The sequence below is a fragment of the Enterocloster sp. HCN-30185 genome, assembly GCF_037890305.1.
In the GTDB taxonomy this organism is placed as follows: domain Bacteria; phylum Bacillota; class Clostridia; order Lachnospirales; family Lachnospiraceae; genus Enterocloster.
In genome coordinates this window covers 115,344-166,202 of record NZ_JBBKBT010000006.1, presented here as the reverse complement: position 1 = coordinate 166,202, position 50,859 = coordinate 115,344, and the positions used below count along the sequence as shown (strand labels likewise).

Genomic DNA, 50,859 nt, shown 5'->3' with positions numbered 1-50,859 from the left:
CGCGTCTACCTCATTTCCGTTTGCATCCAGGTATCTCTTCACTACGTCGTATACATATCCACTCTTTCCGAAGCTAACTTCATATGTGGTATTTTCTGTAATCTGTGTCTCTATGGTTGGTTTTTCTGCCGGTTCTCCATTTGCCTCCCACTGCTCTGTAGATGGATCATATCCCTCAATTGGAGCTGCGTCAGCAATCTGGTCTTTACTTAGAGTTCCATATGCACCTTCAGTTCCAGGTTCAGCGTATTCCAACTCTTTTTCATTTGAAGACGTATGCTTATAAATTGTTACATAAACAGGTTCTGTAATGCTTACAGTTCCATTTACTGCTTCATAGCGAACGATTACCTGATACTTATCCGGAATTTCATCTGGGCCAATTACATCAACATCATAATATACTGTGATCGTTTCACCATTCTGAATTGTTTTTCCACCGTTAAGCAGTGTATTTTCAGAACGCTCCAGATCCATACTATTTCCGTCATAGGTATAACCATCTTTTGACCTTAATGTAATATCCTTAACGTCTAGTGTAGTATCTGCGCTATTTATCCATACCTCTTCTGTAACCGTTTCAATTTCACCAATCAATTCATTTGTGTCTCTGCAAATATGCTCTACTGTATAGCTGAGCTTTTTTGTTACAGATTGATCTTCTGTATAGGTATAAGTAAATGTACGCTCCTCTACACTGGTTGTTTTTGTAATAACAGCATCCATCGGAGTCCTATCCCAATCTCCAGCTTTATAACCTTCATTGGCCTTGTCTCCTACACCAGGAACAATATCCCCGGTAACTGTATAGCTGCCATTATCATCCCACGTTCCACCTGTCATTAAAGTAACAGTCTGAATCTTCTGGGTGTTAGTTTCATCATTCCAGCTTCCGTTTACTACCTTAAAGTATACCTCTGTCTGATACTTATCCGGTACATGATCCCCATTTTCATCTTTGGAATATACTACCTGAATCTTTCCGCCGTTTTCAATGGTTCCGCTGCCTGTCAATCCAGTAACAATACTCGGATCAGCCGGGTCAGTTATCACTGCAAGATCATAACTGTTGCTGTCATAGGTATATTCAGCATCCTCGGCCTGAACCGTAATGTCTTTCACCTGAAGAACCTGAGGATCATTTACCCATACATCCTGTGTAACAGTTTCTGCCCTAAATACTTCAGCAGTATCATCATAAATGTGCTCTACCGTATAGCTTAACTGATTAACTGCCGCATCATCTTTTACAAAGTTAACTGTTACAGTAATGTTTGTAACATTACTCAGTTCCTCTCCAATGTTCTTTGCCATGATGCTTGTGACTGCAGATCCATCTTTTGGCTCATACTCCACAAATCTTCCGCCTTCTTCCGGATTCCAGCTTACGGTCATACCGCCAAACTTATAACCGTTTTCAGCAGTTATAATGGCTGCACCATCAAACATTACAGACTTTTCATCTTCAGATACAGTTGGAAGTGATGTTACCGGAAGATCCGGCATCTGCTTTTCTGCTACAACTGTCTCTGTACCGGTTCCATGCTCACCTGCCGCATATGTAATGCTGTATAGTGTTTCATTTTTATCCGGAATTGTATTTCCATTATCATCCAGAGTATAAACAGCTGTAATTGAAATATCACCTTCTACAGTTCCTTCGACCTCACCATCTGTTTTTAACCAGGTATAATTGTGACCATCGTACTCTATGCTCGCATCAATAGCATCTTTCACATCATAGGAATCGCCAATAATCACGGTATCCTTATATGCATCTTTTAAGGTCTTTGGCTCTGCACTGTCATCTACATACTCAATCGTCAATGCAGCCTCATTACGTTCCCAGTTTGCCTTAAATGTAAGGTTTCCATAGCTGCCTGGCAAAATAACGGTGTTTAACGGGTCATGCTCACCTTCGATCGCTTCTCCTACCACAAGTTCCCATCCGGTAAACTTATATCCATCCTTTACTGGATTGTTAAGCTTTAATCCATTTTCTGGAATCTCAATAGGCTTATAAGTTGAAGGATTCGTTGTTTCTGTTCCGCCATTGAGCTCATATGTAATCTTATACTCTGCTGGAACCAGATTAAATACTACGATATTCTCTCCAGCAGTGAGCTCTACATTCTGGAATGTCTGATCGTTCTCAATCTTATATCCCAGCGGAAGAACCTTGTCAAGATCTGCATTTACTTTAATCGTATGTGCTTCACTTGTAAAAGGTCCGTCTTCTGCAATGACTGTATCTTTATACTTATAGTGAACTTTATAGCTAAGTTCTCCTTCTTTTGTATAAGTAAATACAATTACATTTTCAGAAGAATCTGCTTTCAGTGTATGTGTTTTACTGATAGCATCCGGCACATATCCGGCATATGTTCCTGTAGGCGTAATCGCTTCCGCAATTACAGTTGCTCCTACCTTTCCGCTTCTTGGTGCCTCCTCCTCAATCAACGTTCCATCTGCAGTCTGATGTTTGACTGTGTAGGTAGTTGTTGTGGACTGCTGCCATTTTGCGTAAATAGTACGATTCTCTGTAATCTGAGCTGCATAGTCAAATACATTCTGGCATTCCTGATCGGTATACCATCCCTTGAAGATATAACCAGGTTTTTCAGGAATAAATGCATCAACCTTGCCATTGCGTACAACAGTCTGAGTAGCATATACCGTATTTACATCTTCAGAGTCAACAAACTGTACTTTATAGGAAACCGGATTCCATTTTGCATAGAGAACCAGTCCCTTCGGCATTGTGTAATCGCCGTCATAGGCTTCTGTGAACTCCGGATCAAGATACCAGCCCTCAAAGGTTCCGTCGCCATATGGATTATATTCCGGTTCTTCTAAATACTGGGTGATGTCGTTCTTGTATGGAACGGTATGCGTATCTGTTTGATCTCCGTTAACCAGTTCCAGCTGATAATCAGCCTTAGTATAGTAGAATTTATTGTCTCCTTTTGCCCAATGTCCTCTGTCAGATCCATTTTTATCACCATCTTCCCACGGAGAAACATTACTGCCGAATCTCTCATAACCGTCAATTACGAAAAATTCTTCCTCATAGGTAGGATTAGCTCCACTTGATAGCTTTAAAACAACCGTGGTCATTTCTGAAAATGTCTTGCCTTTATATTGGACAATTCCGTCAGGATCTTCCAGGTAATACTTTAATACCCTTCTTGTATTTCCATTATTACCTGTAGAAATTGACATATCCTGTCCCGGCATTGTCGACTGATAACCAGTATAATGACCATTCAGCCATTCCCAGTTAGAACCTTCCCACTCTGTTCCTGGACCAACTAAGGCATTCCACTGATCTCCAATAAACTGCTCATACTTGGCTGTAATTGTGAGATCGCCATGTCCGCCATTCCACTCATAGCAGTTGTCTGTGTGAGTATGTTCTTCCTTACCACAAACAGGTTCTGCGCTGAAGCATTGTCTGGTATGAGAGTGCCACCTATTTGTACAGGTTAATTCATAGCATCCTTCATCCCATTTTCCCAAAAATCCCTTTGATGGTTCCTTATGTGTATGTTCACGCAATTCACATACCAGTTCTTTTCTTCCAGTAGCCGTTCCTAAAAACGTAATCGTATACTTATTTCTGGTATACTTTACAACAAGCACCGTGCTTCCGTCTGCAGAAACAACCTCGCTGGTAGACTCCTTAAAGATAAAATGTTCTGTATCAAATCCCTGTGGTTTTTGTGTTCCGCCATCTGCCTGTACTGTTGTACCTGAAATGTCCCGTAAATCAACCGTTCCTGCATATGAATAATTATCATCATCTGCATTTTCTGTCAGATATACAGCCTTATAACCGACTAATGTACCTTTCCATTTGGCATATACGGTCTGGTCTTCTGTCAGGTGAAGAGTCGAATCTGCCTTTTCCTTCAGGTCTGCATCCAGATACCAGCCATCAAAGGTATATCCCTCTCTCTTTGGCACATCATTTCCATTAGCCAGAGTTATCTCTGCCTCATACTTTGCCGTTACAGATGGAACATAAGAGCCTCCTGTAGTATCGTATAACAGAGTATATTCGTTTCTGTCATACTTAACCTCAACTACAACACCTTCTGAAATCTTCTGCTGGATGATCTCCTGGGGAGTAAATCCATCGATAGGAAGAGGCTGTGCATCGGTTAAGCCATTCACCTTACCGGTTAACGTCTGAGTCTCTCTAAGATCATATTTCTCTGGATCATTCAGATCCTGAATCATATGATTTACTGTATACTCAACATCTCCTGCCTCATACAATACATCTACAATGATCTTTCCTGCTTCTGTAATTTCATTTACATTTTTAAGGACATTATCCTCAATCACAAAATCAGAATCAGGAGCAACCCATGGTGTATAGCCGTCAATTACAGGCAGTTCATATTCAACCGGGAATTTATTTTCCTCATCTGCCGTTACCTCAAAGGCATGCGGCTGCATCAGAGGTGTACCGCTGGCTTTATCCAGGAAGTTCACCTTAACGATCAGTTTCTTTTCATCGGGTACGATATCAATATCATCCAGATCACCTACATAGATTGCAGAAAATGTATCAATATTCTGTGATTCAGAATCTTCCTCCACACGCTCTACTATATGATATCCTTCAGATACCTGATAGTATACTTCAACTGCGCATTCGTAGTACTCTTCTGTCTCCTGGAAATCATCCGCAGTGAGAACCGGCATAGCTGCTTCCTGAAGTTCCATGCCTTCTTTTTCATACTCATACGCTTCAAGATCTAACAGACCATCAACAAAGTCCTCTTCTCTGAATGTGAGAATCTTCTCTTTTGCGTAAATGCGATCTCCGTCCTCCAGAATATGGGCAACTGATACTCTGTATGTACCCTTGGTAAACATATCTGGAGTAAGCTTCAGCGCCTTTAGAGTTGTCGTATACGCCTTCGCCGTACTGCACCATCCCATACCAACCAGGTCGGTATCTGTGGCAGCGGGCTTGCTTCCCTCTTCCGGTTCAGCTGGAGTTGCCGACTGAACGGGTGCCTGAGTCTCTGTCTCAGCAGGCGCTGTCGTCTCCGTCTCGGCAGGAACTTCGGTCTCAGCTTCTGTAGTTTCCTCTGTCTCCTGAGTTTCAGGAGCAGTTGTAGCTTCCTCAGACTCTGTAGCCTCTTCACTACTTTCAGCCTCTGTGGAGGTTTCCTCTGTTGCTTCTGTGCTTTCCTCCGGCGCTGCGGTTGTTTCTTTGGAAGTGGTTTCCTCAGCGGCCGTTGTCTCTTTTTCAGGAGCAGCTGTAGTTTCCTTCTCGGTTTCTTCAGCCTCAGTTTCCTCGGTCTCTGCCTCGGTCTCCTTTTCTGTTTCTTCCTCAGCTTCAGTCTCGGAAACTTCCTCTGTTTCGATCAGCTCTGCATCTTCCTTCACAGCTACCACAGGTACCTGATGACGGGAAATGGAGGAAAGGGTTACTGCGGAATCATCCTGAGATTTTTCCTCATCAGTCTCTGTCTCCGGCTCTTCAGTCTCCTCAACAGCCTCCGTTTCCTCTTTCTCTGCCTCTGTGGCTTCTGTTTCAGCCTCTGTAACCTCTTCCTTTGTTTCTTCAGAGGTTTCTGTTTCCTGAGCCTCTGTGCTCTCCGGCGCTTCGGTTGTTTCTTCTGTCTCGGAAGATTCTTCTGTCGCATCGGGAGCTTCCGTTTCCTCAGGGATGGTGGTCTCCTCAGGAGCTGTTGTCTCAGCCGGGTTCAGTGTTTCGGCCGGGGTTTCCTCCGGCTGACTTTCCGGAGCACTTGTTTCAGGCACAGCCGGCAATGTTTCTTCCGGCTTTGAAATGATATTGCTCTCTTCTTCACCAAATTTGTCTTCATAGCTCTTGACTGTGATCCGCTTGGTGCTCTTGACCTTTTCTTCCCCATCTACCGTGCGGATGATCTTTGTGGAACAGCTAATGGTGTCTTCTCCGTTATTTATGTATAAGAAGATGACTTCCTCATCGCCTGTGACCATATACATATCATCGGCATCCTCAGGAAGACGAACGAACACTCTTACTTCTGCGTCCATATCTCCGCCTTCCACCGGGGGAAATACTTCGTAGACCTTGCCCTCGCCAAAGAACAGGGCATCGAACTTTTCAATGGCTCCATTGGTAAAGTTCAGATCATCCGCTGTCACCGGGCTTTGGGTTTCTACTGCATCATTGATGGCTTCCACCAGATCTGCTCCGTAGATCTCGAAGTCGACTCTGTTTCCTTCTGCTGCATAGGCCACGTTCAGATCTGTACCCACACTGGTAAAGATCATCGCGAACGCCAGCATCAGCGCCAGGAAACGCTTTTGGGTGTTATAGCGCTTCTGCAGAAACACCCTTGGTCTTTTCTGTCCTTCCATACTTTTTCTCCTCTCTCTTAAGATTTTTACGGCCTCCCCGGTCCGTATAAGCAAATCATACCATACAGGAGTTACAATCTGGTTACAAATTAAGGTTTCATTAAAAAAAGATTAATTTATTTCCATTTTCCTTCTAAAATTTGCTTAACCCTATCATAACAGATACCGCGTTATACCAGGCGTTATATTTCTATTTTTTACCATTGAATTTTTTCTCATTATATTTTCTCTATCTTATCTTATATTCAACGCTGCAGATAGGAATAACCCATTCGTTTCATTCCCTCCCTGGCGGAATTTTTGTGAGATTTTTTCTCATTTATTGCATTTGTTTTTCTGCTGTGTTAACATAAAATCAGCTGTATTTTATGAGTTTTTTTCTCATGTTTTTGGAGGGTTACTGCTATGCTGAATCAGTTTATTTTTCAAAATTACCGTATTTTTCAAAATGAAACGCTTCTTGATTTTTTCCCTGCTCCCATCAATGAACACAAACGCTCTCTTCTGACCGCTCCGGGGGATCAGGAAACCTTCCTCCCCGTGATCGCTCTGTATGGGCCAAATGGCTGTGGGAAGTCCTCTGTCCTGGAAGCACTTTGGGGACTGTGCCGATTTATGGACAAGGACTGCTCTCTCATTCTCTCCAGCTCCCGCAGCAGCTGCCGTCTGGATCCGGAAGCAGCAAAAAAGCCAATTTCCTTTGACCTGCTTTTCAGAAATGGAAGCTTCCTTTTCCGATACCAGCTTCAGATTTTAAAGGGAGACATTAAAGAGGAGCATATGTTTTACGGAAAACCCGGTACGGAGGATGCAGGCGTGCTCTTTAGCCGCACAGGAAACGATATCCATCTGGGAACTGCCGCCGGCGGACTGGTTCTTACAGGAGTTCCCTCTGCCGCTCCCCTTCTTCCGATTTTGTCAGGACGTTCTGGCGCTCCCTGTATCCAGGCTGCCGCAGGATGGTTCTCCCAGGCTGACTTTTTCCGTTCAAACAGAACGAACGACGTCCCTCTGCTGCCGGAAAAAGAAGAAAAAAAAGGACGGCTGTGCCGTCTTTTACAAAATATGGATATTGATATACTGGACTATTCCTACCGAAAAGAATCGGGCTTTTCTCAGTCCTCCCTCTTTCTCACCCACGGCCGTCCGGGCCATCCCACCTTTGCGGTGTCCTATGAAGAAGAATCTGAGGGGATCAGAAAGCTCCTCTGCCTTCTTCCACCGGTTCTTAAAAGCCTAGACTGCGGAGGGCTTTTGCTGGCTGATGATCTGGATCAGGCCCTTCACCCCCACCTGCTGCGTTATCTCATATCTCTGTATAAAAACCGTGAAAAAAATCCTCACAATGCGCAGCTTGTTTTCACTGCCCACAATACGGCGATCCTCACTCCCGGAGTAATGCGCAGGGACGAGATTTATCTGTGCTGCCGTCCTGAGGGAAAAGATGCCGTCCTCTACCCGCTCTCCTCCTATAAAAAGGAAAACGGCCTCATCCCAAGAAATGACGAGGCCTATGGAAAACAGTATCTGGAAGGCCGCTATGGAGCAGCCCCAAAACTTACAGAGGCAGATGCCTGAATTCAGACCTGACTCAAAACTTCATATTTCAAGCGGATTCTGCGCCAGTCTTCCCAACAGCGCAGATTCTGCTCGATCCGTTGAAAAATGTTCTGACACTCCTCCTGATCTGCTCCGCTTAACAGGATCAGATACTGACTTGGACTGTAGCAGGTAAACAGATCTCCCTTGCGCAAGGAGATTCCCACAGCCTTTCTCAGCTGACTGGAGGCTTCCTTTAGAAGATCATTTCCATCATCTAACGCTTTTCCCCTTATATCTACAAAAAATATACAGATAAGCACCTTTTCAAAAGAAATCCGCTCGGAAAGCCGGTTTAAAAGACGGTAGCTGTCAATAAAAGAGGGATAGGAGCAGTAATAGGGACCGTTGACTGCATCCCGTTCCTTTAAGCTTTCCCGCACATCCTTCAGCATATCTGTCGTATAACGGATCTGGCTGCTCATAGTGCGGAAACGTTCCAGCATCTTTTCTGAAGGTGGAAGTCCCTGTTCTTCAAAATACTGACGCACCACCCATTTATACACCTGCATTGCCTCCCTGAAACGCTTCATGGCGATCAGACAATCCATTTTCATGATCTGACATTCTTCATAGGGATAAAGCTGGCAGGCATTATTGACAATATTCAAAAGGGACTGGTACTCTCTGTTTTCCTGCATCTGACGGCTGAGGCTGCGCAGGCAGCGGAAATAAAGTTCCTGGCAGCGGACACTTACAATTGTAACCCACTTTTCTCCGGCCAGCTGTGCCAGAAATTCCCCCTGATAAAGTCCGCAGGCACGGAGGAGTTCTTCCTCATTTTCTTTCTCCAGTCCTTTCTCGGCTGTTGCCTGAAAGTCTCTGGCGTCTACATATACGCTAACGCTTTTGCTGACCCAGCGGTAAACGCCTCCCTCCGTCTGGATATGCTCTCCGGCAGGAAGACATTCCTCCATAATACGGCGGAGACGGAATACAACCGCTCTGAGACTCCCCGCCGGATTGGCATATTCCCCACTCCCGTACATCATATCAAGGAGTTCCTCCCGGCTGATGCCGCTGTCGTGATAATACAGCAGGATCAAAAACAACTGCAGGACACGCCCTGAAAGGGCTGTGCCTACGGGAAGGGATTTCCCATTGTACTCTGCAGAAATTTTTCCCATCATATGTATCTTTAACTGTGCCTCTTCGCTCATATCTCATTTCCCCTCTGTAAATCCGGCCGTCTGCAGATTAAAAACTTCGGAGGGTGTCCTCCTCGGCCTCTGCCGTCTTATCTATGGCCCGTATCTCAGCCTCATATCCAAAGTCCGAATTTACCTTTATATAAACCCGCTCCCCCACTCTATGGCCGCGGATGGCCTTTCCCAGCGGAGAATCAATGCTGATCAGTCCCTTTAGGGAATTTCCCCGAACCGTTGTAACCAGCTTGTAGGTTTCTGTTTCATCATCCTCCGGGATGTACAGCTCCACCCGGTCTCCCAGTCCTACCTCGTCCTCCTTTGATTCATCGGAAATGATCCTGGCCGTCTTTATCATCTTTTCCAGATAACGGATACGGCTTTCATTGCGGTTCTTATCCTGCTTTGCTGCTTTGTATTCAAAATTTTCACTCAGATCCCCGTGTGCTCTCGCTTCCTTTACCGCCTCTAAGGCCTCCTTGCGGACAACCAGCTTACGGTACTCGATTTCCTCCTGCATCTTTTCTATATCGCTTTTTGTAAGATTATCAAACATGGTATTTACTCCTTTTATATGTCCTTTGGCTGACATATCTATTCTACCACAAAATTGCTTAAGATTCTCTTCATTTTCCCTTTAATAATTTTATGATTTATTTAGCCTCTGATCAAACTTTGTCCACATTTATCCTGTATATTATGATTGTAAGGTTGATGAGACCTTTTACCATACAGGAAGACACTTTTTCATACCTAAGCCGGCAGATTCCCCCCTTTTTCTGCCGGCTCCCTCCATTTTATAGGAAAGCCTAAAGTGCTGCTTTCCTTTCTCTGAACATCTGACCGGTTATGATCTTATACTCTCCCAGACGCTGTGCCTTGCGGATTTTCTTTATATAAGGCTCCCATTCCGGATCAAAATGGATCAAATGAGCCCACAGTTCCTTCATTTTAAAGAGTACATTCTTATCCCCTGACATCGTTTGGCAGTATCCTTCCAAAATCTGCTGATGGAATGCACTCAGACGTTCTATCTGCGTTCTCCTTCTCTCTGTGCCTGCCTGCCCCGACAGTGTTTCGATGAGAAATGGATCTGCTAAAAGGCCTCTGCCGATCATTACTGCATCCAGCGCAGGATACGCGGCTGTAAGTCGTTCATAGGACTCCCGGTCAACAATATCGCCATTATAACACACTGGAGCCGCACTGTTTGCAAAGGCATTTCTAAACGCCTCCATTCTGGGCGTATATTTATAAAAATCCTTCAAAACCCTTGGATGGATGATCAGCTCTTTTAAGGGGAACCGATTATAAATAGAAAGAAGTCTGTCAAATTCCTCCGGTTCTTCGATTCCCAGTCTTGTTTTCACCGAAAGCTCCAGCCCCAGACGCTCCATCCCCTCGCAGACCTGCTCTAAAAACAGCTCCAGTCCCTCAGGGTCTCTTAAAAATCCTGCTCCCTTTCCCTTGGCAGCTACCGTACCGGAGGGACAGCCCAGATTTAAATTCACTTCCTTATAGCCGTATTCCTTCAATTCCCGCGCTGCCCGCAGAAAATCCTCACTGTTTCCAGTCAGAAGCTGAGGCACCGTATCCATTCCCTCATTATGCTCCGGCAAAATATCATTTATCTCTCTATGGCTGAACCCGCCATTGTGTTTGGGTGCCAGAAAGGGGGTAAAGTATTTATCCATGGGACGGAAATGGGCATGGTAAGCATTTCTGTATATATATCCCGTCACGCCTTCCATAGGAGCAAGGTAAAATTTCATACTGTGTTCTCCTTCTCTTTTTATGCTCTCAGTATCTTAAATCACGCCAGATAAAAAGTCAAGAATATCCAGGCCTGTCCGCTGCGCAGGATAGACAGACACAGAAAATGCCGCCAGCCAAAACAGCAGAAGCCAGTTTCAGCAGGCGGCATAACGTTATGGTTTATTTCCGGAAATTTTTCCGGAATGCACTGGGCATCCAGGGATATTTTTCCTCGTTAGCATGATTATAAGTTTCCAGGGAACGCATCTGCTCTGCAATGTGAGGCAGATCCATACGGTTTACCAGGGTCTCGATCAACTCCTGGCCTTCGTCGGCAAGACGTTTGCGGGTTTCCTTATCCGGAATGGCAGTGGTGCTCATGTGGTCTTCCGGAGTTCCAAAGCAGTAGCCGATGGCAGCGCTCTGATAAGCCAGTCCGAAAATATCATCAAAAGGCTTGCAGGTCTGAGGATTCTGATGGTAATATCCGGTGGTCAGCGGCACATCTTCCAGACGGTTCATAATCTGGTAGGCGCCTACAGTAATGGCGTGGAAGCTGTCCATGCTTTTAAATAAATCTTTCGCGTTCTTTAACATCTGCATGGTCAGATCCATGTAAAGAATGGGGACTCCGGTTTCATCAAAGAAATCTCTTACCATAGGACTGCAGGTCATATGGGCAGGGCCATGAAAGCTGATGTAAATCTGGCGTTTAAAGCCCTGACGCAGCAGGCTGTGGGCAATTGCGCTTAAATAATCGATACCCTGACGGATAGACACCTGTACCGTGCCGCGGCCAGAAGCAGTTGCGCCGGCATAGAAATAAGGCAGTCCAGTCAGAACTAATCCGTTGCAGGCTTCCGCCATTTTTAAGGCATAAGCCTCGCTGATTACAGTTTCACTGTCTAAAGGCATTCCACCGTGCATTTCAACAGTGCCTACAGGGACGATAATAATGTCGTTTTCTTTTAAATACGCTTCTACTTCACTGTTTAACATACGTGGAAGAATCCGTGTGCGAAGTTCCATATGTTTCTCCTTTCATTTAACAACAGGTTTTCTTACAGTCCAAAGACTGCCTGGGCATTTTTAAAGCAGATTTTTTCATAGGCCCGGCGGCTTAAGGCGCCGTTTGCTGCCTGTTCGTCCAGCCATTGTCCCAGGGGAAAGACCATTTCGGTATTTACCATATCTGTGGCAAAGAACAGCCGGTCTGCATAAGTTTCTAAGAATTCCAGGCCAAAGGCAGGATCCCGCATAATGGCGCATCCGGCGCTGTTGGCGCTTAGGTCTCCGTATAGGTTGGGATATTTTTTAAATAGTTCCGGAACCCGTCCGCCTGGGATAACGGGGCCTTTTCCCCACTGATTCCGGCTTTCTTTGTCCGTAGGTGCATCTGCGCTCATTTCAATCCAGAAAGTCTGGCTGTGACCAAGAAATTGCGTGTGAGGGTGGCGTTTCAGGCAGGCTTCCAAAAGAGGAAGACCAGGGTCGTCTACAACACCGTAGCTGTAGCCAGTTTCCGGACTCATATGAAAAGTAACCGGAAGATTTAATTTTCCAGCCGCTTCAAATACGGCGTTTAAAAAGGGATCATCCAGCCTTCGGTTTATCATCAGTTCCCCGATGCCGACAGCGCCTTTTTCTTTGCAGACAGACAGCCGGTCATAAACAGTTTTGGGATCTCCGTCATAATCCAGATTGCACATCCAGGCATAATGCTCCGGATCCGCTGCAGCAATCCGGCAGTTTTCTTCATTGGACCCCATAGGCATGGAGAAATTCCGTTCTCCGCTGGACATGAGCACGCCTTTTCCGATCCCCAGTTCTTCTAAATGAGGCAGCATTTCTTTGTAGGTACTTACTAGAAGAGTATCGCTTTTGGGAACAGGATCAAAGCTTAAATGCAGATGCAGATCAATTTTTTTCATAGATTTTATTCCTCCGGTTTCGGGTACGCACAAATGGTTCTTGATCAGTTCTGGGAATTCCGGCGTTCCGCCAGGGCTGCATACATTTCAGCGGTCTTTTTCTGATTCAGGTTGAAGATCAGACCGATTCCGATGAGTTCTAAGATACAGGTAATAACCGGAACTGCATTTACCAGGTAGTAAATGTTATTGATCGTTGCCGCGCTCTGTACAGCGCCTACGCCGGAAACGTAGCCGATCGCAGCCAGTGCGGATGCAGCGCCGGTAGAAGCGATGGTAGAACCAATCTTACGGCTGAACGTATAGAGGCTGTACATGCTTCCGTCTGCGCGGAAATTCATTTTCCATTCGCTGTAGTCCAGACAGTCGGTAACCAGAGCCCAGATCAAAATGGTAAAAGCGGTCTGTCCGATCGTAGCTAACAGGTTTAAAATTGTGTAAAGCAGCGCGCTCTGAATCGGGAACAGTAAAATATAAGTGGAAAGCAGCAGGTTATAGGTACTCATAACCAGGATTACATTTCTCTTCCCAAATTTCTGCACAATCTTAGGGACCAGGATAAAGCAGATAATCATAACCGGAAGGGTTCCGATACTTGCCAGGGTCATCAAGCTGGTATCCTGATAGAATTCTTTGTAAATATAACTTTTTAACTGTCCGCTTCCAGTAATGTAAAGCATGCTTCCGATGGTTGCAACCATAACGCCGATTAACGGACGGTTCTTGACAGCTGCTTTTAATACATTTCCATAGTTGAATTTTTCCCCCTTCTGTTTTGGCTGGCGGACACGCTCTATGGTCAGGTTACATAACAGAAGGTAAGAAATAACACACAGAATGCCGAATATTACTGCGATCAGGCCAAAACGCTCCGGAATAATATTGGAATCCTTGTCAAAACATAAAATCGGAACAACGGAAAGCGCGCCGATCCCGACTACCGTACCGCCGATACTTCTGGCTCTGGAAAGCTTGGAACGGTCAATGGGATCCGTAGAAACAACGCTTGCCATAGCGCCGAAGGGCATACTGGTTCCGGTATAGGACATTCCATAGAATACATAAGCAAACGCTACCCATGCATGAAGGGCAATTCCTTCAAATGGAACGTTGGCAAAACATAAAATACCGGAAAGGGCCAGAGGAATCATAAACAGTTTTATCCATGGTTTGAACTTGTCGCCGCTTTTGCCAAGTCTCCAGCGGTCTGGGAAAGAACCCATGATCGGGTCGTTGATGGCGTCCCAGAGTCGGGCGGCTAAAAACAGTCCCGCCATCCATCCTGGCGAAATTCCCAGAACATAGGTACAGAATGTAAGAAAATAGGCATCTACGAACAAGTTTACAAAGCTTCCGGCCATATCCCCGAAGACATAACCGATCTGATCCTTTACTCCAAAGGGGCGTAAAGATTTGTCATTCATATCATGTTCCTCCTTGTCTTTGCTGCGGCAGATAACCGCAGACCATTAACTTATTGTGTTTTAAGAATACTATACTGTTATTGCAATTACTATTGCAAATATCGCATAATATATTGCAAATTAAGCCAAATTAGATTATGATAAGAAGGAGGAAGGAACAGGAAAAGCAATGAAATTATCAGAAATGCAAAAATATAAAGAACTGGTTTCTGCGCATAAGAGATCGGAAATCAGCAATGAAGAACTTCAGAAAACGTTTATTACCGACGGGGCAATTTTATCCAATCTTTATCAAGAAATGGAAATGGATTCAGATTCTGTAGACTGCCATGATGATGTGAATTATACGAAAGACAGCATCCAGCTTCACAGTCATACGTTTTATGAGATGTTATATTGCCGCAGCGGAAATGTACAATATCTTCTGGGAGCAGAACGGTATCGGGTCCGCAGGGGAGATATTATTTTCATACCGCCCGGGATCAGCCACAGGCCCCTGTACTTAGATCAGCTTGCAGAACCCTATTCCCGCTATGTGATATGGATCCACCCGGAATTTATGAAGAATATCCAGCAGTTTTTAGGTTTTATCCCATTATCGGATCCGGTTCTGTTAAGAACCCAGGACAGCGGGTGGGAGTACATGGAAAGATATTTTCAATCTGCCTGCAGGGAGGCTAAAATCAGACAGGAAGGATATGAAGCCTGTATTTCTTCCATAACGGTGCAGCTTTTAATCCACCTGACCAGGGCGTGTACCCACAGCAAGGCTACGGAACCGCTAACTGAGAAAAAAGAGCTGCTGGATGAGCTGATCCGCTATATAGAAGACCACCTGGCTGAAAAAATAACCTTAAAATCAGCGGCTACTGATTTTTACATCAGTGAACGGGCCATATCGCGCCTGTTCAGCGAAAAAATGGACGTCAGCTTTTACCGGTACGTAACCCAGCGCCGGCTGATTGCCGCAAAAACCAGGATTATCAATGGAGATTCCCTGGAAACCATAGGAGAACAGGTAGGGTTTTCCGACTACTCCACCTTTTACAGGGCGTTTAAACAGGCCTTTTCTATATCGCCCCAGCAGTTTAAGAAATTGCAGAAGGCATAAAAAATACCCCGTCTACTGCACAAGGCCAATAAACGAGGTATTAAAAAGGGGAGGATAAGTATTTATTTTCTCTTTTGTGATAATCTCATTATCCCCGCTTCTGTCAAAGTTATACACTCCGTATCAAAGAATTATCAGGAGAGTTGCCGTGATCAGTACAATACTGATTACAATGGAAATGGAATTGACTGCACTGGCAAGTCCAAAGTCGCCCTTTAAATCTGCCGTAAAGGCCGGCGCTGCAGACGCAATAGGGCTCAAGGGCAGGATTGCCAGAGCCTGACGGTATTCCAGAGGAAGAGGCATAAAAAAATAGAGGGCCGCCGCCACTGCGATCGAGACGCCGTAACGCACTGCCAGGATCTTTACGATTTTTCCCTTCTGGCTGGTATCTCCGGAAATTTTAAAGCCTACTCCCATCATCAGCATGGCGATAAAGGCATTCGCCCCTGAAACCACCTCTGAAAATGTGATCACCGGAGCCGGAAGGCTGATGTGGAGCAGGGACAGCGCCGTCATGGTTATATAAGCGTCAAAGGGTACGGAACGCACCAGGGTTTTTATAATAGGGATCAGGGATATCTTTCCCTCTCCCTCCTTTACCATCTTTGCCGCACTAAAGGCTCCGCCCAGACAGATAAAGGAATTTCCCGTATCAAAAAGGCTGGTTGTGATTACCCCGGCTGGCCCTAGAAAGCTCTGGGCAAAGGGCATAGTGAAGTTTCCTATATTATAGCCCGAGGTGTTCAACATGAAAAATGCTTTTTCCTCACGGTTTTTTCCCGCTGCCAGATAGGCTGAGGTTATAAGCATCAGGCCTCCCCCCAGACCAAGAACCGACAGGATCAAAAGAGACGCCTGAAGATCAACCCCTGAAAAATTGGCTACGATCGCAGCCGGAAGAGTTATCTTCAAAACGATCTTTGAAAGCACATGAAAATCCTCTTCTTTAAAAAATCCTTTTTTTCTCAGCAGATATCCCATAAAAATGATCGCAACGAAGGCAGCCGCCTTCATCAGTATTTCAGCCATGATGATTCTCCTTACACTTTTTCATTCCATTGTGTACTATAGCAGAAACCAGCGCTGTCTTCAATACCGTTTCCGAAAAAATACGCCCCGCCAGCCCGGCGGAGCGCACATTTCATTTATACATATCCCAAAAGTCCCGGCAGCCACATGGACAAGGCGGGAATATAGGATACCAGCATCAGCACAATGAAGATTGCCGCAAAGTAAGCTAAAAGCGGCTTTATCACCTGCTCAATCTTAGTCTGTCCCACTTTTACACCCACAAACAGAGTGGTTCCCACAGGCGGGGTGATGGTTCCGATACACAGGTTAAAGATCATCATAATACCAAAGTGAATGGTATTCATACCCAGAGTCTGGCAGATGGGCAGGAAAATAGGAGTGAAGATCAGGCAGGCCGGCGTCATATCCATAAAGGTTCCCACGATCAGAAGGAGGATATTGATGATAACGAGGATCACATACCGGTTGTCGCTGATTCCCAGCATTGCCTCGGATACAGCAGTGGGAATGCCTGTAAATGCCATAACCCAGCTCATGATGCTTGACACGCCGATAAGAAAAATGATAATACCAGTCATCTCCGCGCTGTCAAGGAAGATTTTCGGCAGCTCAGAGGGTTTGATGGACTTATAGAAGAATACAGACAACACCATGCTGTATATAACTGCCACCACGCTTCCTTCTGTAGCGGTAAAGATACCGGAAATGATCCCGCCGATTACCACAACGATCATAAACAGACAAGGGATGGCCTGTAAAAATACCTTAAGCTTCTCGCTGTTTGTAAACTTCTTTGTACTGCGGTAGCCCTTCTTTTTAGCAAAAATATAGATTACGATCATACATGCCAGTCCCCAGAGGATCCCGGGAATATAGCCCGCCATGAAAAGAGCCGCTACGGAGGTTCCTCCGCTGACAAGTGAATAGGTGATCATAACGTTGCTCGGAGGGATTAAAAGACCGGTAGGAGCGGTAGCGATATTAGCCGCTGCTGAGAAATCCCTGTCATAGCCTTCTTCCTCTTCGATAGGGCCGATGATCGAACCCATGGCGGAAGCTGCCGCCGTACCGGAACCTGAGATGGCACCGAAAAGCATATTGGCAACGGCGTTGGTGTGTGCCAGAGCTCCCGGAATACTTCCTGTAAATAATTTTGCAAAATTGATCAGACGGATAGCAATACCGCCCTTATTCATCAAGTTTCCTGCCAGGATAAAAAACGGAATGGCAAGAAGGCTGAATACGGAAATACCGGAAAAAATCCTCTGTGCTCCCGTAAGCACGGATGCGCCGGTATCAAGCACCGGAAGGATCGCTCCGATGGAAGAAACAGCCAGAGCTACTGCGATTGGTACTCCAGCTAAGAGCATAATCACAAGAAGCACTAAAATAATCAGCCCGCAGGCAACTGCAATCGTCATAACCGAACCTCTCCCTTCTCCTTAAATTCCATATGAGCCACGTCTATGGCATTCATAAGGCTGAAAATCATGATCAGCACTCCCGTAACAGGCACGATCACATAAACATAGGCCATAGGCACCTGCAAAGAAGCAGTTTTTTGGATCATGGTCAGCTTTGTAATGGAAATACCGCCGTATACCATCACAACCGCTGCTAACAAAAAAGTAAGAAGGTCAATGGTAATCTCCAGATATTTTCTGGGCGCTCCGATGAGCTTGTCTGCCAGAAAGCCCATACGCATATGGTCTCTCTTTCCGAACACATAGGCGGAAGCCAGAAGGGCCATCCAGGTAAAAGCGTAGGTTAAAAGCTCCTCTGATACCGTACTTGGACGGTTAAAGAAATAACGGGTTACGATCTGATACGTTCCGATCAGGGTCATAAAGGCGAACAGAGCGATGATTACAAATCCCAGAACCTGCATGATCCCTGCTTTTACTTTGTGCATGGTCTCCATCCTACTGTCCTCCTTTTGCTTTTTCATTGGCAGCCTGAATATGGTCATAGAGATCGCGGATCTTCTCATTTTCCTGAAGCATAGACTCATGGAGAGGAAGAACCTTTTCTTTAAACGCTTCCACATCCACGTCAATAAACTCTACGCCCATTTCATCTGTGGCGATTTTTTTAGCCTCTTCTATACTCTTGTCCCACTCTTCCATCTCTACTTCCGTGGAAAGAGCCGCCGCCTCTTTAAATACCTGATAATCCTCAGGGCTTAAGCTGTTTAAGAACTTCAGATTGGCTACCAGCATATCCGGCACCATCTGATGCTTGTTATAAGAATAATATTTTGCAACTTCGCCGTGCTTGTTGTTGGTAAGAGCCAGTTCGTTATTCTCTGCACCGTCGATGACACCCTGCTGGATAGCCGTATATACCTCGCCAAATCCCATTGGCGCCGCTGCCGCTCCAAATGCCTTTACCATCTCTACGCTGGCAGGACTCTGCTGTACGCGGATCTTTTTGCCCTTTAAATCCTCCGGCGTCCGTATCGGGGATTTTCCGTAGAAATTACGGGTACCTGCATTGTACCAGGTTACTACGCGGAAACCGGCTTCATCCGTCGATGCATAGACATTTTCCATGTATTCCGTATCCTGCATCACGGATTTGTATACCTCCTCTGAGTCAAACAGATACGGCATACTGAAAATCTCATATACGTCAGCAAAGGTCTCCAGATTCGCTGTGCCGGCTACTACAAAGTCAATGGCTCCCGTCTGTGTCAGCTCAATGGCCTTCTGGGCTGAGCCTAAAAGTTCATTTGGAAATATCTGGACCTCATATTTGTCTCCCAGCTTCTCTTCCACATACTCTTTAAATGCCAGAAGCCCCAGATGCTCCGGATGCGTCTCTGACTGTGCATGGGAAACGCGGATAATACGCTTGCCGCCGGTTAAAGAACCGCAGCCTGTCAGACTGACTGCCACTGCTATCCCAAAAGCAAGCGCTGTCAGCTTTTTCATCATCTTCCTCACTTTACTGCTTCCTTTCTTTATACACATTTTATTAAATAATTATAAAAAAAGGATTTTCTGTTTTGTACCGTAAATCTTTGACATTGAGGGAGAAAATTTTGTCATACGCTGTCTGTGTGAAAGCTGTCTCTGTATTCAGAAGGGTTCATACCTGCAATCCTTTTAAATACCTTTGCAAAGTAATTGGCGTCATAATACCCTACCAGCATGCTGACCTCTCTTACGCTGGCATTTTTATCCTGTAAAAGCCGTCTGGCCTCATTGATCCTGAAGCGGGCCAGATAGGCGGTAAAATTCTGGTCAAAGCACTGTTTAAACAGCTTGCAGAAATAGGCGTCAGAATAATTCATCATCCGTGCCGCATCCTGCATGGAAATATCCTTCATATAATTTTTCCGTATATACCGGCGTATCTTTTCAGCCGCCTGTCCAAGCCGGTCAGGCTCGTCCGGCTCCTCCTCTAAGTCCGGCTCCGGCATCTCTGCCCCGGTCTCTTCCGGCATCTCCTGTTCCATATGCAGCTTTTCAAACTGCTCCCTCTTTTGGATCCGCCCCACGGCTTCCTCCATCACCGCAGTAAGCTCCTCTTCCTCACAGGGCTTTAAAAGATAGTCCAGCGCATGAATGGCAATGGCTCTCTTTGCATAGGAAAATTCGTCATATGCGGTAAGGAAAATGATCTCGCAGTCCTCATCCAGCCTTCGGATCTGTTCTGCCGCCTCCACACCGTTTAATTCCGGCATGGAAATATCCATGATCACGATCTGGCACCGTTCTTTAAAACACAGGCGGACCGCCTCATTTCCGTCTGCTGCCTGCCAGATGACCAGGCTGTCTCCAAAATGCTTATGCAGTCGTTTGGCAAGAGCCATACGTTCAATCTGCTCATCATCTGCCAAAAGCACCTTGTACGTCTCGTTCTTATCCTCATTCTGTATCACGGTTCATCCTCCTTACAGTTTTCCGGTGTAAACGCCAGCTGTACCACCGTCGCGCAGCCCTTTCGGCTCTCGATCCTCACTTCTCCATCCTCATACATTGCCTTCAGCCGGCGGGCAATGTTTCCCAGACCAATCCCAACGCCGGATCCATCTCCTTCCTTTAAGGCTCTTTTTATCTTTTCCAGTTTGTCCTCATCAATCCCTTCTCCCGTATCCGCCACCGAGATCCACAGCCTCTGCCCCTGTTTCCAGGTCCGCACCACAATCCTTCCGCCTTTGCTTCTTGCAGAAATCCCATGCTTTACTGCATTTTCCACCAAAGGCTGGAGCATAAAGGAAGGAACCAGTATCTCCATTGTTTCCGGGTCACAGCCTGTCTCATACTGCACTCTCTTTCCAAACCGCATCTGCTGCAGATACATATAATCCTGAACAACCTTAAGCTCACGTTCCAGAGGCATCACAGATGCAGTTGATTTTAAATTGTAGCGGAACAGGCGGCTTAATGCCTGTATCATCTTTTCCGTGGCAGCCGCATCTTCGATCTGAGCCGTTCCGGCGATCATATTTAAGGTATTGAAAAGAAAATGGGGATTGATCTGATTTTTTAAAAGCTGCAGCCGGACCGCCTCCAGCTGCCGTTCTGTTTCGTTTTTTTCTTTTAAAGCCTCAATATATCCTCTTGTCGCCTGCTTCATTTTATTAAAGGAACGGATAAGACGGCTGATCTCATCTTCTCCCTCAGCTGTAAGTTCAGGCCCTGAAAAATCATTTTTCCGGATACGGTCTGCCTGCCCGGCCAGCATTACCACTGGCTCTACGATGTTACGGCGTACGGAGCCATTCAGCCGCTTAACCATCCACAGCGCAGCGATCCCCCACAGGATACTGGCAGCCGGAAGGACTGAAAAAAGGAAACGATGCTTCTCGTAGCGTTCGCTTCCGTCCTCCATTGTCATCTGTTCCAGCTGTCCGGCCTTATCCTTGAGATAATTTTGAACCCGGTAGATCCGATACAGCCGGTTCACATATTCCGGATCCTCCCGGTCTGTTTCTTCAAGGACTTCCAGCTCTGTCTCGTAATTTTCATACATATTCCGGATGGACCAGGTACGGGCATACCGCTCAGAGCCCGTTTCTCTGTAATCAACGGGAAGCTCTTCCAGCCGCCGGCGCGTTTCCATTCTGGACTGCTCAAACCGCTCCCGCTCTTCCGGAAGGGCAGTTCCCACATAACGCGCAAAGGCCAGGCGCTCCTCCTCCATCGCAGACCAGAAGGCCAGACTGCCGGCGTTCTGTTCCAGGATGCTTCCGAAGCTCCCAAGGCCGAACCAGCTTACTGCCAGATTGGCTCCAATCGAAAAAAAGACCACTGCCCCGGCACAGACAGCGATCCGTTTTACTTTTTTCTCCAGCGAAACTCCACTTTTTTCCATATATTTCCTCCGGATCCGTTCCTTTTAAGAAGATTGTCCACAAAATCTCCTATAAGCCCACATAGTATATCACAGCTTATATCCTTTTGAACAGACCCGGACCGTTCCTTTTATGTCTTTTTAACATTACTAAAGAATCTGATCCTCCTCTGAGGGCACATACCTGGCGATATCCTCAATGCGGCAGTTTAAAATCCTGCAGAGATCATTGATCGTTTTCATGGTCACATCTTTATTATGCTTAAGCCGGTGCAGAGTACTGTCAGAAATTTTATGCTTCTTCGTCAGTGTGTACCAGCTTTCCTCCGACGCCTCCAGAGTTTCCCAGAAAGGCGAATAGTCGATCATATTTTTATTGCTCCTATGCTTATTTTACCTGAAATAAGCATAAGTTAGAATTTGCATATTGAATATCTTCGGAATAGCGAATATACTATAGGTAAACAGATGCATATTCTGAAATTATCAGACTATTCTAACCGTTTTGCGTCAAAATAAGAGACGGGAAAGGAAGGGATTGGATATGGGAATTTATACACAGAAGGAAAAGGAATTGCTGGCAGATGATCCGGAAGTAAGAAAGCGGCTCCTAAGCTTTGCCTCCATGAGCGGAAAAGAATTTTTCAGAGAGGTTCAGTCCCGCCTGTCACCGGAGGAACTGGAAGAATATCTGGAAGAAAATCCGGAAGAGCGGATCTATCTTATGACTCCCCCCCACAAATAAAACAAAAAACGGCCTGCCATTAAATGACAAACCGATTCTCTTCTGGTTCTTCTTCAAAATAGTCCTTATAATCCACCTCTATAGAATGACGCATCCGCTTCATACTGTAGTAGAGGTGATCTTTTAATACCTGTTCCAGGCCGGAAAGATCTTTTTTGCAGATCAGCTCAAACAGCTGCTCATGCTCTCCGATAATCCTTGGAAAATCTGTTTCTGTAATAAAATCCAGCATACGAAACCGGGTATAATGAAGCTGCTGGGCCTGGAGCATATCCCAGAGCTTCTGTCGCTTTACAGCTGTGAACCAGAGAGAGTGCATCTGGGCGTCCATGCGGTAAAACTGTTCCGGTTCAAACCCCGGCGTCTGGATCAAGGCCTTCTGAACGGCAATGGCATGACGGATTTCCTCCATCACCATGGGCGTCTGGATTTCCATAAAATCCCTTAAAACCATGGTTTCCACCGCTACCCTCATATAGATCATCTGCTTGATATTATCCAGGCTCAAAAGAGTCACATACGTTCCCCGATAGGGAATCGTCTCCGCAAATCCCTGTTCCTGCAAAAGACGCAGGGCGTCCCGCACCGGAGTCCGCGACACGCCAAACCGCTCACAGATATCACTTTCGCTGATCAGGCAGCCTGGTTTCAGCTTCAGATCCAGTATCTCCCGCTTTAAGGTTTCAAAAACCAGTTCCCCTCTGTTTTTAAAATTCACTTCTCCCATGCAGCACCCCTGTTCCTTTTCTCAGATGAATCAGGACCCGCCATGCGGTCATGGCATGACGGGCCCTGATTGGTTTTATTGGTTTAATTGCGTAATCGATTACTTAGGCTGCTTGCCGATGTAAGCCAGGATACCGCCGTCTACATACAGTACCAGACCATTTACAAAATTGGAAGCATCAGATGCCAGGAATACTGCAGGTCCGCCCAGATCCTCAGCCTCACCCCAGCGTCCTGCAGGAGTCTTGGAAACGATGAACTGGTCAAATGGATGTCTGGAGCCGTCTGGCTGGATCTCACGCAGAGGAGCTGTCTGGGGAGTAGCGATATAGCCAGGTCCGATACCGTTACACTGGATATTGTACTCACCGTACTCAGAAGCAATGTTCTTTGTCAGCATCTTTAAGCCGCCCTTAGCTGCTGCATAAGCAGATACGGTCTCACGGCCCAGCTCACTCATCATGGAGCAGATGTTGATGATCTTTCCGTGGCCCTTCTTGATCATGCTTGGGATAACAGCCTTGGAAACAATAAACGGAGCGTTTAAGTCAACATCGATTACCTGGCGGAACTCAGCTGCACTCATCTCGCACATTGGGATTCTCTTGATGATTCCTGCGTTATTTACCAGGATATCAACTACGCCTACCTCTGCCTCGATCTGAGCAACCATCGCGTTTACTGCATCCTCATTGGTTACGTCGCATACATAGCCGTGAGCCTCGATGCCCTCTTCCTTGTACGCTGCGATTCCCTTATCTACCAGTTCCTGCTTGATATCGTTGAAAACGATGGTAGCGCCTGCGCCTGCCATTGCCTTTGCGATTGCAAAGCCGATGCCGTAGGAAGCGCCTGTTACCAGGGCTACCTTGCCTTCAAGTGAAAAGTTGTTTAAATAATCAGCCATTTCTTTATCCTCCATATATTTTTAACAGAATCGTTCGGATGAACTTACATCATCTCGTTTGGCATCATGGTATCCATATCGTCGAACTCCATGTTCTCTCCGCCCATAGCCCAGATAAAGGTATAGTTGGAAGTGCCGGCGCCGCTGTGGATGCTCCAGGACGGGCTGATCACAGCCTCCTCATTCTTCATGACAATATGTCTTGTCTCAGTGGGTTCTCCCATCATATGGAATACTACGTTGTCGCCCGGAACCTCAAAGTACATATAAATCTCCATACGGCGCTCATGTGTATGAGACGGCATGGTGTTCCATACGCTGCCTGGCTCTAATACGGTCATGCCCATGGACAGCTGGCAGGTCTTAAGTACATCCGGATGGATGAACTGATTGATGGTACGCTTATTGGAGGTCTCTGCCTCGCCGCAGGGTCTCTTTGCAGCCTTCTCAATCGGAATAAAGGTAGTTGTGTAGGAAGTATGAGCCGGTGCGCTGACCATGTAGAACTTTGCAGGCTTCTCAGCGTCGGTGCTCTCAAAATAAACTTCCTTTGTGCCCTTTGTAATGTACAGGCAGTCCTTGTATCCCATCTTAAAGGTCTGGCCGTCTGCTGTGATGGTTCCCTCGCCGCCGATATTAAAAATACCGATCTCACGGCGCTCTAAAAAGTAATGGGTGCCGAAGTTCTTCCAGCAGTCGATTCCCTTATCAATAGAAACCTTCTCTGTAGTAGGCATACATCCCAGAGTAACCATACGGTCTACATGAGAGTATACGGCAACTACCTCATTAGCCTTGTACAGATCTGTGATGAGGAATTCGTTTCTTAATTCCTCTGTTGTGTAGCGCTTTACATCCCTCTGGTTGGCAGAATAGCGAATATCCATTCTCCGATTCCTCCTTTAAAATATTTGTATTTAACTTTTTGAGTTTGTATACAACTTTTTTACCTGTATACAGACTATCATTTTTTTACCTAAAATGCAATAGGAAATATGTTACAAAAAAATACGGGTTTTATATGCAATATCACAAACGGATTGCATTTCCCATTTTTATCAGATATACTTACAAAAGAATCTGGACTTCTTCTGCAGCTGTCCAGACGATCACTGTATACATGAGAGGAGGATTTTCCCTTGAAGAAAAATATACTTGTAGGCCAGTCCGGCGGTCCCACAGCTGTGATCAACGCCAGCTTATACGGCGTGATCCAGGAAGGACTTTCCCATCCGGATGAGATTGGAGCTGTCTATGGCATGATAAACGGCATCGAAGGCTTTCTGTCCGGCCATACCATAAATCTCTCCGCAGAGCTTTCCAAAGAGGATTTGGAACTTCTGCGCCTGACGCCCGCCGCATATCTGGGCTCCTGCCGCTATAAGCTTCCTGAAAATATGGATGCTTCCGTATACCCCTTGTTATTTGAAAAATTTAAAGCCATGAATATCGGAGCTGTATTCTACATCGGCGGAAATGATTCCATGGACACCGCAGACAAATTGTCCAGATATGCTGCCATGGCAAAAGAGGATATCGTTTTTATCGGCGTTCCAAAAACCATTGACAACGATCTTCCTGTAACCGACCACACCCCCGGCTACGGCAGCGCTGCCCGATATGTAGCGTCTACTGTCCGTGAAATCGTTCTGGATGCTTCTGTCTATCAGCAGCCGGCTGTCACCATTATTGAACTCATGGGCCGTCATGCAGGCTGGGTCACTGCTGCCAGCGCCCTGGCAAGAAAGTTTCCCGGCGACAATCCCCTGCTCATCTATCTGCCGGAATCTGATTTTGATATGGAAGCGTTTTTAAATGATATCGAAGGCGCTTTAAAGAAAAGCACCGCTGTGGTTGTCTGTGTTTCTGAAGGCATCCACGATGCTTCCGGCCGTCTGGTATGTGAATACTCTACTGAAGCTCAGGTCGATACCTTTGGCCACAAGATGCTTACAGGCTGCGGAAAGCTGCTCGAAAGCTATGTCAGAGGCCGTTTCGGAGTCAAGGTTCGCTCTGTAGAATTAAATGTAAACCAGCGCTGCAGCAGCCTTATCTCCTCTCTTACGGACATTAACGAAGCCAGCGAGGCCGGACGCTTTGCAGTCCGTGCCGCACTTGAGGGCGTGACCGCAAAGATGATCACCTTTGAACGCGAAGAAGGAGCGGATTATTCCATCCGTTTCGGCCTTACAGATGTTTCCAATGTCTGCAATAAGGAAAAGACCTTCCCGCCTCACTGGATCACCGGCAATCACAACGATATCGGCCCGGAATTTACCGCCTATGCTCTTCCGCTCATCCAGGGGCAGCCACAGCATATTCTGGAGGACGGACTTCCAAGATATCTGTACCGCAAAGAGCAGGGGCTTTTGCCATGATCCGTTTTCCCACTTATGAATCCTGTACCCTCTGCCCCAGAATGTGCCGCATTGACCGCAGCCGCAAAACCGGCTACTGCGGATGTACCGATCAGTTAAAGGCTGCCAGGGCAGCACTCCATAAATGGGAAGAACCCTGTCTGAGCGGGCCGGAGTGGGCCAGAGGCGGAAGCGGAACCGTCTTTTTTTCCGGATGTACCCTTAAATGCTGCTTCTGCCAGAATTATCCCATCAGCAGCGAACAATTCGGAAAGGAGCTGACTTCTAATGAGTTGGCTGATATCTTTCTCCGTCTGGAAGATCAGGGGGCCTATAATATCAATCTTGTCACCCCCACTCAGTTTCTCCCCTCAATCCTTCCTGCTCTGGATCAGGTTCGCTCCCGCCTTTCGATCCCGATCGTATATAACTGCGGCGGCTATGAACGTCCTGAGATCGTAGAATATTTAAAGGATTATGTAGATATCTGGCTTCCTGATTTAAAGTACCATGACAGCGCTCTTTCTGCCCGTCTGTCAAACTGCGGGAACTACTTTGAAGCCGCTTCCCGTGCTATCTATCAGATGATCCTTCAGACAGGCGCTCCGGTATTTGAGGAACACGCCCCTGAGGAGCCCTCCCAGCCTTCCTTCCTACTTATGAAAAAAGGCGTAATCCTGCGCCATATGGTTCTCCCCGGACACAGGGATGATTCCATCGCCCTGATGGAATGGGTCAGCAGAGAGCTTCCAAAAGGCCAGTACCTGTTAAGCCTTTTAAGCCAGTACACCCCCTTCTACCATAGCTGCGACCATCCGGATATCAATCGTCGGATCACCTCCTATGAATACCAGAAGGTAGTGGATGCAGCGCTCTCTCTGGGACTTACTGAGGGATTTATACAGGAAAAAAGCAGCGCAAAAGAAGAATATACGCCGCCCTTTGATCTAAAAGGTCTGTGATCCCCTATATTAAATACAACAAAAGACGGATATCGAATCTTTGACTAACCACGTTCTCGATTACGATATCCGTCTTTTAACTATCTCGTCCATTGGACCAAGCCTCTCTTTCGAAACAATTGTTTCTTTTGTGACTCTATATTTAATTGTATCCACTCTGGTTTTCTTCTGCTCTCTTTTGTATATTCACTTGCTTCGGATCTATTTTCCACCTTGCTTTTCTTTCTTTGATCCGGTATCTCTCTCCGTCCTGATGATACTTTTCACCAGACCGGGCATTTATTGCCTTTGATACGCTTATGGATCACTTTGAAAATACGATCATCTGCTTGTTCCTATCTTTTATTACAGACATTCTCTTTCGTTTCTTTAAGACTGCAATTCTTTTACCAATCGATTGGACTTTCTTTTGTTTCTTAAATCAATTTCCGTTTCATCTGTCTGTACTATGTATGAGCAGTTACTCTCACAGAGTGCTTTCCCTGTTTCATCTATAACTAAATCACTTTAGCTTATAAATGAAACGAACATTCTCTTTCTGGTGGTCCGTACCTCCTTTGCTTAGATTTTATTACATTGAGTTGACTGTCTACAACTCCTTATTCTCTTTTGTATCTCGTGTTCTCTTCTCTTTTGTTGACTTTATTATACAAAAAGAGCCCCTATTTGTCAAGACTCTTTTTGTAATTTTTAATTATTTTTTGTCTTTTTATAAATTGTGTATATTTATTGTAATTGTTTATATTTTTATATAATATTTACCTGTTATATTTGAGGTATTTACTTATAATTTTCAGAATATTTATTATTTTATATCTTCTTTGGGGAATTTCCTGCGGATCAGTTTAAAGGTAACCATGTGAGCCGCTGCCGTAATGAGCCAAGATACCGGATATGACAGATAAAGAACTGCCAGTGAACGGTAAACGGCAAATACTGTAAAAATCCAGAGAATACGAAAACCACATGCTCCGGTAAGAGAGACGATCATGGGAATCACCGAGTATCCCAATCCTCTCAAGCTTCCTACCATACAGTCCATCAGCCCGCAGATAAAATAGGTCCCACAGATAATCTCCAGACGGAGCATCCCGTATTTAAGCACCTCAGAGTCTGAAGAATAAATTCCCAGAAGATGAGTGCCCGCGCCTACTGCTGCCAGGCCAAGAACCAGCCCCACTGCTGTAACAACAGCCAGACAGATATTTTTTACCTTATTAATACGGCTGTACTTTCCTCCGCCAAGATTCTGGCTGGTAAAGCTTAAGCTGGTCTGATAAACCGCATTCATAGCCGTATAGACAAAGCCCTCGATATTTGCAGAAGCCGTATTGCCTGCCATGGCCACAGAACCAAAGGAATTGACAGAGGACTGGATCAGCACATTGGATACAGAGAAGATCGCGCCCTGCATACCGGCCGGAAGACCGATCTTCACAATCCGCTTCAGCTTATCCATATGAATGGTAAGTTTCTTTAGATGGAGCTTCATCATTCCCTCTTCCGCCATCAGGCTCTTAAAGACAAGAAATGCGGAAATGTGCTCAGAAATCACAGTAGCCCAGGCTACTCCGTCCACTCCCATTCCAAGGCCTATTACAAAGAACAGATTCAAAACCACATTGACCGCTCCGGCGGCAAAGAGGAAATAAAGAGGCCGCCTGGTATCTCCTACTGCTCTGAGGATCGCAGCGCCGAAGTTATAAAGCATTAAAACAGGCATTCCAAGGAAATAAATCCGCATATAGAGCACAGATTGATCCAGCACATCCTCCGGGGTTCCCATGATCCGAAGCATGGGGCCTGCGGCAAGCTCTCCCACCGCAACCAGAAACAGTCCGCTTAAAATGGCCGTCAAAACCGCCGTATGTATGGTTTCCTGAACATCTCTTTCCTTCTGTCCGCCATAATATCTGGCTACCAGCACATTTACACCTACAGACAAGCCTACAAAAATGTTGATCAGAAGATTGATCAGGGATGAGGTAGAGCCCACAGCCGCCAGCGCCGTACTTCCGGAAAACCTTCCTACTACAATAATATCAGCCGCATTAAACAAAAGCTGTAAAATACCGGAAAGCATCAGCGGAATGGAAAACAGCAGGATCTTGCCTAAAAGCGGGCCATTGCACATATCAATTTCATATGATTTTTTCATAATCCTATTTACCTCCGTTTCAGCTATACTTTAGCACAGGCAAATTCGTTTTACAAGCTCCTATATTTTTCTTGACATTTTTCGGTTCCTCTCCTACACTGTTTCATAAACTGTGCCATTTGGGAGGAAATGATCATGTCATTAACGGAATTGTTTATTATTGCAGTTGGGCTGTCTATGGACGCCTTTGCCGTAGCGGTCTGTAAGGGGCTTGCCATGCCGGAAATGAGCTGGAAAAACGCCGGAATCGTAGGACTTTATTTTGGCGGCTTTCAGGGCCTTATGCCCTTTCTGGGATATCTGCTGGGTTCCAAATTCAGCGGAACCATCGAGTCCTATGACCACTGGATCGCCTTTGTGCTTCTGGCTCTTATCGGAGGAAATATGATAAAGGAAGCCTTTGAAAACGGCGAAGAAGCAGCAGATCCCTCTCTGGATATAAAAACCATGACCCTGATGGCTGTGGCAACCAGCATTGATGCCCTGGCCGTAGGCGTAACCTTTGCCTTCCTTCAGGTCCGGATCCTGCCTGCCGTACTCTTTATCGGAAGCATTACCTTCCTTCTGTCTGCCGCAGGTGTTAAGATTGGAAATGTATTTGGCTGCCGTTATCAGAAAAAAGCCGAATTTGCCGGCGGCCTGATCCTGATCCTCATGGGGCTTAAAATCCTTTTGGAGCATCTGGGCTTTCTGGGATAAAACAGAGATTCAAAAAAGCATCCGGACATTCCGGAACGATACCGTTCCCGGACTGCCCGGATGATTTTTTAATGTAACTGGTCAGATTCTCACACCGCTTCCATCCACCTGATATCCATCTATAGTACAGTTCGTCATCATAACGCCATTATCAGGATTCAGATAATACCAATTTTCTTTGTACTCCTGCCAGCCGGTTTTCATATAACCGTCCATACCGAAAAAATACCAGCTGTCATTGATCAAGGCCCAGGAGGTAAGATAATTTTCCTGATAAAGATATCTCCAGCCCTTTTTATCCTTTTCCCAGCTTCCTAGATGGATATTCCGATAGGAAGGCATCTCTGCCTCGGGAAGAAGCATAAAATAATAGGATCTTCGCTCATCTCCTCTGACAAATTCAAGAACATAGCACCGCTCCAGAGAATCATAGAGCCGGCTTTCGCTTTCCTTTGCCAGTGTTTCCGGGCGTACGACCGGATAATGCTCTCCCTCCTCCAATCCGTACACCCGGCACTCCAGGCTCTTTTGAGTATCTCCCTCGTAGGTGATGAGATAATAATTTAAAACAATCTCATCCAGATTTACATCATTTCTGTCCTTTGTAATGGTAAAGGTATCCTTATCCGATACGCGGTTTCCCATTACATAGGACGTATAGCCGTCATAGATGGCCGTCTGCCGGTTATTTACATCCAGATGGAGCGTTACCGGAACCGGCGTTTTTCCGGCAGAACCCGCCAGGGCGGTAAAGGCGCCCACGATGGTTAAGGTTGCTGCCGCAGCCAGCGCTTTCATGCAACGCAGAATCCCTGCCTTTTTCATCCGGCCACCTCCTCCCACTGCTTCATTACTTTAATATCACTTTTCTGAAATTCTTTTTGCCTCTCTTTACTACAAGGCCCTCTCCGGCAAAACGGTCCTTTTCAAAGGCAGCGTGAATATCCTTTACAGTCTCTCCGTCTACAGATACGCCGCCCTGCTCTACATTTCGTCTTGCCTCAGAACGTGAAGAAGCCAGTCCTGATTTCGTCAGGATCGTCAGGATATCCATGGCATTTTCTTTAAAATCCTCTTCCGTCAGCTCGCTGGTAGGCATATTGATGGTGCTTCCTCCAGCTGAAAACAGCGCTCTTGCGCCCTCCTGTGCCTTTGCAGCCTCTTCCTCGCCGTGCACCAGCTTGGTAAGCTCAAATGCCAGGATTTCCTTTGCCTGATTTAACTGGCTGCCTTCCCATTTGTCCATCTCGTCAATCTGCTCTAATGGAAGGAATGTAAGCATACGCAGGCACTTAAGCACATCGGCATCTGCCACATTTCTCCAGTACTGATAGAAATCGAATGGGGAAGTCTTGTTTGGATCCAGCCATACGGCGCCGGACTGGGTCTTCCCCATCTTTTTTCCCTCTGAGTTTAACAGAAGGGTAATGGTCATAGCGTGGGCGTCTTTTCCCAGCTTGCGGCGGATAAGCTCTGTACCTCCCAGCATATTGCTCCACTGATCGTCGCCGCCGAACTGCATATTGCAGCCGTAGCGCTGGAACAGCTCATAGAAGTCATAACTCTGCATGAGCATGTAGTTGAACTCAAGGAAGCTTAAACCCTTTTCCATCCGCTGCTTATAGCACTCAGCCCTTAACATATTATTTACAGAGAAATGAGGACCGATCTCCCGTAAAAACTCAATGTAATTTAAATCCATCAGCCATTCAGCATTGTTTACCATCATGGCCTTTCCTTCGGAAAAGTCGATGAAACGGCTCATCTGCTTTTTAAAGCAGTCGCAGTTGTGCTGGATGATCTCTGGTGTCATCATAGTACGCATATCCGTACGGCCGGAAGGATCTCCTACCATACCGGTGCCGCCTCCGATCAGGGCAATAGGCTTATTTCCTGCCATCTGAAGGCGCTTCATCAGACAAAGAGCCATAAAGTGGCCTACATGAAGGCTGTCTGCGGTCGGGTCAAATCCAATATAGAATACGGCCTTTCCCTCATTCACCATTTTTTTGATTTCTTCTTCGTTTGTTACCTGGGCAATTAAGCCTCTGGCAATCAGTTCTTCGTAGATCTGCATTGTCTTCTCTCCTTTACTGTTTTTATTTTACCATATTTCTATTTTCATGCAAAGGCCTGATTTCTTACAGTTTCGGCGGCTTCAGGCTGGGAAGCGTTTTTATTTCATAAGCCTCGCTTCTCTATGGAACTAAAAAAGCTCCGTCCCCTGTTCAAAAGGACGGAGCAGAAAGCCCGTGTTACCACCTGATGTTTACAGCCAGCTCGCACTGACTGCCTCCTTAAGTACATGCCGTAAAATAAATAAACCGCTTTCCAGCCGGCAGATACTCAGGCACGATAACGTGTGCCGGATCCGTCGCAGCCTACTGAGCCGGAAAAACCTGTGCAGATTCCGTCCGTTTGGTGCGAAGCTCAGAGATGTATTCATATCCTGCTTTCCATGCGCCTCTCATCCCCCGGCTGCTTTCTGTATGCTTGTGCAGAATACTACTTTTTCCCGTCATAGCCATTTCATGAAATTATCACTATTATAGGCAGGTAAAATAGATTTGTCAAGACAGTACACTTTTGCTTTACGAATCTGTTTTTGTATATTATAATGTTGCATTATCGAATTTACACACAAAGGGAGGAATATGAGATGGGATTTACACTTGTAAATGAACTGCCAACTCCCGCAGAGATTCTTGAACAGTTTCCTCTTGCGGATCATCTGGCAGCTTTAAAAAAAGAAAGAGATGAGGAAATTAAAAAGGTCATTACCGGCCAGAGTAATAAATTCCTGGTGATCATCGGTCCCTGCTCCGCTGATAATGAGGATGCGGTCTGCGACTATGCGAACCGCCTTGCAAAGGTTCAGGAGGCTACAAAGGATCAGCTGATCATCATCCCCAGAGTCTATACGAATAAGCCGCGGACCACTGGAGAAGGTTATATGGGTATGCTCCATCAACCGGATCCCGAAAAAAAGCCGGATATGCTTCAGGGGATCCTTGCCATCCGCCATATGCATATGCGTGTGCTCCGGGAAACCGGTATGTCTACAGCCGATGAGATGCTTTATCCGGACAACCTGCAGTATCTGTCCGATATCATGTCCTATATTGCCGTCGGCGCCCGCTCGGTTGAAAACCAATACCATCGGCTGGTAGCCAGCGGCTGCGACGTACCTGTTGGTATGAAAAACCCTACCAGCGGCGACATGACTGTTATGTTAAACTCTGTTGTTGCAGCCCAGCTTCCCCATGACTTTATCTTCCGAGGAGATGAGGTAAGCTGCCCCGGCAATCCTCTCACCCATGTGATCCTGCGCGGCGCAGTTAATAAGCGCGGTCAGTGCAGCCCCAACTATCACTATGAGGATTTAAGGCTGCTCTATGATCTCTATTCCCAGAGAGAGCTTAAAAATCCGGCCTGCATCGTGGACACCAATCATTCCAACTCCAACAAACAGTACAAAGAGCAGGTGCGCATTGCAAAAGAGGTACTTCACAGCCGCCGCTACTCCAACGATATCCGCCATCTGGTAAAGGGCCTGATGATTGAAAGCTACATCGAGCCCGGCAGCCATAAGATCGGACAGCACTGCTACGGACAGTCCATCACCGATCCCTGTCTTGGCTGGGAGGAAAGCGAACGCCTGATCTATGAGATTGCCGATATGGTTGAATAATAAATAAAAAATGCTCCGTTTCTGTTCCATCCGTCTGTTCCGGCAGATGTTCAGAAACGGAGCATTCCTTTTATACGGCGAGAGCCGTAATACCAAAGTATGCCAGCACGATAGCTCCCAGAATAATTCTGTAATATCCGAAAAATTTGAAATTATGTCTGCGGACATAGCTCATCAGGAACTGGATCGAGTAAACCGAAACTCCAAATGCCACAGCCATTCCTAAAAGCGTATAGAAAATCTGAGATCCTGTAAAGGAATTTCCATCCAGGAAAAATTTTACAATTTTCAAAAAGCTGGCTCCAAACATCACCGGGATTCCCAGGAAAAAGGAAAACTCAGCGGCAGCGCTTCTTGAACAGCCCAGGATCATAGCGCCTAAAATCGTAGAGCCTGAGCGGGAGGTACCGGGAATCAACGAAAGCAGCTGAAATACGCCGATCAGGAAGCCTGTTTTCACAGAAATCTGTCCCACCTTCTGGATTGATGGACTGGAAGTGATGGGACTGTTTTCCAGTACAATGAACAAAATACCATAGAGGATCAGCATTGCCGCTACCACATAGGCATTATACAGATGGGCCTCCATCCAGTCATCCAGCAAAAGCCCCAGAACAGCCGCCGGAATGCAGGCAATGATGATCTTGATCCACAGAGCCCAGGTTGCTTCCCTCTGCCTGCGGTTTTTTGAAGGGCTGAATGGATTGAGCCTGTGAAAATACATCACTGCCACTGCCAGGATTGCCCCCAGCTGGATCACTACCAGAAACATTTCCTTAAATGCCTCCGGCTGGTCCAGACGGATGATCTCATCCACCAGGATCATATGGCCGGTGCTGCTGATAGGCAGCCACTCTGTAAATCCCTCCACAATTCCCAGTACGATGATTTTTAATGTTTCTACCAAACTCATAGTTTCTCCTTTTTACACCGTATGTTTTAGAACCGTCTTCCGACGGTATATCGTATGCGTTTCCTCACTCTCCCATGCCTTCTGCAGACGGTCAGATATTTTCAATCTGCCAGTCAATGGGATCCAGACCGTTCTGCGTGAGAAAATAATTGGTCTGGCTGAAGGGACGGCTTCCGAAAAATCCCCGATAGGCAGACAGCGGGCTTGGATGAGGCGCTTTTAAAATAAGGTGTTTTTTATTATCCAGCATAGCGGCTTTGGCCTGGGCCGGCCTTCCCCACAGGATAAATACCATCGGGCGGTCCTGCTCGTTGAGTACCCGTATGGCTGCATCCGTAAACTGTTCCCAGCCTATATCATGGTGGGAGTTAGCCTGATGGGCCCGGACCGTAAGCACCGTATTCAAAAGCATCACTCCCTGATCCGCCCATTTTTTCAGATAGCCGTTATTGGGAATATAGCAGCCCAGATCGTCGTGAAGCTCCTGGTAAATATTTACAAGAGACGGCGGCACATCTACATCCGGTTTTACGGAGAAGCAAAGGCCATGGGCCTGACCGTCATTGTGATAGGGATCCTGTCCCAGGATCACTACCTTTACCTTTTCCAGAGGTGTAAAGGCGAAGGCGTTGAAGATATCGTCCGGATCGGGAAATATCTTTCTGGTCTCATATTCATGTTTTACTGTTTCATACAGCTTTTTATAATAAGGCTTTTTAAATTCCCCACTTAAAGGGCCCAGCCAGTCATTGGATATTGCCGCCATCACACTCACTCTCTTCCTTTGTTTTTTCATTCAAAATCCATTCCAGAGAATTTCCATGCACCGGAATGCTGCGTTCCTGTACCTCCCTGGGTATCTGATAAAATTCTTCATTGACCCGGTACAAAAGAGCCTTTCTGTTAAAGAAAATGATCTTTTCAAAAGGCCAGCGCATAACCGTAGGAGAAGCAAAGCCCTCTCCCAGCTCTAATATAGTCAGTGTACGGTTCACAGTCCCGGCCTGCCAGGAAAGATACCTCTTCCACCCGGGAAGATAGCCTTCCTCAATATAGTTTTCTTCCTTTATGGTATTTCCCGCAAGAGGAGCGCCGCAGTGGGGGCAGAACTCATCTGGAAGTTCTCCCTCCTCCCAGATATCCTTTGTACAGGCCCTGCTGCACTGACGCCAGTGAATATTCCCGCAGGGAGCCGTGATGCGCTCTCTGTCAAAGGGCGTATCATAAACCGCTCCGTCCGTAAGAGTCGTGACCAGATAGTAATCCTTATCCTTCACCATCTCGTACAGCGCTTCATAGGCGGCCTTTATCTCTGCCTGCTCCGGGTCTGAAAGCCTGCAATCCCGGATTTTCTTTTTTTCAGACTTTAGCCCCCACTCTGGCCCGATCCCGATGAGGATCCGCTCCGAAGCAGCCAGTCTGGCTGACAGGGTCTGGTCTGTATGTGTTATATATTCCATATTGTGTACGTTCCTCTGCCGCTGCAGCCTGGTAAAAATCCGGCAGAAATCCCCTTGCGAGAACCTCTGCCGGATTTTGCCCCACATAAGCATCAGGCTGCTGCATCACTCTGAAAAAAGCCTGCTTTAATTGGTATAGTTATCAAAATATCCCTGAACCAGAATAATAGGAGTTCCCTTATCGCCGGAACCGCTGGTCAGGTCGCACAGAGATCCGATCAGATCTGTAAGTTTTCTCGGAGTTGTTCCCTGAGAAGCCATATCCCCCACCAGGTCGGACTTCTTCTCTCTGATCCTCTGAGAGATCGCATCCTTTAATGCTGCGCCGGACAGATCCTTAAAATCGTTGTCCGCCAGATATTTTAACTTGATTTCGTTTGGAGTTCCTTCCAGACCCTCGGTATTTGCAACCGCAACAACCGGGTCAGCCAGCTCCCAGATTTTTCCTACCGGATCTTTAAATGCACCGTCACCGTATACCATAACCTCAACGTGCTTTCCGGTACGATCCAGGATCTGCTTCTGGATCTCATATACCAGATCGCTGCACTCTCTTGGGAACAGCTTGATGGTATCCTCGGTAGACTTGTTGGAGCCTAAAAGTCCGTACTTCTCGTTGCAGCCGCTGCCGTTAACAGGAGCTGTCAGGATATCGTCCATACCGCAGACTCTCTCTGCTCCTGCTTCTTTTAAGATGCGCTTGGTGCGCATACGGGAATGGATATCGCAGGTAAGAACGTTCTTGGTGTGCTTTACGATTTCTCTTGGATTATTTGCAAAGATAACTTCTGCCTCTGCGCCCTGCTCTCTTATCAGCTCACAGTAGTAATCTACATAGTCTACGCCTGTAAATGGATGCTTATTTTCTCCAAAAAGCTCCCTGTAACGCTTCAGATCCAGAACATCGCTGTAAGGATTGATTCCAGCCTCATCTACCTGATCCAGAGACACCAGGGCGTTTCCTACCTCATCGCTTGGATAACTGAGCATCAGAATAATCTTCTTTGCGCCTCTGGCAATTCCCTTTAAGCAGATGGAAAAACGGTTTCTTGATAAAATTGGGAAAATAACGCCGATGGTCTCTCCGCCCAGCTTTGCTTTTACATCCTCGGCAATGGCATCGATGGAAGCGTAGTTTCCCTGAGCTCTGGCTACTACAGACTCAGTAACAGAGATTACGTCCCTGTCACGCAGTTCAAAGCCCTCGCTGGAAGCTGCGTCCAGTACGCTGTCTACCACGATCGCAGCAAGATCGTCGCCTTCACGGATGATCGGGCAGCGGATCCCTCTTGAGATTGTTCCTACTTTTCTTTCCATATGTATTGTCTCCTAGTCTATAAATTTCTTTTGTGGAGTAAAAAGCCACACAAAACGACTCTATTTTATTATAACTCAAATTATTGGTTTTGGGAATATTTTTTTGCAGGGCTCCCTGAAATCTGGTGTGCAGGATGCCTTTGAAGGTCATCAGAAAACCTTAGGAACGTTTGCAGGCGTTGCATTTTTCTGTGTGTTCGCTTAAAATGATACCTGAAAGTCCGGGAAAAATTCCGGATGCGAAAGGTGTATGGAAGCATGAAATCATCAAACGAGCTTAAACGTCTGTTAGAATCCATTGACCGGAAAAGCTATCCGGCCTATAAATCCGCCCAGGGCATCTATGACTTTGGCGATTACCAGTTATGTATTGACCATGTGCAGGGAGACCCCTTTGCTTCTCCCTCCAAGCTGAGTATTTTTATTACCCACCAAAAAGCCGGATATCCAAAAACACTTTTTGATGCTCCCCATAAAAAAAGAGCCTTTGAGGACGATCTTGTGCGCCGGTTTTATAAGGAGACCGCCCGGTACAATTTTAAAGCAAAGGGATCTGGAAAAAGCGGCCTTATTTCCATCAGCTGTCCGGGACCGGAAATTTTGGAACGGACTGCCTGTGAATGCTGCTCAGATGGAATCTGGATACGGCTGGAAGCCGGTTTTCCCGCAAACGGCCGCACCATCAACAGCGGTGAACTGATACGGATCCTCTTTGATTTTCTGCCCCAGTGTGTAAAACAGGTGCTTTTTTATAAAAACAGACCGATCCATGAACCAGAGGCCGTGGCAGAGCTTGCAGAGGATCAGTATTTTATCCGTCAGGAATTAAAACGTCTGGAGCTTGTCTCCTTTGTGGCAGACGGCGCCATTCTTCCAAGGGAAAGCGGCATATCCAGCCGGCCCATGAAAAACAGCACTCCCTTTTCTTCCCCTGAATCCATGCGGATCACACTTACTCTTCCTCATCACGGAAACTGCTCCGGCATGGCAGTCCGCCGCGGGATCACCCTGATCGTGGGCGGAGGGTATCACGGAAAATCCACCCTGTTAAAGGCGCTGGAGGCCGGAGTATACGACCATATCGCCGGAGACGGGCGTGAATTTGTGATCACCGATGACACAGCCTTAAAGCTTCGGGCTGAGGACGGAAGAAGCATCCGGAATGTTGACATTTCCATGTTCATCAATGATCTTCCAAACAAAAAGGATACCAGATGCTTTTCCACAGAGGATGCCAGCGGCAGTACCTCCCAGGCAGCCGCTGTCATCGAGGGAATCGAAAGCGGAAGCAGGGTGTTTCTCATTGATGAGGACACTTCCGCCACCAATTTCATGGTACGGGACGATCTGATGCAGAAGGTCATAAACCGCAGCCAGGAACCGATCACTCCATTTACCAACCGGGCGGAAGATCTGTTTCATAAGGCAGGCATTTCTACCGTTTTAGTAGCCGGAAGCTCAGGAGCCTATTTTTATATTGCAGATACCATTATCCAGATGGACTCCTATGTCCCCCTGGATATTACAAAAAAGGTAAAGGAAATCTGCGCCGGAGACAACCGGCCATCCATTGAACCGGCTCCCGGCTTTACACTTCCGAAAGCAGGAAGAAAATTCCAGATAAAAGCGGAAAAAGATCATCGGAAACAGGATATGAACGTAAAAGAGGGCCGCCGCGGCAGAGAACAGGGCGGACGTGATGACCGGATCAAGGTAAAGGTATATGGAAAAGATTCCATAGAAGTAGGACGCCGCCCGTCAGAACTGAGGTTTGTAGAACAGCTTATTGACAGTGAGCAGACCCAGGCGCTGGCGCAGATCCTGCGGTTCTGTATGGAAAAGCGGCTTCTGGAACGGTATACGGTTGCCGAAACAGTTGACTATATCCAAAAAGAGACGGCAAAGGGCGGCCTCACTGCTGTGAGCGGCTACTCCTATGCCGCCATGGGACTGTGTATGCCCAGACCTCAGGAAATTTTCGCCTGCATTAACCGGTTCAGAGGCTGAGCAGTCAGATTCCGGCTGCCTGTGTTTCCCTTGAAGACAGAAGCTCCTTTAAATCGCAGAGCGTCATTCCGCGCTGCTTTAAAAGCTCGCTGACTTCCTTAAAACGCTCGATCTCGATCTGGGAATTGATTTCCTTTTCCCGGGAACGCAGCTCATCCAGGCTGTCCTCATACTGGGAAATCGCAGCCCGGACCTCAGAAAGCTCAGACTGAAGTTTTTCTGTGTGGGTTCTTCTTACTCCTCTTGCCATAGGTATTAACTCCTTTATAATTTAGTGTGTTTCGTTTTCTTCGGGGAATCGTCCCTCATAATAGTTATATATGGGACAGAATGGGAAAATATAACAGAAAGGCTGATAAGACATGACAAAACAGACATATCGTTTCATAGGGACTATTTTACTGACCGCTTCTCTTCTCTCTCTTGGCGGCTGCTCAAAGGAGGAAGCCTCCAAATACCTTGAATCCGCAGCCGATCAGGCAGTTTCAGCTGCCTGGGATTATGCAAAGGAAGCGGTAAAAGGGCAGTTAAATGATAAAACGAACCCTGAAATACAAAGCAGCAGCGGCACCTTAAATGTACATTTTATTGATGTGGGCCAGGGAGACAGCATCCTGATCCAGGACGGAACTCATTTTATGCTGGTCGATGCAGGGGAAAATGATCAGGGCGATACGGTTGTAAACTACCTGAAAGAGCAGGGCGTCACCTCTCTGGACTATGTGATCGGTACCCATCCCCACTCGGATCATATCGGCGGGCTGGACGACGTACTGGAAACATTTCCGGCCAAAACCGTTATTATGCCGCCGGTTGAACATACGACTGCAACCTTTGAAGATGTTCTGGATGCAGTGGCCGGCCAGGGGCTTAAGATCACAAAGCCCGTTCCCGGTGATACCTATGATCTGGGACAGTCCCAGTTTACCGTCTTAGGTCCTGTGGGCGATTACGCAGATGAGCTGAATGACTGGTCTGTGGGCATCCGCCTCACAGATGGAAATCATTCCTTTGTCATGTGCGGCGATGCGGAAACAGAGGCTGAGGAAGATATGGCACGCAGCGGCCTGAATCTTTCGGCTGATGTATTAAAATCAGGCCATCATGGCAGCCGCACCTCCAGCAGCCCTGAATTTTTAGAAGCTGTATCTCCATCCTGGGCCGTGATTTCCTGCGGCAAGGGCAATTCCTACGGCCATCCCCATAAGGAAACCTTAAAAAAATACGCTGAACACCGCATTCAGGTACTGCGTACGGATGAAAAGGGTACCATCATCGCATCCAGTTCTCCGGAAGGACTTACCTGGACCTATACCAAAAAATAAAACATTATAGAAACGCTATAGGAGGGATATTTTATGATCTGCATTGTTGACCGAATCGAAGAAACCACAGCTGTATGCCAGAGAGAGGACCGCTCTGTCTTTACTCTCCCGCTGTCTTGTCTGCCTCAGGGCGTAAAGGAGGGAGATGTCCTCCGGGAAGAAAACGGAGTTTTCAAAACTGACCCGGACGAAACCAGTGAACGAAGAAAACGCATCCGGCAAAAAATGAAAAATCTTTTTTCTCTTGCACCTTTTTTCCTTTAATGATACCATAGGAGTAATTTTATCACGCCTGTATCCCACAGCATACAGAGCTTTTTTATGGAGGATGGATCAATGGAACTGATATTACCCAAGAAATATGACCCCAGGCTTACGATCCGTGAAACACAGGATGCCATCAAGTACATACGCGATACCTTTCAGAAGGAAATGGGGCGTGAGCTTCATCTGGAGCGTATCTCCGCTCCCTTGTTTGTAGAACAAAGTAGCGGTTTAAACGACAACTTAAACGGCGTAGAGCGTCCGGTCCAGTTTGATATGGCCGGCCTTCCCGGTGAAACTCTGGAGGTTGTCCATTCACTGGCCAAATGGAAGCGCATTGCCTTAAAGGAATACGGCTTTCAGCCGGGAGAAGGTCTCTATACCAATATGAACGCCATCCGCAGGGATGAAGAGCTGGATAATCTCCACTCCTGCTATGTAGACCAGTGGGACTGGGAAAAGGTGATCACCAAAGAAGAGCGCACCATGGAAACCCTGATGGCTACGGTACGGGAAATCTTCAAGATCATCAAGCATATGCAGCATGAGGTCTGGTACAAGTATCCCCAGGCCGTAAAAGAGCTTCCGGATGACATCTTTTTTATTACTACAGGCGAGCTGGCACAGATGTATCCCGACAAAACGCCAAAGGAGAGAGAAAACCTGATCACCAAAGAGCATGGCTGCGTATTCTTAATGCAGATCGGCGATAAGCTGGCAGATGGAAAGCCCCATGACGGACGCGCACCGGACTATGATGACTGGAAATTAAACGGCGATATCCTGTTCTGGTTTGATACCTTAAACTGTGCCCTGGAAATCTCCAGCATGGGCATCCGCGTGGATGAAGCTTCTCTTAAAGAGCAGTTAAAAAAAGCCGGCTGCGAAGACCGCATGAACCTTCCTTACCACAGGATGCTGTTAAACGGAGAACTTCCCTACACCATCGGAGGCGGTATCGGACAGTCCCGTCTGTGTATGCTTTTGCTTGACCGTGCCCACATCGGAGAAGTACAGGCCAGTATCTGGCCTGCTGATATGCGGGCTGTATGCAGCCAGCATAAGATCTATCTTCTGTAAAGAGAAACGAGGGCGCCGCCATGGAAACTATTTCTCTTTTCTTTCTCATTGAGGCTATCGGCACTATTGCCTTTGCCTCCTCCGGTGCTATGACTGCGATCCGAAAGCGTCTGGATCTTCTGGGAGTGATCATCCTGGGGGAAACAACCGCCGTCGGCGGCGGTATGCTCAGAGACATTCTTCTTGGAAGGGTGCCTCCCAGCCTGTTCATCAACCCGATCTATGTGATCATGGCCTTTGTAACCGTGCTGGTTCTTTTTCTTATCATCCGTTTTAACCAGCATATTCTTACCGGCCCTTACATTGTAATCTACGAACGGATCATGAATATTTTTGACGCCGTCGGGCTGGCTGCCTTTACGGTCACAGGCATCGACACTGCCATGATGGCAGGCTATGGCGATTATCGTTTCCTGTCTATCTTTCTGGGAGTTCTTACCGGAGTAGGCGGCGGCGTTCTCAGAGACATCATGGCCGGACAGACGCCCTATATCCTGAAAAAGCATGTGTATGCCTGCGCATCTTTAGCCGGGGCTCTGTTTTATGTATATCTGTCCGACTTCCTGGGAGGAAGTATCTCCATGGTAGCAGCTGCATTCCTGGTGGTTCTGATCCGCCTGTTAGCTACCCGCTACTGCTGGGATCTCCCCAAGGCTACAACGGATGAGATCGGATAGATGCATTAAAAACGCATATCTGTCAAATGCATCAGTCAAAAATGCGTTTCCCTCAGGAAGAAACTCCTCCCACGGGAAACGCATTTTTATATTTCAGTATTTACATTTCAGGCATTGGCCGGCTGTGTGTCGGAAATCCCTTCGTCATTTTTGTTGATCACATCATAAGCCTCTGCAATATTTAACATATGATCGCCGATACGCTCATAATCTGTAAGCATCTCAGAATAAAGAATCGACGCCTCAACATTACAGCTTCCCGCTCTCATGCGGTCAATCTGATTCTGGCGGAATTTACGGGTAATATCATCAATCTTCTGTTCGATTTCCTGTACCTTCGCCAATTCAAACTTCTTCTCTCCTGCAGCCGCCTGCTCCAGAAGCTTCATTCCCTTGGAGCAACTGTCCGCCATAACGGAAAACTCGCTCTGGGCATACTCGGAAAAGGACAGATCCTTTTCTAAAATGGTCTGGGCATACTCAGCCAGGTTCATGGCGTGATCGCCGATACGCTCAATATTTCCCAGAATAGAATACATCTTATTCAGTGTTTCAATATCCTTTGGCGTCTGGTCCAAAACAAGAACACGGGATATCTTTTTGGAAAGACGGACATTTGCAAGATCGATCTCCTCTTCTCTGTTTTCAATCTCTCCGATCCCGTCTTCGCCGGGTCCCTGCTCTACTGCCAGGAAGCTGGCGTCTACGTTTTTAGAAGCCGCAGACAGCATATCACGGATTTCTTCATGGATCTGGCTGATGGCAATGGTGGATACTCCAAGGTGATGCTTAGAAGCCATAAGTCCCTGAAGCCAGTGATCTTCGTCCATAACCTTAACCTCGGTATCAGGAAGAATCCGCTCTACGATCTTAACCAGCACACTGCCGAAGGGAAGCAAAAGCAGGGACGTTCCCAGATTGAATACCGTATGGACATTTGCAATCTGCGCCATGGGATTTCCCGGAGCCAGGCTGATCATCACATCTGTAAATGGAGTTACAAGGCTTAATACAACAAATACCACTGTACCGATCAGGTTAAACAGCAGATGGATCGCTGTAGCGCGCTTTGCGTTGCGGGTCGTTCCAATGGAAGCCAGAACTGCCGTAATACAGGTACCGATGTTCTGTCCGAACAGAACGAATACCGCGCTGTACAGATCAATGACGCCGCTCATGGCCAGAGCCTGTAAGATACCGACAGACGCGGAGGAGGACTGGATCAGCGCCGTGAAGCCTGCGCCTACCAGAATGCCCAGAAGCGGATTGCTGAATTTCGTCATCATTTCCACAAACTGCGGTTCTTCTCTTAAAGGAGACATTGCAGAGCTCATCATATCCATACCAATAAAGAGTACGCCGATGCCTGCAACAATACCGGCAATATGCTGGATCTTCTTATTCTTTACAAATACAAGGATGGCTACTCCGACAAAGGCGATCAGAGGAGCCAGAGCTCCAACATCCAGAGCGATCAGCTGACCTGTGATGGTCGTACCGATATTGGCGCCCATGATAACCCATACAGCCTGATTTAAAGTCATCAGACCGGAGTTAACAAAGCCCACTACCATAACCGTGGTAGCGGATGAGGACTGGATCAGCGCCGTGATCACAGCTCCCACTAAAACGCCCAGAAAACGGTTGGAGGTCAGACGCTCCAAGATCTGCTTCATCTTGTTTCCGGCTGCCGCTTCCAGATTGGTACTCATCATCTGCATTCCGTAAAGGAACAGTGCCAGGCCGCCTAAAAGTCCTAAAAGCAATTCAAATCCCATGATTTCTCCTTTTTGGTTCAGATTCAGAGACATTTGATATCGTTTTTCGGATAATATCCATTTATCCATCAAAACAGGCACAAAATATAAGACATAGCCTGTATACCGCAGCAGATACGCTCCACCATGTCTCTGTCCTCTTTTCCCTTTTTTTACATTTTTTTTACCTTTTGTTTACGTATTCTCATTATACGGGATATTTCATTTCTAGTCAATATAGTTTCCCTGAGGTAATGTAAAGTCTGTGTAAATTATATGTAAAAAGGCTCCGGTTTCCTTCTGAAAACCAGAGCCCCTTTCTGTGATATGATCGTTACATCAGTGACTGATACAGCGCCTTGATATCCTCAAAGGTCGGATCCTTTGGATTGCCGGGACGGCAGGCATCATCCATTGCAGACTGCGCCAGGAAATCTACATCCTCAGGCTTAACGATTTCCTTTAAGTCAGCGGGAATACCTACATCTGCAGACAGCTTCTTTACAGCCTCTACGGCAGCCTTCCGGTATTCCTCCTGGCTCATGTTCTCTGCTCCTTCTACGCCCATGGCAATAGCGATGTCCCTGTACTTGGTTCCCGTACAGGGGGCGTTATACTCCATAACAGTCGGCAGAAGGATGGCATTTGCAACGCCGTGAGGTGTATCATATACAGCGCCCAGAGCATGCGCCATAGAGTGGACAATACCAAGTCCTACATTGGAAAAGCCCATTCCGGCGATGTACTGGCCCAGAGCCATACCCTCGCGGCCTTCCTTTGTATTTTCGCAGGCGCCTCTTAAATATTTTGAGATCAGCTCGATTGCCTTTAAGTGGAACATATCGGTCATCTCCCATGCGCCCTTTGTTGTGTATCCCTCAATGGCGTGGGTTAAAGCGTCCATACCGGTAGATGCCGTCAGACCCTTTGGCATGGAAGCCATCATATCCGGGTCAATTACTGCTACTACAGGGATATCATGTGTATCTACGCATACGAATTTGCGCTTTTTCTCCACATCTGTAATAACATAGTTGATCGTAACCTCTGCTGCGGTTCCTGCTGTAGTGGGAACTGCAATGATCGGAACAGACGGGTTCTTGGTAGGAGCAACACCCTCTAAGCTTCTTACGTCCTCAAACTCAGGATTTGCAATGATGATTCCAATGGCCTTGGCCGTATCCATGGAGGATCCTCCGCCGATGGCGATCAGATAATCAGCGCCGGATGCCTTAAAAGCGGCTACGCCGGTCTGTACATTTTCAATCGTAGGATTCGGCTTTATATTGGAGTAAATCTCATAGGACAGGCCTGCTTCATCCAGAACATCTGTCACTTTTTTTGTCACGTTAAAACGGATCAATTCAGGATCCGAGCATACGAATGCTTTCTTAAAGGCTCTTGCCTTTGCTTCATTTGCAATCTCTGCAATTGCACCTGCACCGTGATAAGAAGTTTCATTTAATACAATTCTGTTTGCCATGGTTCCTCTTCTCCTTTTCTTTCTCAGGATCTTCCCTGTTTGTTAATATTATAACAGCGCCTGAAAAAAATAAAAGTGACAAACAGGGTAGTCTGTCACTTTCTATGTCTTTTTTGTGAATTGTCACAAAATGGTTTATGCAGATGTTACAAAAGCTGCAATTCGTCAAATACTCTGGCAAGCTTGGGGGGCAGGGCTTCTACCAGCTTTTTAGCCATTTCCTCAGGCGAGTCCTTCATGCCCCCTAAAACCCATTTTACAGTCATATAGACGGAACCGCGGCAGTACATCTCAAGAAGGAACTGTATTTCTTCACTTAAGGGACGGCTGGTTCTGCGGTTGATCAGATCCCTGTAAAACTGAAGGATCAGCTCAAAATCATGTTCCTTTACGGAATTGCGGTCATCGCTTCGAAATGCTTCCGTAAAGAAGACCTTTTCTGCACGGATAAACGCAAACTTCTGTGTCAGGCTTTCTCCCACAGTATGCCCCATGCCGATCTGCTCAAAGGACTGAAGAACCAGCTTGTCAAAATACCAGTTAATTAAGTCGTATTTATCCAGAAAATTCCGGTAAAATGTCTGGCGGGTAAGGCCGCAGCCTTCCACAATATTTTTTACGGTTATCTTATCTACCGAAGCAGTCTTCATACACTCCTTCACCGAAGCTGCCAGCCGGTATTTTGTTTTCTCCTGTTTTGTAAGTTCCATGAAGCTCATCCTTTCCGGCACTGCTGTGCAAAGAGAGTACCGCCTGCTCTTTCTTAAGCATACCAGAAAATCAGCTGCTTTTCTATCTGTTTTTAAAGATGTCCACCAGAGAACGCCACATTTTTACCAGTACGTTCCACATCCGTTTCAGAGGACTTACCTCCGGCTCCTCTGTTTCTGCGTCCAGCGTCTTGTGTTCCTCATTCTCCAAACTGATCTCATCTGTGCGGAGCACAACCTGCAGGGTTCTGGGTTCCGGATTTTTAGAAGATGTAAAGGATACCTTTTCCGCGTCCGGATCCATAAACAGGAATCTGTTTTCCGTATCGAATTTATCAAGCTGGCTGTCGATCACATCCTTCATGGTACGGCCGGCCCGACGGATCCCGGCTGTACTGTCAAGCACATTCAGACTTTTATTTAAAAGCTCCATACTTGCCATAAGGCTGTCTTTTGCTGCCACATCCATCTCGTCGCTGGAGGCTTTAAGCGTATTCTGAACCAGTGTCAGGGTATCTGTAGTGCTGTTTAAAGCCTCCGTGGTTCTTTCCGTAAGTGCACTCATATCGTCCAATGCGCTCTGAAGATCCGGATAGTATGTATCCAACGAATCATGGAGCGCCGTAAGATCCTCAATAAGAAAGTCCATATTGTCCACCAGATCCGCACTGTACTGGGCAGAATCGGAAATATCCTCCATCAAGTTTCCTGCTGTCTGGGTAAATTTCCGGCTGTCTTTGTCGATTTTTCGGAGCATCTGCATCAGCTGCTGCAGCTGGGAGCCTGAAGAAGCCACAAAAGGCACCTCTCGTTTTTCAATCTGTGCCTTTGGAACAACCGCACGGCTGATGGTCTGGCTGCCGGTATTCTCGTTCTCAGGCTCATTGATTTCCAAGTTTTCGTCTTTCTCTGGTTCCGAAGCGTCCGGTGCCTCCGGTTCTTCTGAGCCCTCCGGCTTCTCCTGCTCCTCCGACTCCTCTGGTTTCTCTGAGCCCTCCGGTTCCGAAGCTTCCGGTTCCTCTAACTCTTCCTCTCCCTGATCCTCTGGAATTTCAATCTCTGGCACTTCTATTTCCAAGGCCTCATCATCATATTCCTCCAGCTCCCCAATCAGCTGTCCCAGAGCCTCCAAAGCCTCTGTGGTCTGCACCTGAAAAGATGCGTTCGTTTCTATCAGATAACCCAGATCGTCTCTCAGATCCGGCAGCTGTTCTCCCATCGAAGCCGTACTGCTCTTAATATTTCTCAGTCTTGTATACAGCTTTCCCAGAGGCTCCTGCATCTCTCCCAGTGTTCCCACAATGTCGCCCATACTTTTATGTACGATCTCTGCCTCTTCCTTTGCCGTCTGCAGATGAGGCACCAGGGTTTCCAGCTGGCCGGACATAGCCCTGAGGGATTCCAGTGACCGATCGTTTCCTGCCAGTATGGCGTCCTTTGAGCTGCTCCATTTCTGCCTTGCATTCTCTGCTGCATTCAGGCCGGACTGCATCTGATCAACTCCGCCCCTCATATCCTCTATGGACTGAGCCATCTGCTCTAAGCTATCATACAGTTCATCTCCCGCATCCTGCCAGGTATCCTTTGCCTCTTTTAAATCCTTAATATGCTCCAGATCCTCCACCGTTCCCGGCGTCATTGCCATGATGACTCCCGTTGTCTCAAAGGAATCCGAACCGATGCGCACCGTATAATCCCCCTCTTCCCCCGGAAGAGCTGTAAATACAACCGCTGTAAGCTCCCCCATATTCTGGGTCTGAGATCCCTCTGCCTCCACGCTGAAGCACTTGGACATATCCACGGGAACTGCCACCAGCAAAAGCATATTATTACGGTAATACAGATCTGCCTGTTCATTAGGCTCAGCCTTTATGTGAATTTCCACCAGCCCGGAAGCTCCGGCCAGCTTTTCCCCGTCTGTGGGAACCCCGTTGAGCTTATAGGACACATCAAAATTCCACGGAAGCGCTGTCTGCTCCTGATCCAGCGTACATTTATAGTAAAAGCGTTCCCTGCGATCCGGCGGAAGCTTCCAGACCACTTCCCCCTCTCCCAGCTGCGGTTCATCCTGAGTTGACATATTTTCCACCGCCAGATAATTTCCATAATCTGTAAAATCTGTGACGCCGTTTAAACTGCAGCTCTTTACTACATTTACCTTTTGAGCCTTTCCGTAAACATCCAGATTCACATACATGGTCTCATCCGTTTCCACTGCAGCCGGAGCGCCATAGGACAGGGGCGCATTTCCGGCTGTAACCACAGCTGCAAGAACAGCTGCCATCATCTGTCTTTTTCTACTTTTCATTGCTCTTCGCCTCCATTCCTTCCATTTTGCTGTCTGTCAAAGAACGCCGCTTTCCCATAAACTTCTTTCGTATCCGTTCCCATTCTTTTCTTGTAATGATCGAATCAAAGAGAACAAGAAGGGACGGAAGCACTGTCAGCACCAGGATCACACTGAAAAGAGCTCCACGGCCGATCAGATGCCCCAGATCTCCGATGGCAGCCGTATTCGATATAAAATGAATAATATAACCGGCCAGAATCATAATAGTTCCTGAGGTAAAAATGGAAGTACACGACATTTTCACTGCCTGAATGCAGGCTTTTTTCTTCTCCATCTCTTTTCGGCATGCCATATAGCTGTTCGTCAGCAGGATAGAATAATCCACAGTGGCTCCCAGCTGAATACTGCTCACAATGATATATCCCATATATACCATGGTATCTCCGGCCAGATACGGCATTGCCATATTCAGGAAAATAGCCGCCTCAATGGGGATCATAACGATCACCGGCACCAAAAGAGAACGGAAACTGAACATGACGACTAAAAATACGCCCAGCAGGGACAGGATATTTACGCGTGTATTATCGGCTGTAATAAAGGTTTTAATATCCATAGTAGAGGGAGTTTCTCCCAGCACAAAAGAATCCTCCGGATAATATTTCTTTACAATTTCTTCAATCTTCCCTGTATCCTGAAATGCTTCCCTGCTCTCTGTCTTTGTACGGATGTACACCAGCATCCTGCCTTTATCTCCCCTGTGAAGCTCACTGGTAAGAGAATATGGAAGAAATTCCTCAGGGATACCCTCCGGAAGCGTATTGGCCATGGAAGTGACGCTTTTTACATAGGGAAGATCCTCAAGCTCCCCGGACAGTGCTTTTTCCGTCACCATGGAGGTGTTTGGATACATCACCAAGAGCATATTGCTCCGCCCGAAAATGGCTGCTATCTCCTTCTCATCCTCATAAACCCTTGTTCCCTCACTGGCACCCACTGCACTGTTTCCGTAAAGATAATCATTCATCCCCTGGGCCACATAAGCCGGAGGCACCAAAAGAGCCATAATGATCAAGGCCGCATAGCGAAACCGGTAAATTCCCCGGCTTAAACGGTTAAACGCCGGAAGAAAGGGACGGTGAGCCGTCTTTTCATTCCAGTCTGCAAACTTCAAGATCATGGCCGGCATAAAAAATACCACAGTAAGAAGACTGAATACAATCCCCTTTGCAAGCACCAGTCCCATATCAAAACCAATGCTGAACTTCATGGATACGAGAGCCAGAAAGCCTACTACGGTAGTAAGGCTGCTGGCAAAAATAGAGTTGATGGCAGCGTCAATGGCATTTGTCATGGCCTCTTTGTTTCCCAGCCCCTTTTTCCTCTCCCTTTCAAATGCATCCAACAGGAAAATGGAATAATCCATGGACGTTGCAAGCTGCAGCACCATAGCCACATTGTTGGTAAGAAAGGATACAGTTCCTAGAAAAATATTGGTTCCCTGATTTAAAAGAATGGCAACGCCCATAACGATCAAAAACAGGAACGGTTCGGACCAGGCGGCCGTGGTAATACATAGGATCGTAAAAATCATGATCACCGCTACCAGCATGATCAGCTGCATTTCGCTTTCTATATTTTCCTTTAAGGATTTGTTC

Annotated in this window: 42 protein-coding genes (1 of these 42 cut by a window edge); 12 read left to right on the top strand and 30 right to left on the bottom strand. The window is 46.7% G+C overall.

The window, feature by feature from the left end; translation table 11 throughout:
- A partial coding sequence (locus WKT10_RS09065; protein WP_340276772.1) for an InlB B-repeat-containing protein occupies positions 1 to 6,372 on the bottom strand: 6,372 nt, incomplete at its 3' end.
- A 405-nt stretch (positions 6,373 to 6,777) separates the two neighbouring features.
- On the opposite strand from WKT10_RS09065, the gene WKT10_RS09060 reads away from it, so the two are divergent.
- Complete coding sequence (locus tag WKT10_RS09060) at positions 6,778 to 7,950, top strand: AAA family ATPase (protein WP_337433182.1); 1,173 nt, start codon at positions 6,778 to 6,780, stop codon at positions 7,948 to 7,950.
- Between the two features lie 2 nt (positions 7,951 to 7,952).
- On the opposite strand, the gene WKT10_RS09055 is transcribed toward WKT10_RS09060, so the two are convergent.
- From WKT10_RS09055 to WKT10_RS09030, 6 genes are all read right to left on the bottom strand, one after another.
- Positions 7,953 to 9,131 carry a BTAD domain-containing putative transcriptional regulator gene (locus WKT10_RS09055; protein WP_337433183.1) on the bottom strand — a complete coding sequence of 393 codons (1,179 nt, stop codon included), beginning with the start codon at positions 9,129 to 9,131 and terminating at the stop codon, positions 7,953 to 7,955.
- Between the two features lie 37 nt (positions 9,132 to 9,168).
- Complete coding sequence (locus WKT10_RS09050) at positions 9,169 to 9,672, bottom strand: GreA/GreB family elongation factor (protein ID WP_296037183.1); 504 nt, start codon at positions 9,670 to 9,672, stop codon at positions 9,169 to 9,171.
- Between the two features lie 253 nt (positions 9,673 to 9,925).
- Positions 9,926 to 10,888 carry a tRNA dihydrouridine synthase gene (locus WKT10_RS09045; RefSeq protein ID WP_337433185.1) on the bottom strand — a complete coding sequence of 321 codons (963 nt, stop codon included), beginning with the start codon at positions 10,886 to 10,888 and terminating at the stop codon, positions 9,926 to 9,928.
- A 163-nt stretch (positions 10,889 to 11,051) separates the two neighbouring features.
- Positions 11,052 to 11,900: a creatininase family protein gene (locus WKT10_RS09040; protein ID WP_296037190.1), complete on the bottom strand. Its 849-nt coding sequence runs from the start codon at positions 11,898 to 11,900 to the stop codon at positions 11,052 to 11,054.
- 32 nt (positions 11,901 to 11,932) lie between these two features.
- A complete protein-coding gene (locus tag WKT10_RS09035; protein ID WP_337433186.1) occupies positions 11,933 to 12,802 on the bottom strand; it encodes an amidohydrolase family protein in 870 nt (289 codons plus the stop codon).
- Between the two features lie 44 nt (positions 12,803 to 12,846).
- Positions 12,847 to 14,226 (bottom strand): MFS transporter, encoded by a 1,380-nt coding sequence (locus WKT10_RS09030; RefSeq protein ID WP_066543761.1) that lies wholly within the window; start codon positions 14,224 to 14,226, stop codon positions 12,847 to 12,849.
- Positions 14,227 to 14,395: 169 nt separating this feature from the next.
- Between WKT10_RS09030 and WKT10_RS09025 the strand changes: the two genes are divergently transcribed.
- Complete coding sequence (locus tag WKT10_RS09025) at positions 14,396 to 15,337, top strand: helix-turn-helix domain-containing protein (protein WP_317438829.1); 942 nt, start codon at positions 14,396 to 14,398, stop codon at positions 15,335 to 15,337.
- A gap of 123 nt (positions 15,338 to 15,460) precedes the next feature.
- Here WKT10_RS09025 and WKT10_RS09020 read toward each other — a convergent pair whose 3' ends face one another.
- The 7 genes from WKT10_RS09020 to WKT10_RS08990 form a co-directional block, all read right to left on the bottom strand.
- Positions 15,461 to 16,369 (bottom strand): AEC family transporter, encoded by a 909-nt coding sequence (locus WKT10_RS09020; RefSeq protein ID WP_296037197.1) that lies wholly within the window; start codon positions 16,367 to 16,369, stop codon positions 15,461 to 15,463.
- A gap of 116 nt (positions 16,370 to 16,485) precedes the next feature.
- Positions 16,486 to 17,793: a TRAP transporter large permease gene (locus WKT10_RS09015; protein WP_337433187.1), complete on the bottom strand. Its 1,308-nt coding sequence runs from the start codon at positions 17,791 to 17,793 to the stop codon at positions 16,486 to 16,488.
- Entirely contained in the window at positions 17,790 to 18,293 is a 504-nt protein-coding gene (locus tag WKT10_RS09010) for a TRAP transporter small permease (RefSeq protein ID WP_066543752.1), read from the bottom strand. Before WKT10_RS09010 ends, WKT10_RS09015 begins: the two co-directional genes overlap by 4 nt.
- A gap of 1 nt (position 18,294) precedes the next feature.
- Positions 18,295 to 19,344: a TRAP transporter substrate-binding protein gene (locus tag WKT10_RS09005; protein WP_066543751.1), complete on the bottom strand. Its 1,050-nt coding sequence runs from the start codon at positions 19,342 to 19,344 to the stop codon at positions 18,295 to 18,297.
- A 74-nt stretch (positions 19,345 to 19,418) separates the two neighbouring features.
- A complete protein-coding gene (locus WKT10_RS09000; RefSeq protein WP_417045676.1) occupies positions 19,419 to 20,189 on the bottom strand; it encodes a response regulator transcription factor in 771 nt (256 codons plus the stop codon).
- 65 nt (positions 20,190 to 20,254) lie between these two features.
- Entirely contained in the window at positions 20,255 to 21,694 is a 1,440-nt protein-coding gene (locus tag WKT10_RS08995) for a sensor histidine kinase (protein WP_340276764.1), read from the bottom strand.
- Between the two features lie 129 nt (positions 21,695 to 21,823).
- Positions 21,824 to 22,042, bottom strand: a complete 219-nt coding sequence (locus WKT10_RS08990) for a helix-turn-helix domain-containing protein (RefSeq protein ID WP_066543748.1) — start codon at positions 22,040 to 22,042, stop codon at positions 21,824 to 21,826.
- A 175-nt stretch (positions 22,043 to 22,217) separates the two neighbouring features.
- Between WKT10_RS08990 and WKT10_RS08985 the strand changes: the two genes are divergently transcribed.
- Positions 22,218 to 22,418, top strand: coding sequence for a hypothetical protein (locus WKT10_RS08985; protein ID WP_066543747.1), 201 nt, complete (start codon positions 22,218 to 22,220; stop codon positions 22,416 to 22,418).
- 19 nt (positions 22,419 to 22,437) lie between these two features.
- Here the strand turns inward: WKT10_RS08985 and WKT10_RS08980 are convergent, their stop codons facing one another.
- The 3 genes from WKT10_RS08980 to kduI all read right to left on the bottom strand — a co-directional run bounded on the left by WKT10_RS08980 (position 22,438) and on the right by kduI (position 24,938).
- A complete protein-coding gene (locus WKT10_RS08980) occupies positions 22,438 to 23,145 on the bottom strand; it encodes a GntR family transcriptional regulator (RefSeq protein WP_066543743.1) in 708 nt (235 codons plus the stop codon).
- A 99-nt stretch (positions 23,146 to 23,244) separates the two neighbouring features.
- On the bottom strand, positions 23,245 to 24,051 hold the full coding sequence (locus WKT10_RS08975) for a gluconate 5-dehydrogenase (RefSeq protein ID WP_066543741.1): 807 nt from the start codon (positions 24,049 to 24,051) through the stop codon (positions 23,245 to 23,247).
- Positions 24,052 to 24,095: 44 nt separating this feature from the next.
- The gene (kduI, locus tag WKT10_RS08970; protein WP_066543739.1) at positions 24,096 to 24,938 is read right to left on the bottom strand and encodes a 5-dehydro-4-deoxy-D-glucuronate isomerase; all 843 of its coding nucleotides are present in this window, start codon (positions 24,936 to 24,938) and stop codon (positions 24,096 to 24,098) included.
- A gap of 252 nt (positions 24,939 to 25,190) precedes the next feature.
- Here kduI and WKT10_RS08965 point away from each other — a divergent pair, with 252 nt between their 5' ends.
- Both WKT10_RS08965 and WKT10_RS08960 read left to right on the top strand, forming a co-directional pair.
- On the top strand, positions 25,191 to 26,429 hold the full coding sequence (locus tag WKT10_RS08965) for a 6-phosphofructokinase (protein ID WP_066543737.1): 1,239 nt from the start codon (positions 25,191 to 25,193) through the stop codon (positions 26,427 to 26,429).
- Entirely contained in the window at positions 26,426 to 27,370 is a 945-nt protein-coding gene (locus tag WKT10_RS08960; RefSeq protein ID WP_337932756.1) for a radical SAM protein, read from the top strand. Before WKT10_RS08965 ends, WKT10_RS08960 begins: the two co-directional genes overlap by 4 nt.
- Before the next feature lie 805 nt (positions 27,371 to 28,175).
- Here WKT10_RS08960 and WKT10_RS08955 read toward each other — a convergent pair.
- Positions 28,176 to 29,528 (bottom strand): MATE family efflux transporter, encoded by a 1,353-nt coding sequence (locus tag WKT10_RS08955; protein WP_296037222.1) that lies wholly within the window; start codon positions 29,526 to 29,528, stop codon positions 28,176 to 28,178.
- Positions 29,529 to 29,663: 135 nt separating this feature from the next.
- On the opposite strand from WKT10_RS08955, the gene WKT10_RS08950 reads away from it, so the two are divergent.
- The gene (locus tag WKT10_RS08950) at positions 29,664 to 30,227 is read left to right on the top strand and encodes a manganese efflux pump MntP (RefSeq protein ID WP_066543730.1); all 564 of its coding nucleotides are present in this window, start codon (positions 29,664 to 29,666) and stop codon (positions 30,225 to 30,227) included.
- Positions 30,228 to 30,308: 81 nt separating this feature from the next.
- Here WKT10_RS08950 and WKT10_RS08945 read toward each other — a convergent pair whose 3' ends face one another.
- Both WKT10_RS08945 and tyrS read right to left on the bottom strand, forming a co-directional pair.
- Positions 30,309 to 31,052 (bottom strand): hypothetical protein, encoded by a 744-nt coding sequence (locus WKT10_RS08945; RefSeq protein ID WP_337932761.1) that lies wholly within the window; start codon positions 31,050 to 31,052, stop codon positions 30,309 to 30,311.
- A 25-nt stretch (positions 31,053 to 31,077) separates the two neighbouring features.
- Positions 31,078 to 32,304, bottom strand: coding sequence for a tyrosine--tRNA ligase (gene tyrS / locus WKT10_RS08940; RefSeq protein WP_066543728.1), 1,227 nt, complete (start codon positions 32,302 to 32,304; stop codon positions 31,078 to 31,080).
- Between the two features lie 582 nt (positions 32,305 to 32,886).
- On the opposite strand from tyrS, the gene WKT10_RS08935 reads away from it, so the two are divergent.
- Positions 32,887 to 33,918: a 3-deoxy-7-phosphoheptulonate synthase gene (locus WKT10_RS08935; RefSeq protein ID WP_066543726.1), complete on the top strand. Its 1,032-nt coding sequence runs from the start codon at positions 32,887 to 32,889 to the stop codon at positions 33,916 to 33,918.
- A 70-nt stretch (positions 33,919 to 33,988) separates the two neighbouring features.
- Here the strand turns inward: WKT10_RS08935 and WKT10_RS08930 are convergent, their stop codons facing one another.
- From WKT10_RS08930 to WKT10_RS08915, 4 genes are all read right to left on the bottom strand, one after another.
- Positions 33,989 to 34,831: an undecaprenyl-diphosphate phosphatase gene (locus WKT10_RS08930; protein WP_066543724.1), complete on the bottom strand. Its 843-nt coding sequence runs from the start codon at positions 34,829 to 34,831 to the stop codon at positions 33,989 to 33,991.
- Positions 34,832 to 34,922: 91 nt separating this feature from the next.
- Positions 34,923 to 35,597, bottom strand: a complete 675-nt coding sequence (locus WKT10_RS08925; RefSeq protein WP_066543722.1) for a uracil-DNA glycosylase — start codon at positions 35,595 to 35,597, stop codon at positions 34,923 to 34,925.
- Positions 35,578 to 36,282, bottom strand: coding sequence for a hypothetical protein (locus WKT10_RS08920; RefSeq protein WP_417045997.1), 705 nt, complete (start codon positions 36,280 to 36,282; stop codon positions 35,578 to 35,580). Before WKT10_RS08920 ends, WKT10_RS08925 begins: the two co-directional genes overlap by 20 nt.
- 135 nt (positions 36,283 to 36,417) lie before the next feature.
- Positions 36,418 to 37,608 carry a coenzyme F420-0:L-glutamate ligase gene (locus tag WKT10_RS08915; protein ID WP_066543719.1) on the bottom strand — a complete coding sequence of 397 codons (1,191 nt, stop codon included), beginning with the start codon at positions 37,606 to 37,608 and terminating at the stop codon, positions 36,418 to 36,420.
- 258 nt (positions 37,609 to 37,866) lie between these two features.
- Here WKT10_RS08915 and WKT10_RS08910 point away from each other — a divergent pair, with 258 nt between their 5' ends.
- The gene (locus tag WKT10_RS08910) at positions 37,867 to 39,615 is read left to right on the top strand and encodes an ABC-ATPase domain-containing protein (protein WP_340276757.1); all 1,749 of its coding nucleotides are present in this window, start codon (positions 37,867 to 37,869) and stop codon (positions 39,613 to 39,615) included.
- Between the two features lie 4 nt (positions 39,616 to 39,619).
- On the opposite strand, the gene WKT10_RS08905 is transcribed toward WKT10_RS08910, so the two are convergent.
- On the bottom strand, positions 39,620 to 39,865 hold the full coding sequence (locus tag WKT10_RS08905; protein ID WP_066543717.1) for a nuclease: 246 nt from the start codon (positions 39,863 to 39,865) through the stop codon (positions 39,620 to 39,622).
- 112 nt (positions 39,866 to 39,977) lie between these two features.
- Between WKT10_RS08905 and WKT10_RS08900 the strand changes: the two genes are divergently transcribed.
- The 4 genes from WKT10_RS08900 (at position 39,978) to WKT10_RS08885 (ending at position 42,961) form a co-directional block, all read left to right on the top strand.
- Entirely contained in the window at positions 39,978 to 40,940 is a 963-nt protein-coding gene (locus WKT10_RS08900; RefSeq protein WP_331467888.1) for a ComEC/Rec2 family competence protein, read from the top strand.
- A gap of 33 nt (positions 40,941 to 40,973) precedes the next feature.
- Positions 40,974 to 41,204 carry a DUF3006 domain-containing protein gene (locus WKT10_RS08895; RefSeq protein WP_066543713.1) on the top strand — a complete coding sequence of 77 codons (231 nt, stop codon included), beginning with the start codon at positions 40,974 to 40,976 and terminating at the stop codon, positions 41,202 to 41,204.
- 72 nt (positions 41,205 to 41,276) lie between these two features.
- Complete coding sequence (gene asnA / locus WKT10_RS08890; RefSeq protein ID WP_066543711.1) at positions 41,277 to 42,284, top strand: aspartate--ammonia ligase; 1,008 nt, start codon at positions 41,277 to 41,279, stop codon at positions 42,282 to 42,284.
- A gap of 20 nt (positions 42,285 to 42,304) precedes the next feature.
- Positions 42,305 to 42,961, top strand: a complete 657-nt coding sequence (locus WKT10_RS08885) for a trimeric intracellular cation channel family protein (RefSeq protein WP_317437666.1) — start codon at positions 42,305 to 42,307, stop codon at positions 42,959 to 42,961.
- 107 nt (positions 42,962 to 43,068) lie between these two features.
- On the opposite strand, the gene WKT10_RS08880 is transcribed toward WKT10_RS08885, so the two are convergent.
- The 5 genes from WKT10_RS08880 to WKT10_RS08860 form a co-directional block, all read right to left on the bottom strand.
- Positions 43,069 to 44,739 carry a Na/Pi cotransporter family protein gene (locus WKT10_RS08880; RefSeq protein WP_340276753.1) on the bottom strand — a complete coding sequence of 557 codons (1,671 nt, stop codon included), beginning with the start codon at positions 44,737 to 44,739 and terminating at the stop codon, positions 43,069 to 43,071.
- Between the two features lie 313 nt (positions 44,740 to 45,052).
- Complete coding sequence (gene fucO / locus WKT10_RS08875) at positions 45,053 to 46,201, bottom strand: lactaldehyde reductase (protein ID WP_340276752.1); 1,149 nt, start codon at positions 46,199 to 46,201, stop codon at positions 45,053 to 45,055.
- A 146-nt stretch (positions 46,202 to 46,347) separates the two neighbouring features.
- On the bottom strand, positions 46,348 to 46,911 hold the full coding sequence (locus tag WKT10_RS08870) for a TetR/AcrR family transcriptional regulator C-terminal domain-containing protein (RefSeq protein WP_066543702.1): 564 nt from the start codon (positions 46,909 to 46,911) through the stop codon (positions 46,348 to 46,350).
- Between the two features lie 82 nt (positions 46,912 to 46,993).
- A complete protein-coding gene (locus WKT10_RS08865) occupies positions 46,994 to 49,219 on the bottom strand; it encodes a methyl-accepting chemotaxis protein (RefSeq protein WP_340276750.1) in 2,226 nt (741 codons plus the stop codon).
- Positions 49,209 to 50,859, bottom strand: the 3' portion of a protein-coding gene (locus tag WKT10_RS08860) for an efflux RND transporter permease subunit (protein WP_340276748.1). The gene runs 557 nt beyond the window's last position; only the last 1,651 of its 2,208 coding nucleotides appear in the window; its start codon lies off the right edge, out of view; the stop codon is at positions 49,209 to 49,211. The genes WKT10_RS08865 and WKT10_RS08860 overlap by 11 nt, the downstream gene beginning before the upstream one ends.

Coding starts and splice junctions, on each gene's coding strand:
- WKT10_RS09040 (WP_296037190.1), bottom strand. CDS start 11,900: ATGGAACTTCGCACACGGATTCTTCCACGTATGTTAAACAGTGAAGTA.
- WKT10_RS08980 (WP_066543743.1), bottom strand. CDS start 23,145: ATGGGAGAAGTGAATTTTAAAAACAGAGGGGAACTGGTTTTTGAAACC.
- WKT10_RS08945 (WP_337932761.1), bottom strand. CDS start 31,052: ATGAAAAAGGCAGGGATTCTGCGTTGCATGAAAGCGCTGGCTGCGGCA.
- WKT10_RS09045 (WP_337433185.1), bottom strand. CDS start 10,888: ATGAAATTTTACCTTGCTCCTATGGAAGGCGTGACGGGATATATATAC.
- WKT10_RS08885 (WP_317437666.1), top strand. CDS start 42,305: ATGGAAACTATTTCTCTTTTCTTTCTCATTGAGGCTATCGGCACTATT.
- WKT10_RS08915 (WP_066543719.1), bottom strand. CDS start 37,608: ATGGAAAGAAAAGTAGGAACAATCTCAAGAGGGATCCGCTGCCCGATC.
- WKT10_RS08935 (WP_066543726.1), top strand. CDS start 32,887: ATGGGATTTACACTTGTAAATGAACTGCCAACTCCCGCAGAGATTCTT.
- fucO (WP_340276752.1), bottom strand. CDS start 46,201: ATGGCAAACAGAATTGTATTAAATGAAACTTCTTATCACGGTGCAGGT.
- WKT10_RS09050 (WP_296037183.1), bottom strand. CDS start 9,672: ATGTTTGATAATCTTACAAAAAGCGATATAGAAAAGATGCAGGAGGAA.
- WKT10_RS08950 (WP_066543730.1), top strand. CDS start 29,664: ATGTCATTAACGGAATTGTTTATTATTGCAGTTGGGCTGTCTATGGAC.
- WKT10_RS09055 (WP_337433183.1), bottom strand. CDS start 9,131: ATGAGCGAAGAGGCACAGTTAAAGATACATATGATGGGAAAAATTTCT.
- WKT10_RS09030 (WP_066543761.1), bottom strand. CDS start 14,226: ATGAATGACAAATCTTTACGCCCCTTTGGAGTAAAGGATCAGATCGGT.
- WKT10_RS09020 (WP_296037197.1), bottom strand. CDS start 16,369: ATGGCTGAAATACTGATGAAGGCGGCTGCCTTCGTTGCGATCATTTTT.
- WKT10_RS08975 (WP_066543741.1), bottom strand. CDS start 24,051: ATGGCTGATTATTTAAACAACTTTTCACTTGAAGGCAAGGTAGCCCTG.
- WKT10_RS09015 (WP_337433187.1), bottom strand. CDS start 17,793: ATGACGATTGCAGTTGCCTGCGGGCTGATTATTTTAGTGCTTCTTGTG.
- WKT10_RS09035 (WP_337433186.1), bottom strand. CDS start 12,802: ATGAAAAAAATTGATCTGCATCTGCATTTAAGCTTTGATCCTGTTCCC.
- WKT10_RS08880 (WP_340276753.1), bottom strand. CDS start 44,739: ATGGGATTTGAATTGCTTTTAGGACTTTTAGGCGGCCTGGCACTGTTC.
- WKT10_RS08870 (WP_066543702.1), bottom strand. CDS start 46,911: ATGGAACTTACAAAACAGGAGAAAACAAAATACCGGCTGGCAGCTTCG.
- WKT10_RS08925 (WP_066543722.1), bottom strand. CDS start 35,597: ATGGCGGCAATATCCAATGACTGGCTGGGCCCTTTAAGTGGGGAATTT.
- WKT10_RS08900 (WP_331467888.1), top strand. CDS start 39,978: ATGACAAAACAGACATATCGTTTCATAGGGACTATTTTACTGACCGCT.
- WKT10_RS09000 (WP_417045676.1), bottom strand. CDS start 20,189: ATGGCTCTTGCCAAACGACTGCATAAGCATTTTGGAGACAGCCTGGTC.
- WKT10_RS08955 (WP_296037222.1), bottom strand. CDS start 29,528: ATGAAAAAATCATATGAAATTGATATGTGCAATGGCCCGCTTTTAGGC.
- WKT10_RS09025 (WP_317438829.1), top strand. CDS start 14,396: ATGAAATTATCAGAAATGCAAAAATATAAAGAACTGGTTTCTGCGCAT.
- WKT10_RS08895 (WP_066543713.1), top strand. CDS start 40,974: ATGATCTGCATTGTTGACCGAATCGAAGAAACCACAGCTGTATGCCAG.
- kduI (WP_066543739.1), bottom strand. CDS start 24,938: ATGGATATTCGCTATTCTGCCAACCAGAGGGATGTAAAGCGCTACACA.
- WKT10_RS08905 (WP_066543717.1), bottom strand. CDS start 39,865: ATGGCAAGAGGAGTAAGAAGAACCCACACAGAAAAACTTCAGTCTGAG.
- WKT10_RS08865 (WP_340276750.1), bottom strand. CDS start 49,219: ATGAAAAGTAGAAAAAGACAGATGATGGCAGCTGTTCTTGCAGCTGTG.
- WKT10_RS08990 (WP_066543748.1), bottom strand. CDS start 22,042: ATGATCGACTATTCGCCTTTCTGGGAAACTCTGGAGGCGTCGGAGGAA.
- asnA (WP_066543711.1), top strand. CDS start 41,277: ATGGAACTGATATTACCCAAGAAATATGACCCCAGGCTTACGATCCGT.
- tyrS (WP_066543728.1), bottom strand. CDS start 32,304: ATGCAGATCTACGAAGAACTGATTGCCAGAGGCTTAATTGCCCAGGTA.
- WKT10_RS08985 (WP_066543747.1), top strand. CDS start 22,218: ATGGGAATTTATACACAGAAGGAAAAGGAATTGCTGGCAGATGATCCG.
- WKT10_RS09005 (WP_066543751.1), bottom strand. CDS start 19,344: ATGTGTATAAAGAAAGGAAGCAGTAAAGTGAGGAAGATGATGAAAAAG.
- WKT10_RS08995 (WP_340276764.1), bottom strand. CDS start 21,694: ATGGAAAAAAGTGGAGTTTCGCTGGAGAAAAAAGTAAAACGGATCGCT.
- WKT10_RS08930 (WP_066543724.1), bottom strand. CDS start 34,831: ATGAGTTTGGTAGAAACATTAAAAATCATCGTACTGGGAATTGTGGAG.
- WKT10_RS09060 (WP_337433182.1), top strand. CDS start 6,778: ATGCTGAATCAGTTTATTTTTCAAAATTACCGTATTTTTCAAAATGAA.
- WKT10_RS08960 (WP_337932756.1), top strand. CDS start 26,426: ATGATCCGTTTTCCCACTTATGAATCCTGTACCCTCTGCCCCAGAATG.
- WKT10_RS08910 (WP_340276757.1), top strand. CDS start 37,867: ATGAAATCATCAAACGAGCTTAAACGTCTGTTAGAATCCATTGACCGG.
- WKT10_RS09010 (WP_066543752.1), bottom strand. CDS start 18,293: ATGGAGACCATGCACAAAGTAAAAGCAGGGATCATGCAGGTTCTGGGA.